Origin of the sequence: Flavobacterium sp. (assembly GCF_039916025.1) — a bacterium.
In the GTDB taxonomy this organism is placed as follows: domain Bacteria; phylum Bacteroidota; class Bacteroidia; order Flavobacteriales; family Flavobacteriaceae; genus Flavobacterium.
Window position 1 is genome coordinate 1 of the sequence record NZ_JBDSMB010000078.1, and the last position, 57,671, is coordinate 57,671.

The window sequence follows — 57,671 nt, forward strand, 5'->3', positions numbered from 1 at the left end:
AAGTAAAATCGTCATTGGAGAGTTGCTGTAACAACAACTCCAATTCATTTAACGCTTTATGCAAAGATGGTATAAGCATGTTTTTATTTACAACTTAAGTTTTAGCAAATCCGGAATTTTATTTCTATTCTGGATAATTAGTATCGTGCAACAAAGTAAAGTAATTATTGCCAAAATAAATAATTCTCCACCATCATTTTTCACAACAATTCCCAAGACAAATAAGTGAGAAAAAATAGCACCAAGCATTGTTCCTGCACCCATTAATGCACCTAGTAAAGTTGTTCTTGGTATTAAAATTAAAATCGACGCAATTAATTCGCCTATTCCGGAACCAATTCTTCCAAAAGGCTCAATTCCAAGTTTGGTAAAAATATAAACGCTTTCTTCTGCTCCGGTAAATTTAAAATACAAAGTTTGTACAAGGATGATAACTGCTATAAGTTTTACAATCCAAGTGAATATTGGGTTTTTCATTTTCTGGGTCTTAGTTGATTATTTTCTTCCAGCTCGCGTCTGCTTTTTTCTTCAAATTGACTTCGTCTTTATTCCAGCTTTTCAAAGTGTTGTTGAAAAATGCATTGTAAAACAAATTCAATTTTCCGTCTACAATCTTGAAGGTTTCCGGATTGATTTCAACTTTTTCACCATTGGCTCCCATCGCATAAGCACACCAGCCGCCATATTGTGGTTCGTAACTAGCGGGATTTTTCAGAAACAAGTCTTTGTTGGCTTGCGACGAAAAATTATACGTCACACCTTCATAAGTTGCTGCTAATGTTGATTTCCCTTTTACTGCTTTTTTCTGCGTAAAATACGCTACAGGATCATATCCCTGAATGGCTGTTTTTTTATCCAAATTGAATTCGGTTACTCTTTTTGTTGCTGTTTGAGCGAATGCTGTTACCGAAATAAAGGCAACGAATAAGATTAAAATTTGTTTTTTCATGACATTAAATTTAGTTCTTTTTTTTAATGAGACAAAGATATATAAGGTGAAAAATCAACTTTGTCTGCTACTTTACATTTCAGATAAAAAAATTATTTTTTTAAGTTTTCCCAGTTCTGATTGGCTTTAACGATGCGCTCTTCACGATCTTTTGACCATAATTCTTTTACTTTCAGATTATAATTCAAATACAATTTATCATCAACAATTGTGAATGCCTGAGGATCTGTTGGCGACGTATGATTTTCTGAAACACCGTAAGCACAATAACCCCCAAATTGCGGCGCATATTTCTCCGGATTTTTCAGAAATATTTCTTTATTTTTTTCTGATGAAAAGAAATAGGTTGCTTTGTTGTATTCTGTTTTAATTTCACTGTTGCCCTGAATAGGTTTGTTGCTTTCAAAATAAGCCACAACATCATAACCTTGGACAGCAACGCCATTTTTTAAATATTGATTTTGAGCATAAGTTTGAGCAGAAGCCATTGTGATAAACAGCATTAAAAGTATTTTTCTCATTTTTTTTATTTTTAAGTTTTAGAATGAATATTGATATTGAAGTCCGGCAACAAAACTTCTGGTTAATCCGTCAGGGCGAACATCGCGAACTACAAATGGTGTTGCCAACGAAAGTTCCAAACTGCTTTGCTTACTCAGATTGTAAGATGTTATCAGGTTTCCGTTTATGGTTAAACCATCGGAACCGTCAATGTTTTCTCTTTGTCCAAAAATGTTTTTATAACTGTCTTCACCCAAATGATAAATGAACAGCACATTGGGCTTGAACGTAAATTTTTTATTCGGCGTTTTTACAGAATACGTTGCTCTTAGTAATGCATCTGATTTTCGTTCAAACAAATTAGTTGACGGAAAATCATCTGTTCCGCCATATTCTTTGAAATAGGAATTCTTATTCAGATTAAACACCGGAATCTGAAGCGCCGCATTAAAATCCCATTTTTTATAATTGAGATTGGTACCCAAAAACAAATCGATTGTTCCCAAACTCGACTGATAATCCAACGGCAACGAATAGCCATTAATCTTCAAATTGGAAGCCGTAAAAGGAAACTTCCATCCAAGCAAAGCGCTCCATTGTTTTTTGTTCTTTTCTTTAAACGTATAATTTCCAATCAGGAAAGCATCACCAAATTGACTTCTTGTGCCAAAACTTCCAGTGGCAGTTGAAAAAGTAACTTTACTCGTAAAAGAAAATCGGTCATTAAATCGTTTGGTATACGAAACATAAGGCGAAATATAGCGAACATCTGATTCGCCAGCACCAAATATCGCAGCAATCTCAATATGATTTTTAAAGCTTTTTTCTTCAGTAGTAAAACCGTGATTGATGGAACAAATTCCGGCATCGCTGCAACCTTGCGAAAAAGCATGATTTGCTAATAATATAAATATGAAAACTAACTTTTTCATTTTTTTAGTTTTGAATTAATTCGGCAATAGCATACAAATGATCGTATTGCTGACAATGAATAAGCACATGTGAATATTCGGCAACATTAACCGATTCCGGAATTGGATAAACTGTTTGAGAAGTCAGATTACCAAGATTTACAAAATCAATTGGCTCAGCTGATTTTGACAAATAGACTTTTAAATCAGGGCCGTTTGAAATACTGAAATCCTCTAATTGCACTCTGTATAAATTACCCTCGAGATAAATTTTGGCTTCGCCCGAAACTGTAATTCCACTGGTTGGAACAAAAATTCCGTGGTATTTTAGCACTGCTGTTGGCGTAATCGGAACACTGTTTTGCACAGTATGCGTTAAATCGCCTTCTACTTGGCAAGAAAAAAATAGGAATAAAATTGGGAATATAAATAGCTTTTTACTCAAGCGTTTAAAATTGATTTTTAGGTTTTCGTGACCCGAGCCTGATAGGCGAACTGACGTAGTAATCTTTGATTTCATAATATATTTATTTTAATAGTACAAAGCTAAATAGTAATGAAACTCTCGAATGTCGGTTAGTTTACATTAACTGTAAAATAGTTTTTAATTAATTCATTGCGCTGAATAACATTAAATCAAAGTGACAGCCATTTCTCTTTAGTTTTATTCGGAACTGGAATAATCGGTAATTAACCAAGTAATAAAAACCAAAACCGCTATCCCAAAGTAGAAATTACGTGACAATGCTCCTTCTATGTTTTCCAGATAAAAAGCGACTCCAATTAAGGCAAATGAAACAATTAGTTCAATCCAGCCGTGAAATTTAAAAGGGAGCAATTTTAACAACCCAAATTTAAAATCGGTAGTTATTGTTACTACTAAATGAATACTTCCCAGAACATACGTAAAAAGTGCCGTTGTTTCCGGAAGGTGAAATAATGTTGGTGATGCCCACAAAAGCAGTACAAAAAGATAATCGACAAGCCCGTGTGACTTTGAGTTTAGTATTTTCATTTTACAAAATATTAAGTTGGTTATAGTTGCTATTTAATTTCTGTTTGGCAAGCTGTTTCAATTACTCCGCTATGATTTTTTTGCAAATAAGCCACCACTATAAAATCATCCGATTGCCAAGTATCTTTAAAATCGAAAGCTATTTGATTTTTAGTATTTGCATCCAAAGTTTGTTCTTTAAAGTCGAAGACTATATTATAACTGGTTTGTTTTAGTCCTGAATTTTCACCTCTTTTAATTTGGACAAACTCATTCTTTTTTACCAACGCTATATTGATAGTTACGTTTTTTTCGCCGCTATTGGTTTTCCAATTTACCAACAACTTATTTCCGGAAATTGTTGCTGATGTTATTTCTAAACTAACATCGTTATTCAGATTTAATTCTTTATTGACCAGTTTTTCAACTCCACTTTCGTTGCTACCAACAATTTCATGCTTGCCATTGACTATTAATTGTGGAGTGTAAACCGAATAAGAATCGAAGTTTTTAGCATATTCTCTTTGCCTGTTTGAAAATTCTGCTTTGCTAAATGGATCTTTCCAACCTAAATAATTCCAATAATCAACATGAAAAGCCAACGGAATGATTTTAGGATTGTTTTTTAAAACATAGCTCGCCAAAATCTTGTCTGCCGGAGGACAACTGCTACAACCTTGCGAGGTAAAAAGTTCGAGTACCACAATTCCATTCGTCTTGGAATTTGTTTTGCTATTTGATTGCCCACAAGCAGTCAACATAAAAAATAGCAGTAAGAATAAGAGTTTGGCTGTTTTTTTCATTGTAGTAAAATTTATAATTCAAATTTACAAAGCGAATAATTTTATCAAAATTTTAATAAATCAAACTTAATTTCTAAAAACAAAAAAGGGCAATAACACCTAACAATTATTGCCCTTTTCACATTATAAAAACTAAAGATTTGTATCTACATCTTTTTGCAATTTGCATCACATTTATGACCTTTTTCGCCATGAGCAAGAACACATTTACCTGCTTTATGGCAAGCTTCAGTACACACATGTTTTTTCAATTTTGCCGCTTTAGGTTTTTGTTGTGCATTTGCTAAAGAACCTGCGATTGTAAATAATACAACCATACTGAACATTTTTACATTTTTCATATTACAATTTTTAATGAGTTACACCTTGTTTTAAATTTCATTAACAAAAGTATATCGGATTTAAAATCGCAATTGTCGGGTAGTTTACATTACATGCAAAATAGTTTGCGATTACACCATGGCTCGTGCAAATCCCACGGTTTCTCTATAAATCTGTGGTGAAACATCAGCATTGTTTTTGAAGAAACGGCTGAAATAATGTTCGTCGTCATAACCCAACTCATACGCAATTTCTTTTACCGATTTATTCGTCAGATATAATTCGCGTTTGGCTTCAATGATGATTCGTTCTGCAATCAGATTGGAAAGCGTTTTGTTGAAATGATTTTTGGTCATTTTGGCCAAAGCTTTTGGTGTTATGTTTAGCAAATCGGCATAATCGCTTGGCGAATGCTTTAACTTGAAATGAATCTCTATATAGTTTTTTAAATTTTGCAGTATAAAAGGTTCTTTATCTGTTGAAGTTACAGAAACTTCTGGTTGCTGCTCTTTCTTTAATCGTGACGCTGTGATTAGGAATATTTTGAGATACGAAATCAATAGTTCATATTGTGCCAAAGCTGGGTTTTGCATTTCAGATTTGATTTGTTCCAAAAGCATTTCAAAAGTGTTTTTGGTAACTTCATCAATAGTCACATAAGGCGGCTCGTAGATATTATTGAACAAAACTCCGCTGCAGGCCACTTCCTGATGGTGTTTATGAATGCAGAAAAAATCGGGATGAAACTGAATCACGATTCCGTTAATTGCTGAAGTTGAAGTCAGCATAAAAGGTTGATACGGAGCAAAAGCCAACAATTGATTTTTGGTAAAATCATATTCTGAAAAATCAACTTTGACCTTGCCATTTCCTTCTTTTATCCAAATCAAAGAATAATAATTCAACCTTTGAATGTGGTCAAAATGATTGTTATCGTCAAACGAAAAAAGCTTAAAAGCCAAGTTTCCGGTTTGCGGATCCACTAAAGTAAAAGTGTTTTGATTGGTCATTTTTATAAATATCGTTCTTCTGCTGTTATTTCCATGTCATTGATGCTGGCAAAACGTTTGCGCATTAATCCGTTTTCGTCAAATTCCCAAAGTTCGTTGCCATAAGCACGAAACCATTGTCCAGCGTGATTTTGATATTCATATTCAAATCGGACAGCCATTCGATTTTCGCGGAAACCCCACAATTCCTTTTTGAGTTTGTAGTGATTCTCATTTTCCCATTTACCCTTTAAGAAAGCTACAACTTCATCACGACCATTAATGAAATCGGTACGATTTCTCCATTCGGTATCGATGGTATATGCTTTTGAAACCCGTTCGGCATCTTTACTGTTCCAGGCATCTTCGGCTAGTTTTACTTTTTGCAAAGCAGTTTCCATATTAAATGGTGGTAGCGGAAATCTTTTTTCTTCGTTCATGACTTTTAAAAATTAAAAACAAACCAATCCGTAGCGAATTGGTTTGCTAATTTACAAATTATAATGCCGGAGCTAATGGAAAATCTACTGGTATTTTGATAAGATTGTGCAAGAAGTTCATTGCCACTTTATCGCTAATCAACAAGTTCAAATCGACTAAACTTTCATTAGTGTAGCCTTGTGCAAAGAAATTATCAATAGTAGCTTGACTTGCTTTTCCTCTGTTTGCAGTGATGTCAGAAGCCAATTGTACCAAAGCGTTTAGTTTAGCATCGGTTGCTTTTCCTTTTCTGATATCCAACAATTGTTCGTCTGAGAAACCATTCATTTTCCCCAAAACCGTATGCGCACTTTGGCAATAAACACATTCATTAACCTGACTCACGATTAAGTTTACCGCTTCTTTTTCTTTATTGGTTAAAGTTGACTTTGCTGTTTGATACGCTAAATAACGTTCTAATCCGTTTTTTGAATTTCCGATGAAAGCGTATAAATTAGGCACAAATCCTAATGCTTTTTGTAAATTATCAAATACTACTTGGTTGTTTTCTGAAACTTGTTCTCTTGTTGGAACTGTAAATGTTGTCATTTTATTTTTCTTTAAAGTTGTTTGTCTTTATTGACAATGCAAAGATGCGGCAGCTTTAAAGGCTATAAAATGGATGATTTACGCAAGGTGATGGACGATTTTCCCTGCTTTGAATTTTACTCTTTTATCTTTCCGTAATAAATCAAATCGACGACTTCGCCTTTTGTGGTTTTATAGTCTTTGCAGATTCTGCCTTCGATTTGAAAGCCTGCTTTTTCGGCTAGTTTTTGAGCAGCAAAATTACTTTCATGAGTTCTTAAAAACAATTTGGCAAAACCATAATGATTAAAGCAATAATCCGTAAACAATGAAAATGCTTTGGATGTTATTCCTTTTCCGGCATAGTTTTCATCGGTGTAACAACCTAATTCCGCTTTTGGGATATTCCAGTCGATGTTTTTTATATCAATAAAACCAACGATTTCATTATTATCAAGGTTCTCAATTATATAAGGATAATACAATTTGCCGTAGCGTTTCTGAATTATCTCTTTTAAAAATAGTTCTGTGTCTTCGAAAGTTTTGGTTCTCGAAACGGTTCCTGTGAAAAAATCTTCCAGTCGTTTACGATTCTTTTCAATTAGCGAAAAGTATTTCTCTAAATCGCTTAGTTCTAATAATCGGATGGTATAATGGTCGAAGGTTATCATGATGGTTTATCCTAATTTTGTAACATCCTCAATAATAATTTCCTTTCTGCCATAATGCATCAATCCATTTTCTTCTAATTCATTTAGCAAAGAAGTTGCGGTTTGGCGCGAAGTACAAATGATTTGGGCGATATCGTTTTGGGTTAGATAATTTTCGATAGTAACCCGGTTGCCTTCTCTTTTGCCATCGCGCTCTGCCCAATCTTTTAAGAAGGTCAGCAATCTTGTTTTAGCATCTTTGGAAATCAAGTTGGCATAATTATTTTTGATGCGTTTTAGTTTCAGTCCAACAAACTTCGTGTAAGACAAAGCCAAACTTGGGTTTCTCAACAGTAAGTCTTCAAAGTCTGACATCAGAAAGCTGCAAATGATAATGTCATCCGTTAAGGCTTTGGCATATTCATTGGAATTTCTGTCGCTGTCGAGTTCGAGTTCTCCAAACAAGTCGCCTTTTTCGATAATATCTTTGATGGTTTCATTGCCTTCTTCATCGATGGAAACAATTTTGATATTTCCTTTTTTGAGTAAAAAAACACGTGGCACATCCGAAGAAGAAAAGTAAATGATATCGCCTTTCTTAGCTTTTTTAAAACCCGTAATAATACACAATTGTCTGATTTGATTCATGCTCAATGTCCAAAACAATTTGTGATCGCGGAGATACCAATATTTTAATTCGTCGTACATAAACTAGTTTAATTTGTAATTTGTCTGAACGGAAATGCTTCCCATAAAGCCTTGTCCAACTTGTTCTCCTTTATTAAAAGTGTTGATTTCTCTACCAAAACCCAAAATAATCCCTGCATTAAATTTATTAGAAAAATCGAATAAATACCCTGAACTTATCCAAGGCTGAATAACCAGATTCGTAGTGGTTCCTTTCACAGAATTATCAATCCAATCGGTTTTCATAAACCAAAAATCGGTAGCAAAACCCGCAATGATTTTTCCGCCTTTTACCGGAAAATATTTTACGATTCCAATGCTGGCTCCATAGCCTTTGGCAATTTCACTATCATTGAAACCGCTTTTATCACCTCTGTCTGCAAAATTCCCTCCAACACGAAATCTCAAAGCTAAATCATCTTTTAAAAAAATATTAGATGTTCCAACAATCATGTATCCCACAGGGTAAACTTCGAATTCTAATCCAATTTCTACTTTTTTGGCATCAATTTTATTTTGTGCAAAAACCGAAAACGAGGTTGCAAAAAGTAATATAAAAAACCCTGCTTTTCCCATAATCGTTTGTGTTAGAAATTATTCCAAATTTAGTCAAAAAAAACAAAACCGGTCTGGTAAAAAAGCAGTATAGGTTTTCAGAATTTATTAAATCAAAAAACCCTTTCGTTGCTGAAAGGGTTTAGTGATTATTAATTTTAAATTTTAAGAATTATTCTTCTCAAATATAAGAAAAAAAATTATACCAATCCACGGGAAATTACAATTCTTTGAATTTCTGAAGTTCCTTCATAAATCTGAGTGATTTTAGAATCACGCATCATGCGCTCTACATGGTATTCGGCAACATAACCGTTTCCGCCATGAATTTGAACTGCCTCGTTTGCTACTTCCAAAGCAATTTCCGAAGCATATAATTTTGCCATTGAACCCGAATGTGCAATGTCTTTTCCTTCATCTTTTTCGCTGGCGGCTTTCATAATCAAAAGTTTCGCCGCAGTAATTTTGACAAACATATCCGCCAATTTGAATGCAATCGCCTGGTGTTTGAAAATTTCTTTTCCAAATGCTTTTCTCTCGTGAGAATATTTCAATGCCAATTCATAAGCGCCGGTCGCAATTCCCAATGCTTGTGATGCAATCCCGATTCTTCCTCCGTTCAATACATTCATAGCGAAGTTGAAACCAAAACCATCGGCACCAATTCTGTTTTCTTTTGGTACTTTAACATCACTAAACATCAATGAATGCGTATCGCTTCCGCGGATTCCCATCTTCTTTTCTTTTGGTCCAATTTCAAATCCGGCCCAACCTTTTTCTACTATAAAAGCATTGATTCCTTTGTGTTTCTTTTCAACATCAGTCTGGGCAATTACCAAATAAGTTGAAGCAGTTGCTCCGTTGGTAATCCAGTTCTTCGTTCCGTTTAACAAATAGTAATCGCCTTTATCTTCGGCAGTCGTTTTTTGCGAAGTCGCATCACTTCCAGCTTCCGGTTCTGACAGGCAAAATGCTCCGATAACTTCTCCTTTTGCCAAAGGCACTAAGTATTTCATTTTTTGTTCTTCTGAACAATATTTTTCCATTCCGGCACAAACCAAAGAATTGTTAACCGACATAATAACCGCTGCCGAAGCATCAACTTTAGCAATTTCGGTCATCGCCAAAACATAAGAAACACTATCTAATCCGGCACCACCGTATTTTGGGTCAACCATCATTCCCAAGAACCCTAATTCCGCCATCATTTTTACCTGTTCTTTTGGGAATTTGGAATGCTCGTCTCTTTCAATTACGCCAGGTAATAATTCAGCCTGAGCAAAATCTCTCGCTGCTTGTTGAATCATTATCTGTTCTTCGGTTAAATTAAAATCCATAGTTGTGAAGATTATGTGTTTCTATTCTTTAATTTTGGTGTCCAAAAGTATGATAATAAAGTTAAAATTTCAAACGTTTTCGTAAATTTAGCCAATGCACAAAGAAACTTATAATGTAATCGGAGTAATGTCTGGCACTTCGCTTGACGGCATCGATTTGGCGCATATTCATTTTTCGATAGTTGATGGTAAATGGGATTTTAATATTCTTGAAACCGAAACTGTTTCCTATCAGAATGATTGGCTGAATAAATTAAAAACTGCTGTCGATTTTTCGGAAACTGAATTGCAACAACTCAGTCAAGATTACACTGTGCTGTTGGCGAATGTTATCAAATCTTTTATCGAAAAACACAATCTAAAAAACCTCGACGCTGTTTGTTCTCACGGCCATACGATTCTGCATCAGCCACAAAACGGATTTACACTTCAAATTGGAAATCTTCCCGAAATAGCAAAACTAATTAATCAAACTGTAGTTTGCGATTTCAGAGTGCAGGATGTTCAGCTTGGTGGACAAGGCGCGCCTTTGGTTCCGATTGGTGACCGGATTTTGTTTTCTGATTATGATTATTGTTTGAATTTGGGTGGCTTTTCGAATGTTTCATTTGAACAAAATGGCTGCCGAATTGCCTTTGATATTTCTCCGGTAAATACTGTTCTGAATTTTTATGCGAATCAACTTGGATTCGATTATGACGATAAAGGCACCATTTCAAAATCGGGAAAACTAAATACTGATTTGCTGAATGAATTAAATGCGTTGGATTATTACAAAAAACCGTTTCCAAAATCACTCGGATTTGAATTTGTAAAAGAAACTGTTTTGCCATTGATTGAACGATACAATATCGCAATCGAAGACAAAACGCACACTTTTACAGAGCACATTACCCAACAAACAGCTGTGGCTTTGCCTAATAAAAAAGGGAAACTTTTGGCTACTGGTGGCGGAACGTATAATGATTTCTTAATAGAGCGCATGAAGTTTCATTTACCTCAACTGGAAATAATCATTCCCGATAAAAAAACTATCGAGTTTAAGGAAGCTTTGATTTTTGCCTTGCTTGGCGTTTTAAAACTCCGGAATGAGATTAATGTATTGGTAAGTGTTACTGGAGCAAAACACGATCATTCTGCGGGAATTGTTTATTCGAATTAAAATAAAAAACGCCACTCAATGAGTGGCGTTTTAGTTTCTATAAACTTTGAAATTATTCTTTGATAAAGCGTTTTACAACGGTTTGACCATTTACTTCAAGTTCTAACAAATAGATATTTGAGTTCAATCCAGAAACGGCAATTACACCATTTTGAACTGCACCTTTAGCAACTTGTTGTCCCAGAGTATTTAAAATTCTGTAAGTAGCATTTTCTGAATCTGAAACATTCAGGAAATCACCTTTCACCGGATTTGGATACAATTTGATGTTATTCAGATTAGTACTAGCATCAGTTGGACGGTTGTTCAAACCACCGCAAGTATCTGTTGCAAAAGAATCCCATTCACCAGCTAAATTGAAAGTTGTGTTTGGAGATAAAACCGCAGACTTTCTTCTTAAAGTAACATCAATAGCAAAGTTTGCTGTTCCGCCATCAAATGTTCCGATGATGTCAATCAAAACACCATTTTTGAATAAACCTACAGCATCGTTACCATTAAATGTCAATTCATTTCCTGCAGTTGAAACATTAGCACTAGCTGCAGTGTAACAGGCAATGTTTATAGAGCTGTTTACCAAAACAAATTTAGCTCCGTTGTTCAATGTTCCAGTCAATGCAATACCTGTACTCCATGTACCCGCACCGTTTGTTTGTTTCTTAACTGTATAAATAGACAAGCTTACCGCAGCACCAGTATTGTTACCAATCTCTAACGCTTTATTATTAGAAGAACCTTCAATATATTCAGTGAACATTAAATCAGTTGCGTTAGATGAATTTGCCAAAGTTGTAACGTTAGCCGTATTACTAACTGCTGAAACATTTCCTGCAGCATCTTTTGCTTTTACTGTAAACGCATAAGCTGTTGAAGCTGTCAATCCAGTTACTGCATAAGTAGTCGCTGTTGTAGTTGAACCCAATAAAGCGCCATCTTTATACACATCATATCCAGTTACTGCAACATTATCTGTTGAAGCTGTCCAGGACAAATCAGTTGTAGTTTGCGTAGTTCCAGAAGCTGTTAAGCTTGATGGAGCGCTTGGAGCTGTTGTATCGGGAGCAGCTGATGTAGTTACGTTTGCCGTATTACTAACTGCTGAAACATTTCCTGCAGCATCTTTTGCTTTTACTGTGAATGCATAAGCCGTTGAAGCTGTCAATCCAGTTACTGCATAAGTAGTCGCTGTTGTGGTTGAACCTAACAAAGCGCCATCTTTATACACATCATATCCAGTCACGGCAACATTATCTGTTGAAGCTGTCCAGGACAAATCAGTTGTTGTTTGCGTAGTTCCAGAAGCTGTTAAACTTGTTGGAGCAGTTGGCGCGGTTGTATCTGCTGCAGCTGAAGTTGTAACATTTGCTGTATTACTAACTGCTGAAACATTTCCTGCAGCATCTTTTGCTTTTACTGTGAATGCATAAGCAGTTGAAGCTGTCAATCCAGTTACAGCATAAGTTGTAGCCGTAGTGGTTGAACCCAACAAAGCGCCATCTTTATACACATCATATCCAGTTACTGCAACATTATCTGTAGAAGCTGTCCATGATAAATCAGTTGTAGTTTGAGTAGTTCCTGAAGCTGCCAAGCTTGTTGGAGCTGTTGGAGCTGTTGTATCCGCTGCAGCGGCCTGAATGTTTACTGTATAATCCTCTACTTGCCCATAAGAGAATGCCTCACATGAAGTTGGTACAGCGTTATATTTCATTGAAACTCTCATTCTTGTATTACCCAAAGCAGCCGTAGCCGGAATAGTAATAGAACCTGAAACCGGAGTAGTTGTAGAAGCAGCATTGCTCCAAACAGTTTCACCAGCATCTGTAAACAAACCATTTTGGTTGTAATCAATAAATACAGCATATCCTTCTGGATAAACACTACTTGTCCAAGCCGGAGTTACTGTGATCGTATAATCAGTTCCTCTTGTTGCAGCAGTTGATTGAGCTGTGAAATCTTCATAACCAGCAGTTCCTGTTGATGTATTGTTAATTGTTCCGAAAACAACTTTCCCTATTCTTTCATCAGCAGTACTGTTTCCTTGTGAAGCACAATAAGAAATTGGCGCCGCCGGAGTAGTTACGTTTGCTGTATTACTTGCTGCTGAAACGTTACCTGCTGCATCTTTTGCTTTTACAGTAAATGCATAAGCAGTTGAAGCTATTAATCCAGTTACAGCAAAAGTTGTAGCAGTCGTAGTCGAGCCTTTTAAAGTAGCGCCTTGGTAAATGTCATAACCCGTTACCGCAACATTATCTGTAGAAGCTGTCCAGGATAAGTTGGTAGCATTATAAGTTGTTCCCGAAGCTGTTAAAGTTGTCGGAGCACTAGGAGCAGTAGTATCTGCAGCTAAAGTAGTAACGTTAGCCGTATTACTTGCTGCTGAAATATTCCCAGCTAAATCTTTTGCTTTTACAGTAAATGCATAAGCGGTTGAAGCTGTTAATCCAGTTACAGCAAAAGTTGTAGCTGTTGTAGTCGAACCTTTTAAAGTAGCACCTTGATACACATCATATCCTGTCACTCCAACATTATCAGTTGAAGCTGTCCATGATAAATTGGTTGTAGTTTGTGTCATTCCGGAAGCTGTCAAGCTTGTTGGAGCAGTTGGTGCTGTCGTATCAGAAGAACCCGCAGTAATCGTAAAGTTAGCATTCGACACATCAAAGAAAACGTGATTAGTTCCTTTTACCATAATTCTGTTAGTTGTTCCAGCTGTATTTGGAATAGTAACCGCTTGTGTTCCATCATTTGGCGTAGCAGCTAACAAAGTTGTCCAGGTAGTTCCTGCATTTGTTGAAATTAAAATATCAACATTCGCACAGTTTACACCATTTGCTGTTGTACCAGCAACGGCCCAGGTAACTGTTTGTGTGCTGCCTCCAACATAAGAAACTGCAGTATTTGGTGCCGTTACACTAAACGGACCAGCAGTAGCATTTACCGTAATAACTGTATCATCACTATTGTTTCCTGCGCCACCAGCTCTGTTATCACGCACCGTCATTCTGAAGTTTAAAGTACGGGCTACTGAAGATAAGGCCTCAACCGTAATTTCACTTCCGGCGGTAGTTGTAGCTCCAGTCAATACTGATGACATTTTCGGAAAATATCTTGTTGGAGAAGTCGTCGGGCTATAAGAACGATAGTTTACACCAGTTGTTTTAGTCGCGCTTGGTGCGGCTGCCGTACTTTGTGAATTGAATTGTTCCCAGCAATAAGTTAATGTATCACCATTAGCATCTGTAGCACTTCCTGTTAACATAAACGGCGTGCTTTTCGGAATAGTATAATCCAAACCAGCATTAGCAGTTGGGATTGAATTTCCTGTTGCAGTGTTAGTCTGACAAGTGGTTGTTTTAATAAAATTGGTAACTTGTTGAACACTTACCGAATGGAAATAAGGATCAGAATGTGCCTGTATATCTAAATCAGTAATACCAGCGTAACCCATAATTGTTGATCCAGAACCTGGTTCCATTTGAACTCCGGTTCCTTCATTACTGTGCGTAAAAGTATGGTTGGCACCAAATTGATGACCCATTTCGTGAGCCACATAATCAATATCAAAATTATCGCCTGATGGAACACCATCGTTTGGCGAAGTATAACCACTTCCTTTATAATTGTTTGGTGAAGTAATTCCACCGGAAACTGATGTGCTGGTATCATTACTACATACGCATCCTATGCAACCTGCATTTCCTCCTCCACCTGTTGCTCCGAAAAGATGACCGACATCAAAATTAGCATTTCCAATCACAGATACCAAAGTATTCATCAATTGCAAATTCCAGTTATCTAAACCAGAAGCTGGTGAATAAGGATCAGTTGAAGCGCTGGTATAAATTACACTATCAGTATTGGCAATCAAAACCATTCTTGCCGAAAAATCCTTTTCGAAAACGCCATTTACACGAGTCATAGTATTATTGATAGCTGCCAAAGCTAATGCTTTAGTTCCACCAAAATAAGCGGTGTATTCACCTGTAACTGACATCGCCAAACGATAAGTTCTCAATGTAGCATCGTCCGCATTTGGACGTGCAGTAATACCACTTGCTGTTAAATCCGTTTGCGCTTGAGCAATTACTCTACACTCAAAACGTGTCAACGAAGCTGCTTTGTCAGCTTTTTTGTATACAGCATAAGTTGCTAAATCAGTAGTGTATGGCTCGATAAATTCTGCCGATTGGTCAGCTCTGATAACCATAGTTTGCAATCCTAACGGAGACAAACTGAAATATATCGTTGAGCCAGGAGTATCTTCTCCTTGTCCGATATAAGATTTAATTTCAGGATAACGTGCCGCTAAAGCCGGATCCATATTTGACGATTCTTTAATTCGGAATCGCTCTAATTGTCCATTTGCATTGGGAAACGACACAATTACATTTGATTTACCTGATGTAAATCGTTGTGGTGCATTAGTTAACGATTGTCGCAGTGCGTTAACATCGAGTGCAAATAATTGGAGATTCGTAAGCGTTTGTTTGTTCGCTACAACAACGGCATCTGCTCTATTGTTGGTGCTGGCCCAAGCAGATTGCTTGTTTTGTGCCCATGACAAACTACTGATAGCTAAAAAAGCTATCGAAAGTAATTTAATTTTCATTTTCTATAAGGATTGGTTAGTTAATAAGTTGGCAAATATATTAATTTCCCATTACCGTTGACAGAATGTTGAAAACTCTATAGGTTTTTAACAATTATAACACATAAATGTCAAATATAAGTGTTAAAACTATGTTTTACTAGGTGAAATATTACAACAAATTCAAAATTTGCAACACTCAATTGCATTGCCAATTTCAGAATTAATATCATTAATTTTATTCACGCCAAGATTCTGAATTACTATATTTGCGCCACAAACTAACAACACATGAAGGAATTATTAAAAAAATTCGAAAATAAAACTCCCGAAATAATATTCAACTGGAAAGATTCCGAGACTGAGGCCGAAGGCTGGACAGTAATCAATTCGCTTCGTGGCGGTGCTGCCGGCGGTGGAACCCGAATGAGAAAAGGGCTGGATATGAATGAAGTTTTATCTTTAGCCAAAACAATGGAAGTTAAATTTTCTGTTTCAGGTCCTGCTATTGGCGGTGCAAAATCAGGGATTAACTTTGATCCAAACGATCCACGCAAAAAAGGCGTTTTAAAACGTTGGTACAAAGCTGTGTCTCCGTTATTAAAAAGTTACTACGGCACAGGTGGCGATCTGAACGTTGACGAGATTCATGAAGTAATTCCATTCACTGAAGAATGTGGTGTGTGGCATCCGCAGGAAGGCGTTTTCAACGGGCATTTCAAACCAACGGAAGCTGATAAAATAAACCGAATCGGGCAATTGCGTCAAGGTGTAATTAAAGTGATTGAAAATCCGAAATTCTCTCCCGATGTATTGCGCAAATATACCATTGCCGATATGATTACAGGGTATGGCGTTGCTGAAGCGGTTCGTCATTATTATCATATTTATGGCGGCGATGTACATGGCAAGAAAGCCATCGTACAAGGTTTTGGAAATGTGGGATCTGCTGCTGCCTTCTATCTTGCCGAAATGGGAGCCAAAATTGTCGGTATCATCGATCGTGATGGCGGAGTTATCAAAGAAGAAGGATTTACATTTGAAGAAATCAAAAGACTATTTTTAAATAAAGACGGAAACAAATTAGTAGCCCAAAACATGATACCATTTGCTGAAATAAATGAAAAAGTGTGGACACTTGGTGCTGAAATTTTTGTACCGTGTGCGGCTTCCCGTTTGGTAACAAAAGATCAAATCGATAACTTAATCAACAATGGTTTGGAAGTAATTTCATGTGGTGCTAATGTTCCTTTTGCTGATAAAGAAATTTTCTTTGGCAGTATCATGGAAGAGACAGACAGTAAAGTAAGTTTGATTCCAGATTTTATTTCAAACTGCGGAATGGCAAGAGTCTTTGCTTATTTCATGGAGAAAAAAGTACAAATGACTGATGAAGCAATTTTCTACGACATTTCGGAAACTATTAAAAAGGCTTTAGAAAAGGCACACGATTTGCATGCTGACAAAAAAAATATCAGCGCAACTGCTTTTGAAATTGCCCTGAAACAATTAGTTTAGTAGAAAATATCTGTTGATATTGCACAATAATTTGTATTTTTAAGCGTTATATCTATAATTAACGAACAAAAGAAAAAGCTATGAGTTTTCAATTAACTGAAGATGACAAAAAATCGTTAGCCATTACAACAGTAGTGTATGCTTTGTTGATTCTGCTACTTTTCTTATTACGTTTTTGGCCTCCTGCAGACATGAAAATCATGGGCGGCGGTGGCGGTGGCGGTATCGAGATGAACTTTGGCGATAGCGATTTTGGTATGGGCGATAACTATAAAAGCGAAGTCCTAAATGTAAAAGACCAGGTCAAAGCTGCAACGGCACCGACTCCAGATGAAAACATTATTTCAGATGATAACTCCGATGTCAATGATGTTGTTGTGCCTAAAAAGACTGACGTTAAAACCAAACCCGTTCCTGTCAAAAAAGACATAAAACCTGTGATTGTAAAACCAAAGGTTTCGAAAAATGCTGATGATGCTTTATCAAGTATACTTGGCAACAAAGGTGGCGATGGAAATGATACCAAAGGCGGAAACAAAGGCAGCGCAAACGGGAATCTAAACTCTGGCGGTTATTATGGCAACGGAAGCGGAACAGGTTCTGGTGGCGGAAACGGTTCGGGTAACGGAACAGGAAGCGGTTCGGGAACAGGTTCAGGAAGTGGAAGCGGAAACGGTGGTGGAAACGGAAGCGGTTCGGGATATTCTTTAGGAAACAGAAAGGCATTAAGCAAACCTGCACCTGATTATACCTGCCAGGAACAAGGAAGAGTTGCTGTTCAGGTTTCGGTAGACAGAAACGGAAATACTGTAAGTGTTACTGCCGGAGTTCAGGGAACAACCAACACAGCAAGATGTTTGCTTGACCAAGCCAAAATTGCTGCAATGAATACAAAATGGCAAGCCGATAGCAATGCACCAGAAACTCAAGTCGGAAAGATAATTTATACTTTCAGTCTGAACTAAAAATAAAAAATCCCATTCGAATGAATGGGATTTTTGTTTTAAATAATATTAAGAAAGTTTACCAGTTTTCGGCTTTCTTCTTTTTATCCATAAAGGAAATCAGGCTTTTATTCAAATCATTGAAAAGTGATTCATAGGCCGCAGGCACATCATCTTTATACTTTTTCAATGTTCCATCTTTATCATAATACTCTGAAAAATCATCCAGATTGTGAACAATAGTATTAGCTGAATTATTAGCTTTTTCAGTCAGGCCAAGCACAGCAAATTTGTATTTCCCATCTTTAAAATTGATTTCAATGATAAATGTCCCCGAAGTACAAACATTTGTTCCTCCAGCTTTACTGCAAAGAAAATTCTCTTTTGTGCCTTCGATGGTAAGTTTCTCATTTTCGACAGAAGAAACTACCACAAAGTTTTTCTTGGCATTCTCTTTTACCCATGCTACTGTCCTGATATAAGTGTCTTTGGCAGAAGCATCATAAGTGGTAACAATAAAATCGGTCAATCCGTCTTTTGAAAATTTGAATTCAGTTTCTTGTGCAAAAGTTGATGCCGTTGTAAATGCCATCAACAGTAAAGTTTTCAGTTTCATATGCTAAACTATTTAATTTTAATAAATCTTATTTTGGACTCGTAGCAATGACAAACTTAAGTTTGTTTTTTACTCCGATTTGCAATACATCAACCAAGTCTTGAACCTGCAATGTAGCCGGAATTCTAATGATTACCGTTTGTTGCTTTTCCGGACCCATTAATTCAAGTAATCTGGCTTCCAATTGATCCAAAAGCACTTCTTCTTTATCAATGAAAAACCTTTTTTCTTCGGTTACAGATAACGTAATAAGTTGCTTGTTTGTCTTTTCATTCGTTTTCGATTTTGGCAATGTCATTCGGATAACATTTGGATTTGACAAGGTCGAGATGATTAAGAAAAACAACAACAGGAAAAACATAATGTCGCTCAACGAAGATGTGGCGACTTCTGCGTGAAATCGTTTATTTCGCTTTATGGCCATTTGGTCGTTGAATTATATTTACAAATTCTAATACTTGTTTTTGAATCGATAATGAAAATGCGTCAATTTTTCCATTGAATAAGTGATAAGCGCTGTAGGCAATAATACCAACTATCAAACCGGCTCCACTACTAATCATTTTTTCATATAATCCACCAGAGATGTTTCCGATACTAATGTCTTCAGTAACTGAAATACTATAGAAAATTTTAATAACTCCCGAAATAGTTCCGATAAATCCAAGCGTTGGTGCAATACCGGCAATCAGACCTAATTGCCCCAGTTTCTTTTCCATATAGCCAATTTCGATATTGGCAGCACGCTCCATGTTTCCTTCGATTTCTCCAATATGTCTTCCAATGGTCAGCACACCTTCTTTTATGATGGCGCCCTGGGCATTTCCAGTTCTTTCCGCAGAAGAAACCGCCATTTCAATATTGGCATTATTCAAATGATTGCGGATATCTTTCATTAAATGATTGTCAATTTTAGCTGCTTTATGGATATACAAATAGCGCTCAAAAACAAGATAAATGGTATAAAATAACAAAATGGCAATTGGGATAAGGAATAAACCTCCTTTGAAAATAAATTCCAAAACCGAAACTTCATTTGTTAAAGCAGCATTTGCTTCATTTACTGTGGGAATTGCCTGAGCTAAAGTATCAGCCTGTAATTGTAAAAAAGTGCTTATCATATTTATGTGATTTATGGCGATTAATTCTGAAAATAATTTCAATTTTGTGTTTCCGAATTCGCATCACAATATAAACGAAAAAAAACGTATAAAAGTATATTGCCGGCCAATTTTTTTCCTAAAATTATGAACTACAAAGAAACGCTTGATTGGATGTTTAACAAATTGCCGATGTATCAAACACAAGGCGCCACAGCGTATAGAAAGGACATTACCAATACTGTTTTGCTAGCCAATCATTTAGGAAATCCTGAGCGTCATTTGAAATGCATTCACGTCGCCGGAACCAATGGAAAAGGCTCAACTTCTCATATTTTGGCATCCGTTTTACAGGAAGCCGGATACAAAGTGGGTTTATATACTTCGCCACATTTAAAAGATTTTCGCGAGCGAATTGCCATCAACGGAACACCAATTTCAGAAAATTATGTTTGCGAGTTTATAAACAAAAACAAATCCTTTTTTGAAGCCAATGAATTGAGTTTTTTTGAAATGAGCGTTGGATTGGCATTTGAATATTTTGTCAAAGAAGAAACAGATATCAATATTATTGAAGTCGGAATGGGCGGACGATTGGATTCGACGAATATCGTTACGCCATTGGTTTCGGTTATTACCAATATTGGGTTAGACCACACGCAATTCCTTGGGAATAAGTTAGAATTAATTGCTTTTGAAAAAGCAGGCATTATCAAACCAAATATTCCTGTTGTTATTGGCGAATATGTTGCAGAAACCAAGCCTGTATTTATGGCTAAAGCCAATGAAACGCAATCTGAAATATATTTTGCTTCCGATTTGGTTGGAGAAACGTATCCTTCAGTTTTACTTGGTGATTATCAAATTCAGAATAAGAAAACGGTTTTGCAAACATTAAAAGTGTTGCAGGATAAAAAGCAGATTTGCGTTTCAGCAACTGAAATTAAAAAAGGCTTTTTGAACGTGATTAAAAACACCGGATTACAAGGCAGATGGCAACAACTTGGAGAAAATCCAAAAATTATTTGTGACACCGCCCATAATGCGCACGGATTGAAAATAGTCTTAAATCAGTTGAAAAAAGAGAAATACGAGCATTTACATATTGTTTTAGGATTAGTCAATGACAAAAACTTAGATGAAATCCTGCCTTTATTTCCTGAAAATGCTATTTATTATTTTTGCAAGCCAAATAATTTTAGAGGTTTGGATGAAACTGTTTTAAAAGAAAAAGCGGCTGAATTCAATCTTATTGGCAAAACATATATTTCAGTATCAAATGCTTATCAGGCTGCTAAGGAAAATGCCAGTAGTAATGACTTTATTTATATTGGCGGAAGCACATTTGTAGTTGCAGAAATTTTATAATTTTTTTTCAAATATGTTTGCAATATCAAAAAAGTAGTCTATATTTGCACTCGCATTAAGGGCGATTAGCTCAGTTGGTTCAGAGCATCTCGTTTACACCGAGAGGGTCGGGGGTTCGAATCCCTCATCGCCCACCAAGACTGCCTAAAAACAGTGCCTCACAAAGGTTTTAGTCAACATTTAGTCAACGAAAGTTGTAAGATGAAGATTAAAACCTTTCTTTTTTCTATCAGCTTCTTTTTCTGTCTTGTATAAATAGACTATTGTTGGAATAAATCTTTTTAAGGATGATGCTAGTATTGATACATTTAAAAAAAGCCCTCAAATAGAAGGCTTTTAATTGTGGTATTTGAAAAAAGGGATAGACAGCCAATGCAGAAGTTATCTTTTAAAAACATCCCTAAACTGATATAACAAACGTTCAATCAATCGCAAATTCTGTGTTACAATATCAGCAGAGCCAGTCATTTCTTGTTGGAAAGCAATCTGTTTTTTATACGAGGTTTGAAGACCATTTGGCAAAGAAATGTCAATCAATAAATTTCCATCTCTATCAGGTGTTAAAGAAATGGCTTTAACTAACCCCTTTACTATTCCAAACTCTCTATCGGGATAGTTTGCCAATCGAATATTTACAGTTTGTCCAACTTTAATTTTACCTGAATTTTGAGCGGGTGCTTTAACTTTTCCAATATAGCCGTTTTCATTACTTGGAATAACAGTAAATATATTATCACCAGTAGTTACAGACTGATTTTCTGCCCAAAGTTGTAAGTAAGATACTTTTCCATCAATTGATGAACGTAAAACATAATTAAGTTCCCAGTCTTTAATGGTTTTTTTTAATTGATAGAATGATTGAATAACATTTCGCTCTAGGTTTACATTTTCTTTACTCTCATTGATTTGTGTTGTTTTGCTATTTCTATTTAAGTCGTTTACCGAAGACTTTAATGATGATATAGAACTTAATAAACTTTTATATGCCTTTTCAGATTGTAAATAAGTTAGTTTGTGTTTTTCTAATTCCTGTGAAGCAATAATTCCTTTTTTATAAAGTGTTTCATACCTGTCTAAATCACTTTTTTGTAATTCAAGTTCTCCTACATTGATACTTTTTTGGGATTCAAGTAAATTCAATCTTTCTCGTAGCTGAACCGCCTCCATATTTTGTGCTTTTCCTTCAACTTTGTAAGGTTGTAATTTTTTGTTTAATTCATCTACAGAATACTCTTTTTGAAAAACTGCAAAAGAACTTTCAACTTCTCCTAATTGAGCCGATTGTAATTTGTCAAATGGGAAGCTGTTTTTTTCAATATTAATAGTATCTGTAATACTTTTTAATAAAAAAACATCTTTGTAATTAGCAGTATTTTCTATTACTGCAATGGGGGTGTTCTTTGTAATTACGGTTTTATCTGAAATAAGTATTACTTCAATCTTCCCAGAAGTTTTTGCAATTAATTTTTCAGGTGGGGTGTTGGTTGTGATTACAATTTGTGTTGAAATCAAATCAGGGTATTCAACTAACCAAGAAACGAAAAAAAGCATCAATAAAATACTTAAAACGACTATAGAACCCCAACGAATTAGCCAATGAGGGACACGCGTAAGTATTTCTTGCACTTCTTCGCTTCTTAGTTCAAATGATGTGTTTTTATCTTCCATTGGTTAACTTCCTAATTGCAATTGATTTTTAACTAGTTTAAAATAATTGCCCTTTAAATTAACGAGTTCTTTATGATTTCCAATTTCCACAATTTTACCTTTTTCTAAAACTACAATTTGGTCAGCATTCATAACGGTACTTAATCTATGAGCAATCACCACGACAGTTTTATTTTTAAAAAACACATCTAATTTTCGCATAATCTCTTTTTCATTATTGGCATCTAGGGAAGAGGTAGCCTCGTCAAAGAATAACATTTCAGGGTTTTTGTAAACTGCTCTTGCAATAAGCAATCGTTGCTTTTGCCCTGTACTCATACCAACACCTTCCATTCCGATTTTGGTATTATAACCTAATGGATAATCCTCTATAAATTCTTTGATATTGGCTACATCAGATGCATAGACTAGTCGTTCTTTATCAATTATATCTACCCCAATGGCTATGTTATTTGCAATGGTATCACTAAAAATATATCCTTCCTGCATTACACATCCTAAATGACTTCTCCAAGTTTTTTGAGCAATTGTTTTGAGTTGTGTTTTACCTACTGAAATTTCACCTTTTATGGGTTCGTAGAACTTCAAAAGCAATTTCATTAGGGTAGTTTTACCGCTCCCACTTGTGCCTACTATTGCGGTTATTTTATTTGTTGGAATAGTGAGGTTTAAATCTTCTAAAACCATTGTATCAGAACCTAGATACCTAAACGATAAATCTTTAACGATAATATCACTATTCATTGGTATTTCGTGAGCTTGGTTATGTTCTTGTTGGATTTCATCTTCTTTTTCGTGAATTTCAGATAATCGAGCCAGTGATATTTTTGCATCTTGAGCCTCACGAATAAACCCTATTAATTGCAATACTGGAGCATTTAAACTACCCACAATACTAGAAATTGCCATCATCATACCGAGCGTGATTTGTCCATCAATTACCAATTTGGCGGATAGAAAAATAATAATGATATTTTTTAGTTCATTGATAAAATTAGAGCCTATTGTTTGGGTTTGTTCAAGTACTAAACCTTTCATTGAAACTTTGAACAATCTTGCTTGAATGTATTCCCAACCCCAACGTTTCTGTTTTTCTGCGTTGTGGAGTTTTATTTCTTGCATTCCATTGATGAGTTCAATGACTTTGCTTTGTTCTTGTGATACTTCTGAAAATCGTTTGTAATCTAGCTCTTTACGTCTTTTTAAAAATATTGTAACCCAAAAGAAATACAACACACTACCAATAAAAAAAACGGCAAATATCTTTAAGTTATAATAAGCAAGAACGCCTCCCATTATAATCATATTTATTGCAGAAAATAATACACTCAAGGATGAAGTTGTTAGTATTCTTTCTATTCTATGATGGTCATTTATACGTTGCATTATATCCCCCGTCATTCTAACATCAAAAAATGAAATGGGTAAATTCATTAACTTGATAAAGAAATCAGAAATAAGAGATATATTAATTCGAGTTGATAAGTGTAGTAAAATCCAACTTCTTATAAGTTCCAAAGCTGTACTTCCAAAAAATAAACATAATTGAGCAAAAAGTATCAAATAAATAAAATGAATGTTTTGATTTTGAATACCAACATCAACAATACTTTGTGTCAAAAAAGGAAAGATAAGTTGTAACAAACTACCTGCTAAAAGTCCTATTGCAATTTGAATTACAAAAGATTTATATGGTATCAAATATTTAAACAGTAGAGAGAAACCGAATGATTTATTATCTTCTTTATCGTATTCAGATTGATTGAATTTTGGTGTTGGTTCAAGTAATAGTGTGATTCCTTCTTCCGTAGTTTGGTCTGCATTATTCCCTATCCAAAATTTGATAAATTCATCCTTAGAATACTCTATTAATCCTATTGCCGGGTCAGAAATATAAAATATATTTCTTTTTATTTTATATAAGATTACATAATGATTTTTATTCCAATGAATAATGCAGGGCAAAGGTGCTTCAAGTAATTTATTCAAATTAATTTTAATTCCTAATGTTTTAAAACCAATTGTTTCAGCTGCATCTGAAATATTCATTAAACTGCTACCTTTTCTGGTAGTTTCGGATAATTGCCTTAAAGTTTGAATATTTAGAGCTTTTCCGTAATGCTTTGCAATAATTTTCAAGCAAGTAGCGCCGCAATCCTTTGTGTCTGATTGTATGTAATTCGGGAATTTTTTAAGCATCTTTTTTTACTAAATCTTGCATACCATAATATTCTATTGTCTTTTGCTTTAAAGGGTTAGTACTCCAGTCTTCCCATTCATTTATATATGGGTTATAGCCACATTTTAAAGGCTTTGAATACTTGTCTTCAGGACTTTCAATGTAAGCTCTACAATCGGTGCAAATGTGTCTAAACTCGCAATCTTTGCAAATATCAATTTGGTCTTTATTTATATTCCAATATTTTTTAAAATTTGGTTGATTTAATGCCTCTTCAAGTGTAGTTTCTTGTATGTTACCAAAACTTTCTATCATTGATGGGCAGTTTTTGATATTGCCATCTTTGTCAATGGAAATTTTTTTATTTAGGCATGAATTATAATTCATTGATTCAAGCACTTTATTTTTATTAACATTAAAGTATTTGGCATCGATTACTCCACAGCTTTTAAAACTTTTCAATTCGTAATCAATAAAATCAACATCAAATGTACTAATTTCAATTTTTGTGTATTTTCTTAAAGCGCTATGAAGAGTTAATTTTGTAATTTGGAAATTATATTTATTAATTTCTGGTATAAAATTAAATACTTGGTCAGAATATTTTAGTATTAATTCAGTTGAAAAATTGAAAGATTTAGTAATTTCTAAAATTCTTTTTAATTTCTCAAGATTAATTTCTTCATAACAGACAAGCTGAATGTTTTTACAAAATAATTTCTCTAAACTTTTCATCGAACTTTCAAACTTGTCGATGGTTTTATTTGAAATTTCTATGATGCAATTACTTATGCAAGAAGGAATTTCAAAGCTGTTATCCATTTTAATAAATAAATCAAATTCATCAAAATCTGTTATAAAACCAAACTCATTATCAATTAAAAAATTTAAATATTCATCAATAATCGCCCTATTTTCAATCCCATATAAATTATATATTTCGCCAATATTTTTTTTACTCTCAAACTCTTCGATAACCTCTTGCATTGTGTCGGGTATTTCTAAAAATTTTTCTCGCTGCAAATCCAAAATAATACTTCTGTTTTTTCCTCTAGTAATAATGCAATTAGCAAACATTTTAAAAAATAAATTTACATCCATAATTTGATTTATTAAAAACGGCTTATTGCTTTGTTAAAATTATTAACCATAAACTTCCTCTTCAGAAGCTTAGTTTCATTTAAAATAATATCATTACCTGTCTTTTGTATAACAATGTTGTTGTAAGATAATGGTAATTTATCTTTATTATCTTCTATGAATTTCTTAATTTCATCTAATTTCATAAATATTCCGCTATTTTTTTTTCTAAATTATAATTACAAGGATAGGAAATCATTCCAAATTGTCCAATTGGATTAACTTCTAAAAATACATATTCGTTTTTTGGCGTCACTACCATATCAATAGAACCACAATTTAAGTCAAGTTTTTTCATTAATAAATTTAAACTGCTTTCGATTTCTTTAGGCAACTTAAAAGGTACTGTTCTATTAGGTCTGTCGTAGTTGTAATTTCTAAAATCAATATTTGTTTTATTATCATTTTGGGAAAAAATCGCCATAGTGTAAAAGTCTCCGTCTAAATAAAATATTCTTAATTCATATTTTTTATCAATATAATTTTGAATTAAAGAAGGAAAAAAAGTTTCAGTTTTTATTTTATCAATTTCAACTAAATTAGTGTAATTAAAAATTGTAAAATCTTCAAAATTTTGCATACATCGACCACTAATAACCTTTGTAATATATGAAGTGCTATCTTTCTTCAATTCACTTTTTAAATCATTAGCATTAGAAAACAACAAATCTCTTGGGGTTAAAATGCCTAATTCTTTGGCAATATCGTTAACAATTAATTTATTAACATCAGAATTTGCTATAGAGTTAATATTCTTTATTTTTGTCAATTTATAATATATAAATTGTATCAAATAATTTAATTCTTCTGATTGCAAACTGTCAAATTGATTAATTTGAGTGATAAAATCATTATTTACACTTAGATAACCTCTCCTATACCAAAACCCTTTTATTTCAGATAATTTAATTGAAAATGATACTGTTTTTAAAATAATTTCATCTCCACAAAACTCAATTTCAACATTATCTTGAGCATTAATGCATAACCAATCCTTTTTTAAGAAATTAAGCCATTCAATAACATATTTAGTTGAAGTGTCATTATTATTACTGAGGATAAATATCATAGATTTTAATTTATTTTTCGATTAAAAAAGAAAAAGAGACTATTGATTTTAAACAGTCTCTTTACTTTTTTATTAACCTTAATAATTTAGCAGTCAGAAAGAGTTAACCTTCTTTTGAATAGATACCATCCTGACCATAGTCCAGTTGTTGGATTATAGTCATTGTGCATTTCGTCACGGTCATCACAACCACTCGCGCGGTCGCAAGACACATCATACCTGATGTCATTTCCGCCAATTACATTGTTAAGTTGATTTTTAGTTAGAGGAGAAACTCCTTTAACAAAATCTTTCATCGATTTTAACGTTTTCATATTTAATTATTTAAAAATTACTATTTAATTAGTTGTAAACTTTTCCAATCTCCAGTTATCATATTGTATACTTGGAAGACCAATAGATTTTCTTATAGAATCAATTTTTATTACATTAGATAATGGGCAGACATTACCATCAGGGCAAGTATATGACCCATAATACTGCTTATTCCCTAATTCTATCATTTTTCTGTCATAAATAATTGCATATACATCTGGTTCACAATTTCCTTTTTTTAGATTGTCTAAAATTATTGGCAAATACTTATCTTTAAATTCGTTAGGTTGATGTAAAAAGAAAAAATCAATCTTAACATAATCTGAAATTTCATGAAAAGCATTATTCGTACCAATCAAAGAGTTACCAGGATAACTATACTTATAAAAAATGGAATCTAATTTTATTTTATTAATATCATCAACAAATTCCTGTAACTCAGTACTGCTATTTTTACCATTACGAACATTTTGGTCATCATTATACATTTTTACCAAAGATTTTCTCAAATCAAGATTTAGCTTTCCTTGGTAATCTTTTATTAATTTATCAAGTTCAACTTTAGCTAGTTTAGCTGCCATGAAAACCTTATTATCAATTGCTATCCAATCTCTATGTCTTGGTGTTATTGCACCAAAATTTGAATACCCATACCTAACTTTTTCTTCAATATTTTCAATATTCCCTGACATTACTGCTGAATTTACATATATACCATATTCAACATAGGTATCAGTATTTAAAGGTTTATAAATTTTAAATAAACTATCTAATAATTTATAACTTTTTTCAAAATCATTTATAAGATACAAGCTATCTGCTTTATGAACTTCCAAATAATAAGGTATGTAATCAACTTCTCTTTCTACAGCTTTACCCAATGGTCTTTCTTTAATACTTTTTGATTTACAAGAAATTATGAAAACCACTATCAAAAACAATGATACAATTACTTTTTTCATATTCTTTAAACCATTAATTATTTCAAAGTTGTTATCTGTTTTGGTTTCTCAAATTTGTAGGTTTATTTTCAAATTAAAAATGCTATTTTGAGCAATATTTATGCTATTTACATCATAAATGTTATTTTCGTAAAAAATTGCAATAATGATAAAGCAAAAACTAATAGATATTAGAAAGGAAAAAGGCTTAACGCAAGCCGATTTCGCATTTAAAATTGGACTTGATGCATCTAATTATAATCGTAGAGAAAATGGAATTACAAAAATTTCAAAAAAAGAATGGAATAAGATTGCTAAAGAACTAAATGTTAAACTTGAAGAAGTGTACGAACCAAATGATGGTATATATATTATAAACAATGATAATGCACCCAATGACTTTAATCAGTATACATTTGAAACAATGAAAAAATATATTGTTACACTTGAAGAAGAAAACTCTAAATTGAAACAAGAAAATACTAAATTAAAAGAAATTAATTAATCAAACTAAAATTGGATTGAACAAATAATTGCAATGCTATTGGAACGCCATTGCAATATGCCTTCAATTAATTATGATTATGAAACCCTTTATTCTATGGGCGTTGCGAGACAATTGCAATGGCATTGCAATGCCATTGCAATGATTTTTAGGTTTTATTGCAATGGTTTTCTAAATCAAAACTGGCTGTTCTCTTTTACCCTTAATCAACTTCAGATTCAAAATTTAAAGAATCAATATAAACATCTGCTAAATCTATTCCGTTCTCATATCTGGAATTTTCAAGCCAATCGTTTACATCTATTTTAAAACCAAATTTGTTTAATTCAACTGCTTTATTTAACCAGTCCTTATATTCTCCCTTATCAGGAAATGCAACAATCTTAAATTGTTTTATTGGCAATAGCATATTGTATTTTAGAAACCCTTTACCTCCTGTTGACAACCAAACATATTCGGGTTTAAATACACTCATTATGACGGCTGTTTTTTCGCTCTCAACTATTGCAACCGTCTTTTGGTTCGTTTCATTAATCAAGTGCAAACCAAATAAAGATTGATGAAGGGTAAAGTCTTTCAGTTTTAAAATACTATGCACCCAATTTATTAAACCTTTACCCTCTTTTGTTTTATAACGTTTTCCTGTATCTGAAACGTAATGTAAAACTTTACCAGCGTGAACAAGTTCTTTATCATCAATTTGCCAAAACACAGTTGCACCGTTCCAAAACTTTGACGTTCCTAGTAAGTATTTATTTGTTACTTTTTTAACCTCTTCATTAGTAAATATTGTTTTCAAAAATTGAATAAAATTATTGTTTAAATAATCGTTCATACTTTTATCAACTAATTCTAAATTGTGAAAACTTGGTTCAGACGGCGCAATGTATTTTACTTCAAACGAGTTATTAGTTTCGCCTTTCACGGTGCTATGATAACTGCAACTTGTTTCACGGTCACACCGTCCAAATTCATCGTTTAAGTAGTTTCCTGTTTCTGTTTCTATGTATTTAACAAAGGTTCGTTTATTGCATTTCGGGCAAACAAACTTCTTACTGCTTTTATCTAAATTGTATTTATATAGTTTCATCGGTTTAAAGGTTTAAACCAGTTTAAATAAACCTTACATCAGAGGTTTATCAGTTTAATAGCGTATATATACGCTTAAACTAAACCGATAACATTGAAATAATAACGAATAGTTAAACCGATTGAGTTATAATATTCCTTCTTCTTTGAATGCTCCAAGTGTATAAGGTTTTCCGTTTGCCTCCTGTTGCAACCAATTCTTATTTTTACAATAGGTTACTAGTTCTTTGGCTCTATTTGTTCCAATAGTGCTTTTAAATTGTTTTTTATATGCTAAACCTAACTGTATAACTAAATCGCTATAAGTGAACCTTTCGCCCTTACTAAATACTTCTGTTAATAATTGAAATTTCTTGTAATCTTCCAATTCTGTAACATCAAATTTGTTCTTTTTGGTTTCAGTTCTTAATTCGTAGTTTTCTGCAATAACCGGCAAACCGTCTATAATTTCAAATGCAAAGGTTTCAGGTTCTATGTTCCTGCATTGTTGGGCTTCAACAATTGAAATAGTGCTGTCTGTTTCCGCTTTTGTGATAGAAAGCACCGTTTCTGCTTTGTTAATCAATTCCGAGCCAATATGCCCACGAGCATTGCTATCACTTTTATTTTGATGCAGTACAGTTATAATGTGAATATTACGCTCTTCTGTCCATTTTAAAAGTTTACTGGCAATCATTGTTGCTTCCGCTTCGTCATTAATGGAAGTAATGAGGTCTTTTATACCGTCTATAACTACAATCCCAATTTTATCATTGTGATAAATAGCATACTCAATAAGTTCCAAACGCTGGGCGGGTGTCTTGCTCCTTAAATGATAAACTTGCAAGTTATCAGGCTCTTCAATATTAACTTGTTTGCAAATGCGCTTTAAAGCTAATTGAACGTGGTATTTTCCTTGTTCTGTATCAAAATACAATACTTCATTTTGTCCTTGTGGCAATTCAGTTTTAAATAAATTAAGAACCAAATCTTTACTGATGGCTGTCGCCACTGCAATATTGATATAAAATGATTTTCTACTTTTAGCTTTTCCAATAATTAAGCTGAAATTTCCAAGTGTTCCTAAAGTACTGTAACCCTCTGTTTTTCTGTTTGCCATTTGCAAAGCGACTTGAGGCGGTTGCAATTGTTCTTTTGGACTAATTTTAAGGTTATTCAGAATACTGCTTAATTTTTCTTCTTCACTTTGCATAGCCATATCAATCGCATCGTTTAAAACAGATAATTTGAGAACTTTTATATCGCTACTCATAACTGTTATTGGTTTAAATGCTTGACAGCTTGTAAAACTTCGCTTCTTTTGTAATATACTCTGTTACCCAATCCTAAACTTTTAAGCTTACCTGATTTGGTGTGTTTCCAAAGGGTAGTTTTGTTGATGGATAGTAATTTACAAACTTGTTCACGGGTTAAAAGTTCATCCTCGTTTGATACAGATTCATCAACCTTTTTTGGAAGTTGTAATAGTGGTTTAAGTGCTTCGGCTAATTGTTCAAGAGTGATTCCGTTTAAAAAAATTTGTGTAGTCATTGTGCTTATAATTAAGATTAATAAGCACAAAATTGTATCTATATGAACGCCCATTTAGAGCGGTTTTTGCCCATTTGGGGCGGTTGTGTTTTATTGAATTATAATAAATCTTTAAACACAAGGTTGAAGTTGTTTTGTCTTTGAACGCTGAAACTTTTCGCCAAAGATTTTAATTTGCCATTTATGTAATATTCATCGTAATTTTTTTTACTTATCAATTTAATATCTTCAAAAACGAATTTAATAAAATCATTGTCTTTGTGATAATGGATTAATTTTTCAGATTCCAGTCTTTTTTTAAGATAGGAATAGTCAATATAAAAATCAATGATGTGTTTTTGATACTCTAAAAAACAATTGTAAACATCTGAATTGATAAACAATGAAGCAAAAAAATTATCGTTCTCTATATTTCTAGCATTGCTTTGAAACATTGCTTCTAAATCTTCGTTTTTCGTAAAATTGGTATAATATTCGGGATATAATTTTATGTGCATTTTTTTGTAAACTGGGTAATTTTCTAAAGATATGTTGCGATGATACTTGATTTCAAACTCATTAAATTCGTTTAATTTATAGAACATTTCCAGTAGTTGCGAATTAATAGATAGAAGCCTTAAAATTTCATTTATAACTTCAATAATTGCAATTTCTTGAATGAATTTAGTATAAGTATAATTTGTTGGAAATTCCGATATATCAATTTTGTTAAATGCTGTTTTTATCTCATTTGCAAAAACTTCTTGTACTTGGTCAATCTCATAAATACTATATCGTCTACCAAAAATCTGATGCAATTCTTCTAAATTCTTATTTTTATTTAAGTTGTGCTTATTTAGATTAACATCATTCAAATAGATGTTTACTTCGTTTAATGTAATTCCAAATGTTTTCTTTTGGCTCTTACGCTTAATTAGAAACATTTTTATTAAAAATTCTGTTTTAGTATAATATTTTGAATAAAAATCCTCGTATATTTTTTCGTATTCCATTACTGAATGCCTTCTGTTTTATCTGTTTTAATTATTTGAAATGTTTAATTGCCCGAATTTTCAATAGCTTCTGCAGCGGGTGCTTTATCTCTTGGGGCTAACTTACTGAAATATTCCAACATTTGATAGGCATTGTCGTAGGTTGTCTTTCCGATATAATTTAAAAACATCCGTTCCGTTCCGTGAGCTGTTATATTCATTAATATTGGAGTGGGAATGCGCCCATAAAAGTTAGTTGCAAATGAGCGTCTACAAATATGGCTTGTAACAACTTCATATTTCGGGTAAATATCCTTAACTGTTGGGCTGTTTGCTTTTGGCTTCTTGCGCCCTAGAATTCTTTCATTAAGTTTCGCTTCTTTACAGACATCTTTAATGTACTCGTTAAAACGGGGTAAGGATATTTTATAAGGCATTCCACTTTCTATAATTTCCAATGCTTCGGGGAGTAACGGAATAGCAACGAGTTTGCCTGTTTTTTGTTGTTTGAGTTCAATTATTTTAATTCCGTTTATATCTTTTATGTTTTTCTCTGAAATATCCAATAAATCGCCCCCACGTTGACCAACCAAGCATCCTAATAACAGCCACTTTCTCGCATTAATAAGGGCTTCTCTAATCAGTGTGGTATCCTTTATTTGTTCCTGCTCTTCTTCGGATAAATAAATTACGTTTTCGGGTGTGTTGTTCTCGGAAATACTTTTAATATTTTTCAATTGGATAGATGTTTCAATATCATTTTTAAAAGCATCATTGCAAATCGTTTTTATATTATCGATATTTTTACCAACGTAGTTGACAGCATAACCTTGGTCAAAAAGCCACGTTTTATACTTCTCGACAAATTGCAGATTAATATTTTTGATTAAGATACTTTTTCCGCCAAGCATCTGCTCTTCATAACGCTTTATGACATTTTTAAATAGCTTCAAATTCCCAATTCGTCCTGTACTTAAACCAATTTCTTTTTTTTGATTGGTTTTATAAGGTGCTTCTGCAATGTATTTATCAATATAATTGGTTAAAACATCGAGTTCAACAATTGCAATTTTATTATTAAATAAATCAATTTGCAATTGCAACCAATCTCCAGTAAATTCTATTCCCTTACTGATTCCCTCATTATGGGCATCATTTATAAATATTGCCAGCTTATCCAGTTTTGATTTTATTATTTTTAAATCCTCTCTTCCCATTTTGGGTTGTGATTTATCTATACTCCAATCTTTGGCACTAATAATAAAACCTGTTTTGCGTTTTAATACTGTAGTTCTATTTATTGAATAACGGACATAAATGTTTGAGGTTTCGCTTTTGCTTTGAAGTAAATATTTTATCTTTGCCATTATATTTTGATGTTGTTTTAATCAAAACAAATATACACAATTAGTCAACATTTAGTCAACGGAATGCGAATTTAAGCGAATTTTAATAACCCTAAATGAATCGAAAATCATGTTAAGTATTATAAATAAAGGGATTTGATATTTTTAAGAATTATTGAAATACAGGGGTTTTGTCCCCTCATCGCCCACAAGAAAGACCGAAACTTACGTTTCGGTTTTTTTATTTTCAAGCTGTGTTAAAAGCTTGCTTTTGTAAGTAGACTGGAAATAAAAAATAAAGGCTACGAAAGTAGCCTTTTAGGTTTCTTGTTCAACTTATCCAAAAAAGGCTCAACGAAGTTAATCCTCATCGCCCACCATCAAGGACAAATTCATTTTTTTGAATTTGTCCTTTTTTATTTTGTCTCTGTAAGCAGTATTAATATATTGATTTTTCCCCTCCTAAAAAATGAAGCCTGCTCTGGGCACAGTCGAAGTGTCACAGTTATTGAAATAGCTTTAACTATTCTTCTTTCCTATTACAAAACAAATTGACACTTCGGTAAAAACAATAACAAGTACACTTCGTGGCTTGCGCCGGACATGCTTTAGCATTGGCTAACTTATTTTAAAAACAATTACTAACGCTTTAAACACTATTTTCTCCACAATTTGCTTTACATAATTCATGAAAAATAATAAAGGAGGGCAACAATGCCCTCCTTTATTATTTTCTGTTTTCATTTTTAGCTATTGCTTCACTATCATTTCGCTTTTTGATCCATAAATTCCCTCCAGTTTAATGATATAAATGCCATTTGGAATACCTGTCAAATCTATAGTGGCATTGCCCCCTTGGGTGCAGCTGAAAGGTTTTACTATTTCCTGCCCTAAATAATTATAAACGGATACCTTTTGAAAATAAGAATTACTATTGTCAAACATAACAATTCCCTTAGTAGGGTTTGGATATAATTGTATAGTGTTTAAGCTATTTTCGTTTACGGCTAAAGGCGAACAAGCTTCTGTAGCATACTTTGCAATAAAAAAATCAGACTGAGAACCACTGTTTACGATTTGTTGGCTATTATTAAAATAGAGTATACCTCCAATAGAACCACCCAATATATAATCCCCCGACGCATCTGCTGTAATAGATGCCCCTACATCATTAAACCCGTCATTACCCGGTATATTTGCCAATCCGATACAGGCACCACTATTTTTATCAAATCGGGCAAGCAAAACTTCCTGCCCCTGACCAAGCGCATTCACATTTAAGGTTTGAGTGCCCCATGTAAAATTGGGACCGCCGCAATAACTGGTATAACCCAATTCATTTCCGTTTATAGCGATACCACCATAAACTTCAGAAGGGCTATTACTATTAGAACTCCACAGTAATTGTGAGGCATCAGGATTGGTTTTCATTACATAACCCGGAGTTACCGGATCGGCAACCGAAAAACCAAGAAAACTCTCCAAATTTAAACCCACAATTTTACCCCCCAAATAGATATTATTATCCAAATCAAAAGCTAGGTTATAAATACTAAGATAGCCCGGATCGTTCACGGTATCTTCACGCTTCCACAGAAAATTGCCCTGTGCGTTAAAGCATGCCAGGAAAGTCGAATGCGTAACGGTATTACCACCAACAGTAGCCGTATCGGCACTGGTATCTTCCTTGCCCGCATAAATGTAAAATTGTCCATTATTGGGATTTCGTTGAAAATGAAGCCCCGCATAACCGGTACTCGTCTGGATGTCTAGAGAAATATTAGACACGTAATTACCGGCAGCATCATACTTTAGTATAAACCAATTGCTGCCTGCCAGCGAATTTACAAAGGCGCCATCAGCATAGGTCCCGGGAGGCAGTCTTACCAACCAGTAGTTGGTTCCTGATGCATCTGTCTGCAATCCGGCACTCCTGGTTTCGGTATAACTCACCGACGGATCAACCCCCACAGCCTGTGGTCTTTTTAACCATTGCAACAAACCACTATCGTTATACTTTGCCAAAAAAAGGATGCGGCAATCATAATAAGTATTGATAAAATCACTGTCTATCCGAAAGGGATAACTACTATCCGTGGTGCAGTCGCCAAATTTTCCTGAAAAATAAACGTTGTTTTGTCCATCAACCTGAAGTGGATTGACAATTTCAATATTAATGCCCCCTATAATTTTGGACCAACGGTAACTGCCGTCGCAGGCAAAACTAAATAAGGCACAATCATTGGGATAGGAGCCGGTATCAAAATTGGTTTTAACCACATTGTCGATGTTAAGTCCGGCCTGTCCCACTCTCGAAATTCCATAGATGTTCTTATTACTGTCGGTAATCAAATGATGTGCTTCCTCGGGTCCTGCAGCATTAAAGTCAAGCTCCTGGGCACTCCCACCCCGTTTGCCCCACTGCCAGGACTGGCAGTGAGCGGAGTATACAGATGATAGTAATAAAAGAACTACTAGGTTTTTCATAGTTTAATGTTTTATTAGTTTAGTATTTTCAATGACGGCATTATCCTGCTTCATCAAAATCAGATAGTGCCCTTGTGCATAGCGGCTACAATCTACTTCTAAAGTTCCTTTTGCAGTAGAAGGATGCCACTCTAACAAAGTTCTTCCCAATAAATCGGTTAATAGGATAGTCTTGTTTCCACCGGTTTCCACAAAGTTATAAAAAATTGTGGTATTCTCATTCGCAGGGTTAGGAGCCACCACCAAAAGGTTTTTGTCAGTCACTTTTGGGTCATCCAAATCAACTGTTCTACAAGTTGGACAGCACAAATGAGGAAATCCAATACGTATATCGTTAATACATATCTCATCCTTGTAATGGCCTTCAATGGTAATATTCACATTCCCTCCCATAAAGCCGCCATTGGGGTAAAAATCGAAAGTCTGTATTGATGACCCTGCTACTAGGTTCAAAGTAGAAGGTACAAAATAACCTTCATGATTATGTGCTGATAAACCAATCGTAGCAGGTGTGCTATATGGATTATTGATAATCATCGAAACAGTATATCCGTACTGTCCATTTGACATTCGATGGCATTCTACGTTAATGGACTCATAATTGAAGTCACATATTTTAACTGTAGCACATTCTGAAGGCATCTTAATATCTAAGTATTTGGTACATACTGCAGTTCCGATGGTACTGGTAACAGTCACAGGTATGCCTCCTCCGCTCCAGCCGGTAGCAGGGTAAAAATAGAAGTTGTGCAGCAAAACACCACTTGGAGACAAAATTGGGGAAGGACTAATAGTACCTACACTAGTTGGAACGCTTACAGTTGTTGTTGAATTAATGGCGTACGGATTAGTAATTTCCAGCTCAAAACGATAAATATTGGTGGTTTCTGTTTTTACGCAGGAAATTTTTCCAACTTTGTACTCAAATTTGCATTCTTCAACTTTTTCACAACTTTCAGGGAATACTATGCCGAAATCCTGGACACAATCCTTTCCATCATGTGAGGCTGCAACGTGTATTGTAACCGCACCGCCATTAAATCCAATTTGTCCGTTAAAATATAAAAACTGAGTGCTTATTCCCGAAGGTAATGACAGTGTATTCGTCATAAAACTACCTTCGCCGTTAGGAGCTGTAAAAGTAGCCCAAGCTGCCGAGGTATAAGGGTTAACCGCCGCAAATTCGATCTGGTAGACGTTTTGGTTATTTACCTTAACGCAGCTAATTTTCTTAACTTCAAAACGGAATTCGCATTTTTCACATTCTTTGCCTGTGAACGTCGCATAACCGGTAGTTTGCTGGCAATACCCATTATCGAGGAACATCGAATAGGAACTGTTATTAAGGTTCGTCAACGGTAGCATCTCAGATGCTCCCGAGGAGACTACATTGTCATTTTCAAGCCATTCCCATTTCTCAAAAGAGCCTAATGGGCCAATAATATAACCTGTCGGCTTATCGCAGCTCTTGTAACATCCTTTAGGGAAAATCCACGCTAAGGCATCAAGGTCGATAGGCAGGTCAATCTGGCTTTTGGAAACGCACTCATTAAGAACTGCCCTAACCTGTAGTGGTCCGTCATGCGACATCACAGTACTTGTACCGAGGCCACCATTACTCCAATAATAACCAACATCAGTCTGTGGATTAGTTACAACAACCTCAACCTGATACGGAGTACATACTACTGTATTTAGTGACAATATAGGCATATCCGGCGCGGCAACAACAGTAACCTGGAAGGTTCCTGCAGCGCTGCTGCAGCTGGTACCACTATTTGTAACAGTGGCTACTACGCTGTAGGTATAAGTACCAGGCGTACTTTGTTGGTCAACGATGCTGCTTAGGTTGCTCCATTGTGGCTGAGAGGGTCCATTATTAATACTCCAGGAATAAGTAACAGAACTGTTCGCAGGCACCTTCAATTTTATTGGCGAGTTCGCACAGGCAATGGCGTTGCCTGTAATGACCGGAGTCGAAGGAAGCGGTATAAAGGCTGCAGTAACAGCAGGCTGGTTATATACAAAGCATCCATTGCTGTTTTGTAAGTGGACTAAATATTGTCCATTTTGGTTAACCGTAAGATTAGGACTGCTGCCGTTGGCCAATGGTGTACCTGTGGTGCTGTTTAGATACCAGGCATAATTAGTAGGAACCTGGGCACCCGTAGAATTAAAATGTAAATTCATCGTGCCCCCCTGGCAAACGTTGGCAGGGGTCACCTGTATACTTCCGGCCATACTTACTGGAGTTACAATAACAGGGTGTGGAGCACTAGTTATACTGCAGCCAAATTGATCCGAAACGGTTAAAGTAATAAAATATGTTCCACTAGTCGAGTATGTTTTACTTGGGTTAGGTTGTAAATTCGTAGAAAAATCCCCAAAATTCCATACATATTGATTACCGGGCTGTGGGCTGCTTAGCGCACAGTGAACAGGGCTCCCTGCACATACCTGAAGCTCATTGGTAAAATTAGCATTAGGTTTGCCAGGGACAACAAGTGTCATAAACGTTTCACAAAAAGCATAACCAGATGTGGCGATACGTATACCTATTGTATAAGTACCCGGCGCTAAGGTTGTATTATACTCTCTGATGCCACCGGCGCCTGCAGTTCCCGCATACCAGTTGGTTCCACCATCAATTGTAAACCACCATTGCGTAATAGGGGTATTGGCATAATAAGTCGAAAAGTCAACCAATTTGACATTATAATTATTACCCACACCACAGCTCAGCTGGTATTTCAAATTGGCTTTATAGGGTATAATAAACGAAAGGTTTTTTGTAGTGGTACAAAGCTGGCTGCCGTTGTTGTAAGTGGCTGTGAACTGCAACGGATATTCACCTGGTGCCACGTTCTCTGCCTCAAACGAAGTAACATCATTACTCAGGATTGTAGCTCCCGGCAAACTGGCCGACCAACTCACATTAGTATAACCTGCCGGTAATGCCGTTGGATGGGCAATCACGTGTTGGCAGTTCAGGTTAGACTCCACTGTAGCATCAACAACCTGGGTTGCAACGCATCCGGCACAGTTGTTTGTCACATAAAAGGTATTCGTCGTGCTGGTACAATGGCTATTGGTTACAGTAGCATAATACGATCCCACCCCCGTAGTCTGGACGTCGATGGTTGCGGCACCAGGGCCCGTTCCTGTCGTTAGTACCCCACTGTTATGATACCAGGTAATTTGGTCAGTAGCGGCAAAGCCACCTTGCATAGTAACCGAATACGTATAGTCTCCCGGACTGTGTTGCCCACATAGGTTTAGGTTTGAAGCAGGAGTAATCGCAACAACAGGCGAAGGGTACACCACAACATTCTTGGTTGCAAAAGCATTCATAGGGCAACCATTGGCTCCTGTTACGGTAGCCGAAACCGTGTAATTGATACTACCAGTTAGAGGCGTTTGATATAAATGGGATACCGGATTGGTAGTGCCTGTAGCACCGTCCCCAAAGTTCCAAAGCACGCTGCTAAACGTGCCACTTGGCGTTTGGTTAAAGCTAAAGTTGGCCGCACTTCCCGAACAAATATCGGTAGACCCCGTTATCGTAATCGATGGAGCACTTATTATAGTAACCGTTATTGGGTTAAGTGGATACATTTGTCCGCATTTACGAACCTGCAAATTGATAGTTGCTGTTCCCGCCTGCTGATTCCATAAGACATGCACCGAATTGGTATTTTGTCCACTTTCGATACTTCCTGCTGTAGCAGGTACGATTGACCAGGTATAACTATCGGCTTGGGTATTCGCTATCGAATAATTACCGTAAGTACTGCCACATACCGTGGTATCTGCGTGGGTTATGGCTAGGTTCGGTAAGTCGCGTCCGATGACAACAGACCTTATACCCGAAGTACAGCCATCTTGCTCGTACCAAACTTGAACCACAAAATTCGTAGTTGCTGCCGGATTGAAATTAACCAAAATACTGTTTCCTACCGAACTGCCTATAATGGATCCATTAAGGACAGTCCAGTGCGGTGTAGCCCCCGGTGGAGGGCTGACAGTGTAAGTAACCGGAGTGCCGGGACACACCACGTTAGGACCCAATACCGAAGTAGGCGTGGCCGGCTGTGCTTTAACTGTCACCTGAAAACGGGTGGACCCACATTGGTTTGGCCCGCTCGCAGTGATATAATAAACTCCTGGTCCAGGGTATGCAATCTGAAAAGGATTATTCGTACCGGTTTGTTGGAATAAAGCCGGTCCATCTACGGTCCAGGTCACACTAGGCAACAAGGTCCCTGCATTGTCCAACAGGTTATAAGTGGCTGGTGTTCCTACGCAACTTTCTGTAGGGCCTTCAACCCTAACACCCGGCTGGACATGAATGGTAAGATGGGCTGTACCACCACATCCTAACAAGGTATTCGTGTATGTACAATATAATTCCACTACGCCTTGTGACTGGGACTGTAAAATGATTTCGTTGCGTTGGTTTGTCAAAGCAAGGATTGCTCCCGTACCATTGTCCACCAGAGTCCAGTTAAAGTCAGTGGTTGGCCATTGTGGCAGGGAATAAAGATTTTGTGTCTTTTCACAAACATAGAGGTCTCCTTTAATAGTTCCCACCTGTTGTACGATTGGAATCTTAACAATAGAGGCGCAGTGGCTGCAGGACGAAGAAGTCAGCGTTATATACCCGAACCCATCAGCATTACCGGTACCCCACATTATTTGTGCCTGCGTATTATTATTTTGGTAAGAAAGTACCGTGCCTCCCTCTACTTGCCAGTTAATATCCGGACAGGATTCATAGCTGCTGTCTATCGTATAGGTTTCCCTGCTTCCTTCACAGGTCACCGATGGACAATCAATCTGGATATCGCCCTTTTCAACGGAAATTACACCAGTAACCCTGTCAACACAGCTGCAACCGTTGGAAACAACCAGGTCAATCGTATATATTCCCGGCTCGTGGAATATATGTATCGGTTCAAATTCATTAGAGGTAGTACCGTCGCTAAAATACCAGTTATAGTATAAATTGTCATCCCCGCTGTTTGCAAAGGAATAATTTTCGAAATAGGTTGGTGTATTGACGCAGGTAGTATAAAACTCTCCCGCCGGTAAAGGATACACACCAAATGATGCATGGGGGGATTCCAGTTTTTCAATACACTTATTGATGATTACCTCGGTACCATTGGTTAAGTGGATAACGCCCTGAAGTGCACAGAAAGTAGCACTGCTCCATGTGATATCAAGTGAAGTACTGGTTTCATTACTTGGCGTTCCACCGGTTATAGTCCAGGTGGTAGAAGCGATACTTGCTAAATTTCCGTGCAATTCATAATGAATTGTACTGTTTTCACAAACACGTAGGCATGGCCCATCAACAATATCCACTTCCAGTTTTCGTCCGTCGGTGGTCCATTGGCAGCTCACTTCAGAACCCCACGCAAGCGTAAACCCACATTGCGGTATCACTCCAATAACATAGCTTGCAGGAGTAACACAAGGATTACCTGTTGGGGTAAAGGTATAGGTATTTCCAATGGTATTACTCACCGTAGGCGGACTCCAGGTACCCACTACCCCATTGTCATCAACTGTTGGTAGAACCGGTGCTGTGGCTCCGGCACAAATGGGGTCAAACAAATGGGAATTAGCGAAGCTAACTGCTGAAGAAGGATAAACCTCAACAGTCATCGTAGTTTCAATAACACAAGGAATGCTGCCGTTGGGATGGAATGTATATTCCGTAGTAACCATATTATTAACTGCAGGTGTCCAGTGACCGCTGACGAAATTCAGTGAGCTGCCCGGCAATGTTAAAGGCGCACCGGCACAAATTGGATTTAGCTCCGCAAATGCAGGCGCTACTAAATTCCTAATAGTCAAATGATAGGTATACGGAGGTAAACAATATCCCTGTAAAGGAGTAAATATGTAATTTCCGGTAACTGTATTGCTGACTGTAGCTACATTCCATGTTCCCGGAACACCATTGCTGGATACCCCTGGTAAAACCGGTGCCGTGCCGCCATGGCAAATCTGGGTTGGTAAAACAGAGGTGTTGAATATAATGCTTCCGGGTGCATTTGTTGCTATAACAACTACATTACTGTATTTTGGGTTCAAACACTGGCCAGTACCATTCGATTTTCTTCTTATATATATGGTAGCAGGAAAATAGGTAGTGCTTAAGCTGGCTATAAAACTTTGTGGTAGCGTATCGGTGCTTGGCCCTCCCGTTATTGACGAGAAGGTGACATTGTCGGTAGAAAACTCCCAACCATAACCACCATAGGTCACACCGTCATCAACACTCGAAATACCGTTTGGAGTAGTGCAGTTGTAACCGATAACCCCACCAACGGCTGACAAACTATAATTAATATCCCCAATGTGATAGGTATGGGCATCTGCATCAAGCGGACAATTTAAATACGTTCCGGTAATTCTGATATCATACGGGAAATTCAATTGGGTTGCTGTTGGCACAAACAATGGTGTATTACCAGTGGCAGGGTTAATATTATTGAAGGTAAAATGTAGCGTTAACCCAGGAATACTAGTATAATTATTGAATGCACCGTTAAATGTATAATCAATTACGTTTCCGAAAGGCTGATGTGTAACAGGGTCGTACAATTGGAAATGTATGGTATTTTGTATCGCTGCAACGTCGGTTGCAAAATGACCAGGTAGCGAACAACTATAGGACGCATAATTATTCGCCATATTAAGGGTTGGCTGATTGAGCGTTAAATCGTAGGTATCCCCAAAACAAATATCATTCTCGTTAACGCTATTAAATGCTAAAAAGAGTTCCTGTCTATTGTAGATATGAAATTCATCGCTTTTTTTTGTTTTTGGATTGCCACAATAAGGCTCCTTATATTTCACAACCCTTCTGTAGTTATTGCATACAAAAGGATTGTAATTATTGGATATATCAGGAAATGTCGCGGTTGATGCAGGATTATAAACCAATTGCAAAGTGTCATGCAATGCGGCAGGGTTAGTGGGGTCAGTCGGGTCAGTGACAGCACCCGCTATATCAACCCATGTAGAGGAACCGTCTCCCTTTCTTTGCCACTGGTAGGTAAATGGCACCGTAATACAAGTATTTGTAAGATGCAGCAATGGCAAGGCATTGGTGCCACAGAGCAATATATCGCCATTGGTCAGGTTAGGATGGAATGTGGTATTAATCTGGTCACCAGTAGTACAATCATCTAAATTGTTATAAAATCCAACATAAAGCCTAAAATCATCCGTTACCATGCCATGCATCGTGTTATAGAAGATTCGGAAATCCTGAAACGGCGCGTCGCTTTGGTCCAGGCAGATCTTAAACGTTGAATTATTAGGAAAGGTAATAGGCATAAGGGTAGTAGGCACACCACCTACAAGCCTAAACACCTGGAAAGTGTCAAAATTGTATCCTAAATTATTATGGCCTACACCGTATCCGCCTAAATTAAAGTAAGCAGGCGCAGGAATATTAAATTCCTTACAGCTTTGCGTATCAGGAGAACTACATGCAAGATTGGTATCAGGAATATCAAAGCTGAAAGGTTTCGGAAGACCTCCACCCAAACATTCAAACCCATAGTAAGCGTACGCATTCTGAAGTGCGGAAGTTGCAATATTTGAATGCGCAAAAAAGGTCAGCGTAATTTCGGTGTCCGCATTCAGGTCAACATACTCGCTAAAATCCATAATAACCGATTTCCATCCGTTAGTAACGCTATAGGTACCATTTGAAACAAAATCTCCAGGGCCTAACTTTACCCGTTGTGATACAACATCGTTAAGGGCATTAAAATACCAGGCACCTACAAAATTAGTATCATCAAAACCAATGGTTGTATTCAGCGTGGTTGCACTACTGTTATTTACGGTGCTGCAATAGTGATATTTGTTTAAGATTCCAAAAGCAGCGTCATTATTTGGTCCCGTATAAACTACGAAGGGATAAGCGGTATTGGCGGCAACCCCTTGGGTACCACCCAGTATCCACACCCTGAACCTGCAATTGTTGCGATTTACTGTAATTGTCTTTCTGGCATAAAAAGCACGTCCCCCGCCCTGTTCATCGTTCCTTCCCACACGGATGACCTGATTGATATTGGCGGTAGTTGGCAGCATATAGCTACCCAAAACCGGATCGGCTGACAAAGTACCGCCTGGAGTTATCGGCAGAACGTCAAATCCGGCAGTATCAAAACTGCCCTGTGTATTGTCAAAATGTTGCGAGCCTGCCGGATAAGATACTCCATTATTATTCCAACCTCCGGTAAATGAAGTACGGGTCCATCCTGCTGATACCCAATTTGCCAGGCTATTGGAAATAGGGGTCTGCAAAATGCAGGAAGTAAGAGTCGGATTTATCGTAAAAGCAAAGGTAGTGGTTTCAATACATTGGGCGTTCGATGCCAATGTTGCCGTAAAGGTAATCTGGTAATTACCCGGTACCAAACCAGACGCAGTAGTATAGCTGTTTCCGGTGCCTTGAGCAATGAATGTATTACTGTTTCCTCCAAGGAGTTCTAATTTCCATGTATAATTTAATGAAGCACTACAGCTGCTGTTCACGGTTATCGGAACAGCCGGAGTGGCACCCGCTACCTGGTAAAGCTCATATCGGGGTGGATAGGCTGGATAAAGCTGAGTGAAAGCCGCATTTGGTATTATGCTGAAATTACAATTAGTCATCAAGGCGCAATTAGCGCAAACGGCTTGTCCCAACAATGATTTCCTAGGCCCTACGATAGGGTCAATCATAAACTGCATACGCGTAATTTGACCCGTAGTAAACAATTTTTCAAGGCTCCAGATACCGTAATCCATATAATTGTCCTTAGGGTCAACAACATCTGTTGTTATTGGATTCAGATTATTTGCAATAGAAGGATATGCGATAGCATCGGTATGGCAGCTGTTAGGAAAAGATCCTATACCATAACCCGATTGAATAAGCATATTAGGCGCAGTATCACATATCATATCCCCATTAAACAAACAATTACCGTTATCACAGGAACACGGATTATATCCCGTAATCGGATCAGTAAGAGCTCCGATTGAAGAAGGGTTGCAAATTCCAAAAGTATGGAGCAATCCTAAATAATGCCCCATTTCATGAACAAAGACATTCATATTAAGATTCAACGAAGCATTATTCAGCAGCCATTGTCGTTCTATATAGATACCGTCATAATTCTGGCCATGGGCAGAAGGGCCATAAGCAAAACCCGCCACAGAACCTAGAATGTCATCTACTATATAAACATTGATGTATTTTGTGGTATTAAAATAACTGGCAGTAAAACTAACTCCCGCAATAGTTTGATGCTGGCCGTTATCACCTGCATCCAAACTTCCTGCTACGGATGATGATTTTTGATTGGAAGCAACCGTAAAAGTATCACCTGACTGAGTGCGCGTTGCTAAACAGAATTGGATAAATGTATTATTTCCGGCAGTATTGCCGTTAACGTTTGTACCATCATAAACCAGGTTCAGTTTATCAATAATGTATTGATAGTTCGAGACCGGAGCAGCGGAAGGCAACAAATAAGTCCCACTGGCTGACACATCATGAAATACAACAGAGAGTGTAACAACGTTAGGAGGACTTTGGGTTTGATTGTTGGTCTTCATTCTGACCGGTTTCCAGTCATCAAGATGCTTAGGAGCATACTCCAGCCAGTCGGCAGTGCTTTTTTCAAAGTTCATCTTGTACTTAGCATCTTCATTCATTAGTTTTAAATGAATAGCATCGGTACCACAATGGTCTTTCCTGTCCTGAGCGCTTAAGGATAGCACTGCAAACAGGAAGGCAAGCAAAAAGTAATTTTTCATGTTAGTGTATAGTTAATGGTTAGTAGAATCGATATTGTTGGTTGTAATTAATTTTTTTGGATATTTTTTAATTTCTTTAGCCCTTTCAGACTAAATAAACAGATTCTGGGCACATGCTTTTCAGCACGGTGCTCGGTAAGCATAATAGATATACCTATCCCATTAAAGTTTTTTCAAACTTTTCAAACGCTGAATTAATGTGTTTTTCTAAATGTCTTTATATATTCTAAAAAAGGGCTTTAAAGAATATTTCATTTTCATAATACAAACAACAAAGATTGGAATCTTATTGCTCATGCACATTTAGATGTAGAATAAAACCATGAAGTGGTATTTTGATTTTATCTGATACGAATTTAACAATTAACCTGTAATAAAAAAATATTTTACAGAAAATTAACCTTCAAATAATACCAAAATGTATAATAATGATTCATAAAAATTATATACTCTCAAACTGGTGGGCTCTTAACGCAGTTTTTTGTTATTAAAAAATAACTTTGCAATCTCTAAATTATGCTGACAGATACCTTTTTCTAGCTCGTCAAGAAATATTCTAAAGACAATGAATGGTCATTAACCTCTGGTTGGAAAATATTCACGAAATATTCCGAACCGAAAAGGCAGTATCATACAATAGTCCATTTAGAAGCGATGCTGATAGATTTAAAAGACGTGAAAGGGGAAATTACAGACTGGAACACTACACTCTTCACAGTCTTTTACCATGATATAATTTACAAAGCTTCAGGCAATACAAATGAAGGAGTAGTGCAAAAGTTTGGCTGAAATTGAATATCCGTCGGAAAAAATTGCAAAATGCTCCAACATGATTTTGGCAACCAAATCACACGAACGATCAGACAATATTGATATAAATTTTGCTGGTGGTTTCCTGCTTTGTTATTTACACCTGATATCGGAATGATAGGATACAAAACAAAGCGAACCCAACTAGTAATACCAAAATTAAAACTGAAACATTATTCACCATTGCAAATACAAACATTATTCATTCGATTAAGAAGCCTCTTGTATTGCTCATGCATCAATGCCTCTAAAGGATTAACTAAATTCTTCAGAATCTAGGAAACTTTCAAAAATTGAAACTACATGGTTCGAAGATAAGTCAATGTCGCCCACAAGAAAAACCGAAACTTACGTTTCGGTTTTTTTATTTTCAGACTGCGTCAAAAGCTTGCTTTTGTAAGTAGTGTGGAAATAAAAAATAAAGGTTACGAAAGCAGCCTTTTAGGTTTCTTGTGTCAACTTATCCAAAAAGGGCTCAACGAAGTTAATCCTATCATATTATTATCATAAAAATACCTGACTGCCACTGGCAGTACTCCTCATAATATCAAATCTCATCTCCACCACTTATTAAAAACTCCATTATTTCTAATGGAGTTTTTTAATTAATTTATCAAATGCAAATTAAAAATTATAGCTAAGTGTCAATGAAATTGTTTTGCCATATTTTGTTTTCCAAATAACATCATCAACAGCCGGATCAAAACCATCTTCATTATTACGATCGCCTGTAAAAACCGAGTTTACTAATCCTGCAATTCCTGATTGGTGCTGTTCATCCTGTGATTTTTTATTTTGATAGAAGATTAAATCCTGAGCTAAAACATTTTGGATATTTAATTTTAATTCCAATGCATTTTTATAAAATGTTTTCGCAATTTGAAAATCCAGAAAGGTTCTTGCTTTTTCCCAAATGGCCGGTTCAATTTCACTCGAGCCGATGGCAATTCTATTTCCAACTCTATTGATATTGGCAGAAACAATCCATCCGTTATCTTTATTTAAATATTGCAGTCCAGCATTAAGCACATACGGCGATTGCCCTTGTAATGGTCTGTTGTTTTGAGGATTAGCGTTATTAGAATTAGAAACATCTACACGGGACTTAATAATAGCAATATTTGAAAACAATGTCAAATCATCAAAAAACGTGGTGTTTTCAGATTTGAATATCGTGCTTAACAAAGTTCTGAATTCAAGCTCAACACCGCTACTTTTAGCACTTTTAGCATTTTCATACGTAACCGTTTTGTTGTTAACCTGTTGAATTAATTCGATTGGATCTGTAAAATCCTTTAAGAAATAAGACATTGAAAATAACTGCCCTTTTCCCGGATAGATTTCATAACGCAAATCGATATTGCGAATGCTGGCTCTTTTTAAATCCGGGTTTCCCTGAGTAAAGAACTGCGTAGTAAAGTCATAAAAACCAAATGGTGCTAACTCTCTATATTCAGGACGATTTATTGTTTTAGAAAAACTTAATCTAAGGTTTTGTGTCTTATTGATTGCAAAAATTAAGTTAGCTGATGGCAAAATATCAGTCTTTTTAGTATCCAATGATAGATATTCTGTTTCGCTCAAGCGTGAATCAAGTGTTTGTTCAAAATCCTCAATTCTGGCACCCCAAACTAATCTGAATTTTTTATAACGGGTATCAAACATTGCATAACCGGCATTTAATTTAGAACCCGCAGTATAAGAATCAGTAAATTTGGTAAAATCGAAAAGCGTAAAACCATTCACACCCGGTGAAATCTGACCCATATTTGCCACATTAAAAATGGTTTCATTAGGCAATGTCAACAAGTTATAATCAAAAGTTCCTCCTAAATTTAATGTGTTATATTGTAATTGGCGGGAAGTGAAATCCCGATCTCTGATTTGTGTAAATCCTCCAATTTTAAAGTCATTGATAAAGTTTTCGCCTAGCGTAATTTTTTTGGTCAAATCTATTTTTCCACCATAAATGCTTTCTTTATTTTCAGAAAAAAACATTCCTCCACCATAATCAGGACCACCATTATTATTGGCAATTACAGCATAAGCAATCGTGGCGTTTGGATCAGAACTATTAGGATCTTCAATGGTATAAATGTTTCTTCTCAAATTTGGAATCTCTCTTTTTATATCACTATAAAATCCTGTCCAGTTTATTTTAATTTTTGGTTTGGTAAAATAATGATCACCGTTCAATTGTCCCGAATATATTCTATTGCTGGTAAACCATCTGACATCCGCTTTGGTTGTTCTGACATCAGTCAGGTCTTTTTGACCATATCGCTCTACTACTAAATCATTAGAATTTATACTCAAAATATTTTTGAAAGAAATGGTATTGTTTTGATTGAATTTTAGAGAAAAATTAGCTAAAGCTCCGGTTAATACCTGTTGGCTATAATTGTTATCCTTAAATTTAGTAATCAGAACCGAAGGCGCTGCCGGATCTGGATTTTCATATTCATTACGCTCAATTTCGTTAAAATTATTAGTGATATTATGTGAAGCTGAAAACAATATCCCAAAAACCTTTTCACCAAATTCATAATGACGGCCTATAGCATATTGGAAACTCGTATTTGGCTTAAATTTTTCTGCTTTGATAGCCCAATCAGATTGAAATGATTTTGCAATAGCTGCTCTTTCTTCATAACTTAAAACATTAAAGGTTTCTGTATTTGGAATTGTAGATGGCATTTGTCTTGTTCCATCATCAAAACCTAACCAATCGGTATTTCCGCCTTTATAAGTCTTTTGATCTTTGAAAGTAGTTATAGTGTTGTACCCTAATCCAATAGAAATAGACTGGAAATCTTTTTCAGGTACTGATTTCGTATTGATTTGCACAACGCCACCGGCAAATTCCCCGGGTAAATCAGGAGAAGCTGTTTTAGTAATTACCAAATTGTCAAGCATATTTGATGGAAAGATGTCGAATGAAAATGCCTTTCTATCGGATTCAGAGCTAGGCAAAGGAGCACCGTTTAATAATGCTGCATTGTATCTGTCATTCAAACCTCTGATGATAACAAAACGATTGTCCTGAATACTTGCCCCACTTATTCTTTTCAGAACATCGGAAGTATTTTTATCCGGTGTTCTTTTTATGGTTTCAGCTGAAATCCCATCAGAGACATTGGCACTATTTTTCTGTTGAATTAATAACGATTTTACCGATTCGACTTTAGCTCGGGTAGTTTTGATGACCACTTCATCCAATTGATTATTTTTTGCTTCCAAAGAAATCGTCAAAGTGTTAATTTCATCATTTACAACTATTACTTCAGTGACAACTTTTTGCTGAAACGTTAATGCAGTAATTTTCAATTCATAAATACCTGGCTCAATTTTAGAAAACATGAAGTTACCTTCTGAATCTGTTTCTGTAAATTTATTTAATTCTTTAATTGTAATTGTTGCTCCAGGTAAAGGTTGTCCTGTTTTATCTTCAAGAACCAAACCCTTTATACCCGAGGTTTGACTATAAGCTAGTAGAGTTGCAGATAAAAAAACAAAGAAAAGTAAGTAAATTTTAGATTTCATAATAGATAATTTTTGGCGAAATTAAAGTTAATTACAGGAACAGATATTAACTGAAATTTAATTAATTGCAAACATATTAGTCGACAACACTTAAAGCATCAAACTCTTTCCTGAGTCAATAATTCATCATAAAATCCTTTCCACAACTTAATTTTAGGCTCTTTTTTAAGACATTCTATTATATATCAAACAGGCTAAATTTCATTCACTTTTTTTAAAAAAAAGAGTAATAATTTAACAATCCTTCCTGATTATGGCTTTTTAATAACGTAGCGTTTGTTTTATTTAATTTTCTCTTTACAGCTACTTATATACTCCAGCATAAATTTGCCCTGTCTAACAAAAAAATCATTTATCTAATGAAAAAAAATTATCTTTTTGCTCTTTTGGCCTTAGTTGTCAATTTAGCAAGTGCTCAAATTGAGCCAACAACTTATCGTGGTGCATTTGCACCTGCTCCTACAGCAATGTGGACTGACTCCTGGACCAATTGGAATCCACAAAGTGAGCCTTACACTGATGCTGCTATTGTTGTTAATGTAACTACTAACATTAATACTAATACAACATGGACAACCGGGAAAACATATAAGATCACAGGTCTTATATATGTAACAAACAATGCTACGCTAACAATCCAGCCAGGTGTAGTAGTTAAAGGAGTTTATTCTAATACTGGTACTGCTTTAGTTATCACAAAAGGTGCTAAACTAAACGCTATTGGTACTGCTGCTGCTCCAATTGTATTTACTTCTGCAAAAACTGCGGGTACAAGAGCTGCCGGAGATTGGGGTGGAATCATCCTTTTAGGTAGAGCTGGTTTCAACTTAAACAGTGGTATTAACAATATTGAAGGTATTACTGCTACTGCTAATACTGAATATGGCGGTGGTGCTTCACCAATTGATGCTGATAATTCAGGGTCGATGAAATATTGCAGAATTGAATTTCCAGGTTTCGTATTCTCTCCAAACAATGAGATTAACGGTTTGACTTTTGGTTCAGTTGGCAGTGGAACATCTATTGACTATGTACAGGTTTCTTATTCTGGTGATGATTCTTTTGAGTGGTTTGGTGGAGCTGTTAACTGTAAACACCTTGTAGCTTACAAAGGTTTGGATGATGATTTTGATACTGATAATGGATTCAAAGGAATTGTTCAGTTCGCATTAGGAGTAAGAGATCCTTCTATTGCTGATAATCCAGCTATTTCAACTTCAGAAGGTTTTGAATCTGATAATAATGCTGCTGGTACTACTGCTGCCGGTACTGATAATACTTCAGCTATATTCACAAACTGTACTTTAATAGGACCATCATTTCGTGCTACTTTATCTCCTTCAGTTAGTGTTGCTGCAGGATACGCAAGAGCTGCGCGTTTAAGAAGAACTACACAACTAAAAGTGTACAACTCAATCTTTATGGATTTCAAAAACAACTTCTTATTTGTAGATGGTGCAACTACTGTAGCTAATGCAAATGGTGGAACTTTAAAATTCAAAAACAATATTATTGCCGGTGTTCCGGATGCTACTTTTACAGCCGGAGTTAACCCAACTTCTTTAAACTCTTGGTTTGCTTCAAATAATAATTCATATGTAAACGGTTCCGGAACTTTATTAACTAAAGCTTATGGAACTTCAAGTTCAGATTATTCAGCTGGAAACTTAACTGCTTCTCCATCTAATTTAGATTACAGACCAGGTACAACTGCTGCTACTGGTGCTGATTTCTCAGATTCTTCTTTAACTCAATACATTACTGCCGGAGCTAGTCCGGTAGTAACAAACCGTGTTTATTGTAAAGGCGCTTTGGCTACAGCATTAACTGCTAACTTAACTACAACTGGTGTTTCTTTATTATGGTACACTGTTGCAACTGGCGGTACAGGTTCTGCAACAGCTCCAACACCTTTAACATCTACAGTAGGTGTAAAAAATTATTGGGTTTCCCAAATTGACACTTTTAATATAGAAAGCGCAAGAGTTCTTTTAACTGTAACTGTTAATGCTTTACCAACAGAAGTAATTGGCACAATAACTGGTTTGGGTCCATTATTAAATCCTGATGATGAATTGCACGCGCCAGTATATGCATCTGCAACAGCTGTAGGTTATTTTGTTGGAACAACTTCAACTTTTACCTATACTATTCCAGCCTTCACCACTGTTCCAACTCCAACATATGTTTGGACTGTGCCACAAGGTGCAAATATTACTGCTGGACAAGGAACTAATTCTATAACTGTTAATTTTTTAAATGTTCCTTATGGTGCCGGAACTATTGGTAGTATTCAAGTACAAGCAGAAAATGCTTCAGGTTGTAGAACTACTGCAAAAACTCTTTCACTTACTAAAGCTTTGCCTACTGCTCCGACTAGTTTTTTCATGAACAACAAAGCATCTGCAACTCCAAATACAGCTATTACTACTTTTGGACAATTTATGGGAACTACAACTCCTATAACTTTGACTGCCGGATACTCATCTAAAACTTTAGTTTTCCCTTCTTCTTATTCATGGGAATTGCCAACTGGCGTATCTTTAGTTTTAAATGGTGCTGTTCCTGTTGTTACTTCAGTAAATTATACTGCGGAACCATTCTTCTCACCTGCTGCTGCGGCTCCAACTACAGTTGGAACAATTTATTGGACAGTAACTTATAATACTTATACTGTACTTGTTAATGGAGTTTCAACTGTAATTACAACTTCTACAGCTGTTCAAAAAATAGTTGGTGGTGGTTTATATACAGCAAGTTCACAAGCATACCTTCCATATAATAAATATGGAACTGTAATAACAAGTGATAAAGGTTCAATCTTAGTTTCGTTTGAAGGTGTTTCTAACCAGGCAACAACTTTGATGTATTTTGGTGTTAAAGCTCTAAATGGTGTTGGTTCTTCAACTACAAGTAATTTAACTAACGCAGATTATTTAGCTAATAATCCAATTATGTTTTATGATACCTATTCAAATGTTTATAATGCACCAGTACCACCAAGTACAAATGCAACTTCTACTTATACATTAATTAATCCGTCTACAGCTGTAAGAAATTCTAAATTGTTGAAATTAACAGCTGCATTGCCAACTGTACCATCAACATTGGTTTTAACTGATCCAGCTTCAGCTACACCAACAACAGCTGTGACTAATGTGAGTAAATATGTTGGAACTGCAACCACTTTAACTTTAACAGCTAATACCGTTGCAACAGCCTCTTCTTATGTTTGGGAATTACCAACAGGAGTTAATGCTGTAAATCTTCCTGCAGGAGCGACTTCAACTACAGTCGGTGGTGTTACTACTATAAATAGCACAACTGAGCGTTCAATTACAATTAATTTCCTAAATGTAGCTCCGGGAACTGTTATTCAGACTTTATATTTAGGAGTTAAAGCTAAAAACGGAATTGGTTTATCTCAGGTATTGACAAATGGTTCACTAACTCCAGCTACAACATCAACAGCAAAATTGTTGAAAGTAACTATTAGTTTACCAGCTATTGTATCATCAATCACTGGCCAGATTGCTGGTGTTTGTGCAAATAACACATACAATTATACGATGTCCGCTTCACCTCTGGCTACATCTTATATCATCACTGCTCCAATTGGATCAGTTGTAACTTCTTCAAGTAACCCAACAAATGCTACAAATATATTACCTACAACTGATTTAAGCTTTTCAGTATTATTCCCAGGTAATATTGCTGCAATTACGCCAAAAACAATTGCCGTGCAATCTGTAAATGGATATGGAAGCAGTGCAACAAGCAAAGCAGTTACTATTACAACTGCAATGCCTGCAATTTCAACTGTAACTGGTGGTTCAACATTCGGAAGATGTGCTACTCAAACATTCTCAATTGCTGCTGTAGCTGCTGCTACGGCTTATAACTGGACAGTTGCCAATGGTGCTGTAATTGTTAGTGGTGCAGGAACAAACTCTATTGAAGTAGATTTTTCAGCTGTACCTGCAGTTAGTACAACTAACGTTATAACTGTTTCTACAACGAATGCTTGTGCCGTAAACAGTACTGTAAAAACAGTTACTCTTACTCAGGTTATTTGTGGTGCCAAAATGGCTAACAACACTGTTGAAATAAGCAATGTTTCTGAGATTTATCCAAATCCATCTTCATCTTCTTTCAATTTAGATGTAACTTCATCAAAAGTTGCAAATGTATCAATGTCAATTTTTAATTTTTACGGAACATTGGTTTCTAATAAAAACGTTAAATTGGATGAAGGTTCAAATACTATTAATGAGAACATCTCTGATTTGAAAAGCGGGATTTATTTTGTTAAGTTTTATAACTCATCAAACAATGAAATCATCGTTAAAAAATTGATTAAAAACTAATTTCAATTAGTTAAAACAAATAAACTAAAAGGCGCATTTATATGTGCCTTTTTACTTGAATTACAAACAAAAACTCCTCGAGATATTGAGGAGTTTTTTTATTTACAGATATTCCAAAGTCCGTTCTAAAGCCATTCCCCTAGAACCTTTTATAAGAAGTGTTTTGTTTTCGATTTTTACTGATGAAAGATATTTGGTAAAGTCTTCGAATGTATTATAAAAATGGAAGTTGTCTTTTTGAATGCTATTGGCAAAAAAGTCTTTGCCCACAAAATGACATTCAAAAGTGCTATTCTGATTCAAAAAATTGACGATAGCTTTATGTTCAGCCAAACTTTCTTGTCCAAGCTCATACATGTCGCCAATAATAATGCATTTATTTTCTTTATCTAATTGGATAAAATTCTCCAAGGCCACCATCATGCTACTCGGATTCGCATTGTAAGCATCGAGAATAATTTCATTTGAGCCTTTTGTCAAAAGCTGGGAACGATTATTCTCGGGAACATAGCCTTCAATTGCCGCTTTTATATCGTCTATAGGCACTTCTAAGTTATGTCCAATGGTGATTGCTGCATTGATATTATTAGCGTTATATAATCCTATTAAATGAGAATTGATTTCGACTCCAAGAGTTTTAATTTTTACAAAAGGATTTGCTGTCACATCGTCTATAAAAACATTTACATTTTTATCTTTTTGGCTAAAAGTAATCCTGTGAAAATGTTCCGTTTTCTGATTCTGGATTTCGTCATCCAGATTTACAAAAACCGATTTGTTGTTTGCTTTCAGATATGTGTACATTTCACTTTTCCCTTTGACTACACCTTCTACTCCGCCAAAACCTTCGAGATGCGCCTTGCCAAAATTAGTAATGTATCCAAAATCAGGTTGTGCAATTTCGCAAAGGAATTCAATCTCTTTTTGATGATTGGCACCCATTTCCACGATTCCAATTTGGGTTTCTTTTGTAAAAGATAATAAGGTAAGCGGAACTCCAATATGATTATTTAGATTCCCAATAGTAGCTTTGGTGTTAAAGGTTTTAGACAAGACGACATTGATTAATTCCTTAGTTGTAGTTTTACCGTTGCTTCCTGTTAAAGCTATGATTGGAAGCTGTAAAAAATGACGATGGAATTTGGCCAATTCCTGAAGCGTCTGTAAACTGTCTTCAACCAGGATTGTTCTATCGTCAATAAAATAATCTGCGTTATCAATGATAACATAGCTGGCTCCTTTTTCTAATGCTTCTTTAGCAAAAGTATTGGCATCAAAGCGTTCTCCTTTAATCGCAACAAAAAAAGAGTTCGGCTCAATCTTTCTGGTATCGATTGAAACTTTAGTACACTTTAAAAATAAATCATGAATATTCTGAATGGTCATTTGGCAAAATAGTTAAAATAAAAAAGCCCTTAAAATTAGGGCTTTTTTATTATTATTCATAAAACTAAGAATTAGTTTCTTGCTCTTTTCTTTTTGTCAGCTTTTGCACCAACTCTAGACATAGCACATCTGAATCCGATGTAATCTGTCGCGATATCTTGTGGATAATATCTTCTTTGTGCTGGATCTAACCAATAAGCTCTGTCTCTCCAAGAACCACCTTTGTAAACTCTGACATCATCATTTACTAAAGTAGTACGTTTGTTAGAATGGTCATATTTTTTAACCATATTCCCTAAACTATCAGTAGATACATTGTGTTTTGGAGAATCATACATTCTTTGGTCATCTCTCAATTTCCCTTTTTCATCACCTTCTTCTGAACCACCGAATTTGAAATATCTTGTTGATTGTTTATCACCATCACGATAATTAATATTATTTGATTGGCTAAAGTTTTGTCTCAAATAAGTTTCTTTATCATCAACCGGAACCTGAGCGATTTGACCAGGCAAGTTTCTAGATACAATTTTCCCATTTGACAAGGTGTCGAATTTTTGAGTTTCCGGAGTAACTAATTCTACTTTTCCGTCTTCTCCAATTTTATCTTTCATGTAAACATTTCCTCTGTAGTAGTTGAAGTCATTTGCTTCATCATCAACTATTGGTCTGTAAACATCGGCAACCCATTCGGCTACGTTTCCTGCCATATCATACAATCCAAAATCATTTGGAGGATATGATTTAACTTTGTTGGTGATATCGGCACCATCATCAGACCATCCTGCGATTCCACCGTAATCTCCTTTTCCTTGTTTGAAGTTAGCCAATTGATCACCTCTAACCTGTCTTTTTCCTGAACGTGTATAACTTCCAGACCAAGGATATTTCTTTTGCCCTTTATAAGCATTGTATTCTCTTTGTCCTACGTCAGCAGCAGCAGCATATTCCCACTCAGCCTCTGTTGGCAATCTATATTCAGGTAAAATCAAACCTGATGTTCTTTGTGCGTAAACATTTTTAGCGCTATTTCCAGCTGTATTGTTGGCACCTGCAGCAGCTGTACCACTAGCTTTTGGCGCAGCACCTCTTCCTTTACCTTTTTTCAGGACAAGCTTTTCGTCTCCGCCTTTTGCAGTAGATGGCGAAGCAAGATATGCGTTCGTACTGAAAACTTTATCCGAGGTCATATCAGTAACTTTGGAATCTTTTTTCAAATAACGTTGTTGCTCAAGGATATTTTCGTTCACACGATCAGTTCTCCATATCGCAAATTCAGTAGCCTGTATCCAGTTAACACCAACCACAGGATATTCAGCATAAGCCGGATGTCTTAAGTAGTTTTCTGTCATGGTTTCATTATAACCAAGTCTGTTTCTCCATACTAATGTATCTGGAGAAGCTCCCTCATAGATGTTTTTATAATTTTCCTGATCCGGCGGATACACTGTTTTTAACCAATTTAGGTACTCCATGTACATCAT

The 57,671-nt window shown here is 35.7% G+C and carries 42 protein-coding genes and 1 tRNA gene (1 of these 43 running past the window's edge); 7 read left to right on the forward strand and 36 right to left on the reverse strand.

Annotation, left to right across the window (positions count from 1 at the left end):
- Nucleotides 1-87: 87 nt before the first annotated feature.
- From ABIQ27_RS04830 to ABIQ27_RS04900, 15 genes are all read right to left on the reverse strand, one after another.
- Nucleotides 88-477, reverse strand: a complete 390-nt coding sequence (locus ABIQ27_RS04830) for a DoxX family membrane protein (protein WP_348032559.1) — start codon at nt 475-477, stop codon at nt 88-90.
- Nucleotides 478-487: 10 nt separating this feature from the next.
- A complete protein-coding gene (locus tag ABIQ27_RS04835; RefSeq protein ID WP_348032561.1) occupies nt 488-949 on the reverse strand; it encodes a YHS domain-containing (seleno)protein in 462 nt (153 codons plus the stop codon).
- A gap of 92 nt (nt 950-1,041) precedes the next feature.
- Nucleotides 1,042-1,470 (reverse strand): YHS domain-containing (seleno)protein, encoded by a 429-nt coding sequence (locus ABIQ27_RS04840; protein WP_348032563.1) that lies wholly within the window; start codon nt 1,468-1,470, stop codon nt 1,042-1,044.
- Between the two features lie 18 nt (nt 1,471-1,488).
- Nucleotides 1,489-2,382: a hypothetical protein gene (locus ABIQ27_RS04845; RefSeq protein ID WP_348032565.1), complete on the reverse strand. Its 894-nt coding sequence runs from the start codon at nt 2,380-2,382 to the stop codon at nt 1,489-1,491.
- Nucleotides 2,383-2,386: 4 nt separating this feature from the next.
- The gene (locus ABIQ27_RS04850) at nt 2,387-2,881 is read right to left on the reverse strand and encodes a DM13 domain-containing protein (protein ID WP_348032567.1); all 495 of its coding nucleotides are present in this window, start codon (nt 2,879-2,881) and stop codon (nt 2,387-2,389) included.
- Nucleotides 2,882-3,025: 144 nt separating this feature from the next.
- Nucleotides 3,026-3,376, reverse strand: a complete 351-nt coding sequence (locus ABIQ27_RS04855; protein ID WP_348032569.1) for a hypothetical protein — start codon at nt 3,374-3,376, stop codon at nt 3,026-3,028.
- A 29-nt stretch (nt 3,377-3,405) separates the two neighbouring features.
- A complete protein-coding gene (locus ABIQ27_RS04860) occupies nt 3,406-4,158 on the reverse strand; it encodes a DUF1223 domain-containing protein (protein WP_348032571.1) in 753 nt (250 codons plus the stop codon).
- Nucleotides 4,159-4,304: 146 nt separating this feature from the next.
- The gene (locus tag ABIQ27_RS04865) at nt 4,305-4,499 is read right to left on the reverse strand and encodes a hypothetical protein (RefSeq protein WP_348032573.1); all 195 of its coding nucleotides are present in this window, start codon (nt 4,497-4,499) and stop codon (nt 4,305-4,307) included.
- Between the two features lie 111 nt (nt 4,500-4,610).
- Nucleotides 4,611-5,489 (reverse strand): helix-turn-helix domain-containing protein, encoded by an 879-nt coding sequence (locus ABIQ27_RS04870; protein WP_348032575.1) that lies wholly within the window; start codon nt 5,487-5,489, stop codon nt 4,611-4,613.
- Between the two features lie 2 nt (nt 5,490-5,491).
- Nucleotides 5,492-5,908, reverse strand: coding sequence for a nuclear transport factor 2 family protein (locus tag ABIQ27_RS04875; protein ID WP_348032577.1), 417 nt, complete (start codon nt 5,906-5,908; stop codon nt 5,492-5,494).
- Between the two features lie 58 nt (nt 5,909-5,966).
- Complete coding sequence (locus tag ABIQ27_RS04880) at nt 5,967-6,497, reverse strand: carboxymuconolactone decarboxylase family protein (protein WP_348032579.1); 531 nt, start codon at nt 6,495-6,497, stop codon at nt 5,967-5,969.
- 116 nt (nt 6,498-6,613) lie between these two features.
- Complete coding sequence (locus tag ABIQ27_RS04885) at nt 6,614-7,147, reverse strand: GNAT family protein (RefSeq protein WP_348032581.1); 534 nt, start codon at nt 7,145-7,147, stop codon at nt 6,614-6,616.
- A 6-nt stretch (nt 7,148-7,153) separates the two neighbouring features.
- The gene (locus tag ABIQ27_RS04890) at nt 7,154-7,834 is read right to left on the reverse strand and encodes a Crp/Fnr family transcriptional regulator (RefSeq protein WP_348032586.1); all 681 of its coding nucleotides are present in this window, start codon (nt 7,832-7,834) and stop codon (nt 7,154-7,156) included.
- A 3-nt stretch (nt 7,835-7,837) separates the two neighbouring features.
- Nucleotides 7,838-8,389, reverse strand: a complete 552-nt coding sequence (locus tag ABIQ27_RS04895; RefSeq protein WP_348032588.1) for a hypothetical protein — start codon at nt 8,387-8,389, stop codon at nt 7,838-7,840.
- Nucleotides 8,390-8,568: 179 nt separating this feature from the next.
- Nucleotides 8,569-9,705 (reverse strand): acyl-CoA dehydrogenase family protein, encoded by a 1,137-nt coding sequence (locus ABIQ27_RS04900; protein WP_348032590.1) that lies wholly within the window; start codon nt 9,703-9,705, stop codon nt 8,569-8,571.
- 94 nt (nt 9,706-9,799) lie between these two features.
- Here ABIQ27_RS04900 and ABIQ27_RS04905 point away from each other — a divergent pair, with 94 nt between their 5' ends.
- Nucleotides 9,800-10,867 carry an anhydro-N-acetylmuramic acid kinase gene (locus ABIQ27_RS04905; RefSeq protein WP_348032592.1) on the forward strand — a complete coding sequence of 356 codons (1,068 nt, stop codon included), beginning with the start codon at nt 9,800-9,802 and terminating at the stop codon, nt 10,865-10,867.
- Between the two features lie 52 nt (nt 10,868-10,919).
- Here the strand turns inward: ABIQ27_RS04905 and ABIQ27_RS04910 are convergent, their stop codons facing one another.
- The gene (locus ABIQ27_RS04910) at nt 10,920-15,482 is read right to left on the reverse strand and encodes a reprolysin-like metallopeptidase (protein WP_348032594.1); all 4,563 of its coding nucleotides are present in this window, start codon (nt 15,480-15,482) and stop codon (nt 10,920-10,922) included.
- 270 nt (nt 15,483-15,752) lie between these two features.
- On the opposite strand from ABIQ27_RS04910, the gene ABIQ27_RS04915 reads away from it, so the two are divergent.
- Together ABIQ27_RS04915 and ABIQ27_RS04920 are read left to right on the forward strand one after the other, a co-directional pair.
- Nucleotides 15,753-16,979 carry a Glu/Leu/Phe/Val dehydrogenase dimerization domain-containing protein gene (locus tag ABIQ27_RS04915; RefSeq protein ID WP_348032596.1) on the forward strand — a complete coding sequence of 409 codons (1,227 nt, stop codon included), beginning with the start codon at nt 15,753-15,755 and terminating at the stop codon, nt 16,977-16,979.
- An 80-nt stretch (nt 16,980-17,059) separates the two neighbouring features.
- Nucleotides 17,060-17,944, forward strand: coding sequence for an energy transducer TonB (locus ABIQ27_RS04920; protein WP_348032598.1), 885 nt, complete (start codon nt 17,060-17,062; stop codon nt 17,942-17,944).
- A 58-nt stretch (nt 17,945-18,002) separates the two neighbouring features.
- Here ABIQ27_RS04920 and ABIQ27_RS04925 read toward each other — a convergent pair whose 3' ends face one another.
- Genes ABIQ27_RS04925 through ABIQ27_RS04935 form a run of 3 tightly spaced genes read right to left on the reverse strand, consistent with a single transcriptional unit; the run spans nt 18,003 to nt 19,657 of the window.
- The gene (locus ABIQ27_RS04925; protein ID WP_348032600.1) at nt 18,003-18,539 is read right to left on the reverse strand and encodes a hypothetical protein; all 537 of its coding nucleotides are present in this window, start codon (nt 18,537-18,539) and stop codon (nt 18,003-18,005) included.
- 28 nt (nt 18,540-18,567) lie between these two features.
- Nucleotides 18,568-18,963, reverse strand: a complete 396-nt coding sequence (locus tag ABIQ27_RS04930) for a biopolymer transporter ExbD (protein WP_348032602.1) — start codon at nt 18,961-18,963, stop codon at nt 18,568-18,570.
- The gene (locus ABIQ27_RS04935) at nt 18,944-19,657 is read right to left on the reverse strand and encodes a MotA/TolQ/ExbB proton channel family protein (RefSeq protein ID WP_348032655.1); all 714 of its coding nucleotides are present in this window, start codon (nt 19,655-19,657) and stop codon (nt 18,944-18,946) included. Before ABIQ27_RS04935 ends, ABIQ27_RS04930 begins: the two co-directional genes overlap by 20 nt.
- A gap of 129 nt (nt 19,658-19,786) precedes the next feature.
- On the opposite strand from ABIQ27_RS04935, the gene ABIQ27_RS04940 reads away from it, so the two are divergent.
- The gene (locus ABIQ27_RS04940) at nt 19,787-21,007 is read left to right on the forward strand and encodes a folylpolyglutamate synthase/dihydrofolate synthase family protein (RefSeq protein WP_348032604.1); all 1,221 of its coding nucleotides are present in this window, start codon (nt 19,787-19,789) and stop codon (nt 21,005-21,007) included.
- Nucleotides 21,008-21,066: 59 nt separating this feature from the next.
- Nucleotides 21,067-21,144 (forward strand) — tRNA-Val (locus ABIQ27_RS04945).
- A gap of 244 nt (nt 21,145-21,388) precedes the next feature.
- Here ABIQ27_RS04945 and ABIQ27_RS04950 read toward each other — a convergent pair.
- The 7 genes from ABIQ27_RS04950 to ABIQ27_RS04980 form a co-directional block, all read right to left on the reverse strand.
- Nucleotides 21,389-22,675, reverse strand: a complete 1,287-nt coding sequence (locus ABIQ27_RS04950; RefSeq protein WP_348032606.1) for an HlyD family efflux transporter periplasmic adaptor subunit — start codon at nt 22,673-22,675, stop codon at nt 21,389-21,391.
- A gap of 3 nt (nt 22,676-22,678) precedes the next feature.
- Nucleotides 22,679-24,874 carry a peptidase domain-containing ABC transporter gene (locus ABIQ27_RS04955; RefSeq protein ID WP_348032608.1) on the reverse strand — a complete coding sequence of 732 codons (2,196 nt, stop codon included), beginning with the start codon at nt 24,872-24,874 and terminating at the stop codon, nt 22,679-22,681.
- Nucleotides 24,867-25,955 (reverse strand): grasp-with-spasm system SPASM domain peptide maturase, encoded by a 1,089-nt coding sequence (gene gwsS / locus ABIQ27_RS04960; RefSeq protein ID WP_348032610.1) that lies wholly within the window; start codon nt 25,953-25,955, stop codon nt 24,867-24,869. Before gwsS ends, ABIQ27_RS04955 begins: the two co-directional genes overlap by 8 nt.
- Before the next feature lie 11 nt (nt 25,956-25,966).
- Nucleotides 25,967-26,140 (reverse strand): hypothetical protein, encoded by a 174-nt coding sequence (locus ABIQ27_RS04965; RefSeq protein ID WP_348032612.1) that lies wholly within the window; start codon nt 26,138-26,140, stop codon nt 25,967-25,969.
- Entirely contained in the window at nt 26,137-27,063 is a 927-nt protein-coding gene (gwsG, locus tag ABIQ27_RS04970; protein ID WP_348032614.1) for a grasp-with-spasm system ATP-grasp peptide maturase, read from the reverse strand. The genes ABIQ27_RS04965 and gwsG overlap by 4 nt, the downstream gene beginning before the upstream one ends.
- A gap of 86 nt (nt 27,064-27,149) precedes the next feature.
- Nucleotides 27,150-27,377 (reverse strand): bacteriocin, encoded by a 228-nt coding sequence (locus ABIQ27_RS04975; protein WP_348032616.1) that lies wholly within the window; start codon nt 27,375-27,377, stop codon nt 27,150-27,152.
- 24 nt (nt 27,378-27,401) lie between these two features.
- A complete protein-coding gene (locus ABIQ27_RS04980; RefSeq protein ID WP_348032618.1) occupies nt 27,402-28,340 on the reverse strand; it encodes a hypothetical protein in 939 nt (312 codons plus the stop codon).
- A gap of 145 nt (nt 28,341-28,485) precedes the next feature.
- On the opposite strand from ABIQ27_RS04980, the gene ABIQ27_RS04985 reads away from it, so the two are divergent.
- Nucleotides 28,486-28,824: a helix-turn-helix transcriptional regulator gene (locus tag ABIQ27_RS04985; protein WP_348032620.1), complete on the forward strand. Its 339-nt coding sequence runs from the start codon at nt 28,486-28,488 to the stop codon at nt 28,822-28,824.
- A 202-nt stretch (nt 28,825-29,026) separates the two neighbouring features.
- Here ABIQ27_RS04985 and ABIQ27_RS04990 read toward each other — a convergent pair whose 3' ends face one another.
- From ABIQ27_RS04990 to ABIQ27_RS05025, 8 genes are all read right to left on the reverse strand, one after another.
- Nucleotides 29,027-29,914, reverse strand: coding sequence for a DUF6371 domain-containing protein (locus ABIQ27_RS04990; RefSeq protein WP_348032622.1), 888 nt, complete (start codon nt 29,912-29,914; stop codon nt 29,027-29,029).
- Nucleotides 29,915-30,040: 126 nt separating this feature from the next.
- Nucleotides 30,041-31,165 carry an AAA family ATPase gene (locus ABIQ27_RS04995; RefSeq protein WP_348032624.1) on the reverse strand — a complete coding sequence of 375 codons (1,125 nt, stop codon included), beginning with the start codon at nt 31,163-31,165 and terminating at the stop codon, nt 30,041-30,043.
- A 5-nt stretch (nt 31,166-31,170) separates the two neighbouring features.
- Nucleotides 31,171-31,443: a helix-turn-helix domain-containing protein gene (locus tag ABIQ27_RS05000; protein WP_348032626.1), complete on the reverse strand. Its 273-nt coding sequence runs from the start codon at nt 31,441-31,443 to the stop codon at nt 31,171-31,173.
- Nucleotides 31,444-31,541: 98 nt separating this feature from the next.
- Complete coding sequence (locus ABIQ27_RS05005; RefSeq protein WP_348032628.1) at nt 31,542-32,366, reverse strand: hypothetical protein; 825 nt, start codon at nt 32,364-32,366, stop codon at nt 31,542-31,544.
- Nucleotides 32,367-32,479: 113 nt separating this feature from the next.
- Nucleotides 32,480-33,781, reverse strand: a complete 1,302-nt coding sequence (locus ABIQ27_RS05010; protein WP_348032630.1) for a phage integrase SAM-like domain-containing protein — start codon at nt 33,779-33,781, stop codon at nt 32,480-32,482.
- 729 nt (nt 33,782-34,510) lie between these two features.
- The gene (locus ABIQ27_RS05015; RefSeq protein WP_348032632.1) at nt 34,511-36,247 is read right to left on the reverse strand and encodes a T9SS type A sorting domain-containing protein; all 1,737 of its coding nucleotides are present in this window, start codon (nt 36,245-36,247) and stop codon (nt 34,511-34,513) included.
- A gap of 3 nt (nt 36,248-36,250) precedes the next feature.
- Nucleotides 36,251-46,066: a PKD domain-containing protein gene (locus ABIQ27_RS05020; RefSeq protein ID WP_348032634.1), complete on the reverse strand. Its 9,816-nt coding sequence runs from the start codon at nt 46,064-46,066 to the stop codon at nt 36,251-36,253.
- 1,449 nt (nt 46,067-47,515) lie between these two features.
- On the reverse strand, nt 47,516-50,434 hold the full coding sequence (locus ABIQ27_RS05025; protein ID WP_348032636.1) for a TonB-dependent receptor: 2,919 nt from the start codon (nt 50,432-50,434) through the stop codon (nt 47,516-47,518).
- A 359-nt stretch (nt 50,435-50,793) separates the two neighbouring features.
- On the opposite strand from ABIQ27_RS05025, the gene ABIQ27_RS05030 reads away from it, so the two are divergent.
- Nucleotides 50,794-54,801, forward strand: a complete 4,008-nt coding sequence (locus ABIQ27_RS05030; RefSeq protein ID WP_348032638.1) for a T9SS type A sorting domain-containing protein — start codon at nt 50,794-50,796, stop codon at nt 54,799-54,801.
- Between the two features lie 102 nt (nt 54,802-54,903).
- On the opposite strand, the gene murF is transcribed toward ABIQ27_RS05030, so the two are convergent.
- Nucleotides 54,904-56,187, reverse strand: coding sequence for a UDP-N-acetylmuramoyl-tripeptide--D-alanyl-D-alanine ligase (gene murF / locus ABIQ27_RS05035; protein WP_348032640.1), 1,284 nt, complete (start codon nt 56,185-56,187; stop codon nt 54,904-54,906).
- A gap of 71 nt (nt 56,188-56,258) precedes the next feature.
- Nucleotides 56,259-57,671: the 3' portion of a gliding motility lipoprotein GldJ gene (gene gldJ, locus ABIQ27_RS05040; RefSeq protein ID WP_348032657.1), read on the reverse strand. Its footprint extends 315 nt past the window's final position; the window shows 1,413 of its 1,728 coding nt (coding positions 316-1,728); its start codon lies off the right edge, out of view — the gene reads right to left on this strand; it ends in the stop codon at nt 56,259-56,261.

Bases quoted from the DNA above. Each gene is read 5' to 3' on its own strand.
- ABIQ27_RS04940 (WP_348032604.1), top strand. From the start codon at position 19,787: ATGAACTACAAAGAAACGCTTGATTGGATGTTTAACAAATTGCCGATG.
- gwsS (WP_348032610.1), bottom strand. From the start codon at position 25,955: ATGGATGTAAATTTATTTTTTAAAATGTTTGCTAATTGCATTATTACT.
- ABIQ27_RS04915 (WP_348032596.1), top strand. From the start codon at position 15,753: ATGAAGGAATTATTAAAAAAATTCGAAAATAAAACTCCCGAAATAATA.
- ABIQ27_RS04895 (WP_348032588.1), bottom strand. From the start codon at position 8,389: ATGGGAAAAGCAGGGTTTTTTATATTACTTTTTGCAACCTCGTTTTCG.
- ABIQ27_RS04990 (WP_348032622.1), bottom strand. From the start codon at position 29,914: ATGAAACTATATAAATACAATTTAGATAAAAGCAGTAAGAAGTTTGTT.
- ABIQ27_RS04900 (WP_348032590.1), bottom strand. From the start codon at position 9,705: ATGGATTTTAATTTAACCGAAGAACAGATAATGATTCAACAAGCAGCG.
- ABIQ27_RS04950 (WP_348032606.1), bottom strand. From the start codon at position 22,675: ATGGAAGATAAAAACACATCATTTGAACTAAGAAGCGAAGAAGTGCAA.
- ABIQ27_RS04885 (WP_348032581.1), bottom strand. From the start codon at position 7,147: ATGATAACCTTCGACCATTATACCATCCGATTATTAGAACTAAGCGAT.
- ABIQ27_RS05015 (WP_348032632.1), bottom strand. From the start codon at position 36,247: ATGAAAAACCTAGTAGTTCTTTTATTACTATCATCTGTATACTCCGCT.
- ABIQ27_RS05025 (WP_348032636.1), bottom strand. From the start codon at position 50,434: ATGAAATCTAAAATTTACTTACTTTTCTTTGTTTTTTTATCTGCAACT.
- ABIQ27_RS04880 (WP_348032579.1), bottom strand. From the start codon at position 6,497: ATGACAACATTTACAGTTCCAACAAGAGAACAAGTTTCAGAAAACAAC.
- ABIQ27_RS04840 (WP_348032563.1), bottom strand. From the start codon at position 1,470: ATGAGAAAAATACTTTTAATGCTGTTTATCACAATGGCTTCTGCTCAA.
- ABIQ27_RS05030 (WP_348032638.1), top strand. From the start codon at position 50,794: ATGAAAAAAAATTATCTTTTTGCTCTTTTGGCCTTAGTTGTCAATTTA.
- ABIQ27_RS04850 (WP_348032567.1), bottom strand. From the start codon at position 2,881: ATGAAATCAAAGATTACTACGTCAGTTCGCCTATCAGGCTCGGGTCAC.
- murF (WP_348032640.1), bottom strand. From the start codon at position 56,187: ATGACCATTCAGAATATTCATGATTTATTTTTAAAGTGTACTAAAGTT.
- ABIQ27_RS04905 (WP_348032592.1), top strand. From the start codon at position 9,800: ATGCACAAAGAAACTTATAATGTAATCGGAGTAATGTCTGGCACTTCG.
- ABIQ27_RS04995 (WP_348032624.1), bottom strand. From the start codon at position 31,165: ATGAGTAGCGATATAAAAGTTCTCAAATTATCTGTTTTAAACGATGCG.
- ABIQ27_RS05010 (WP_348032630.1), bottom strand. From the start codon at position 33,781: ATGGCAAAGATAAAATATTTACTTCAAAGCAAAAGCGAAACCTCAAAC.
- ABIQ27_RS04890 (WP_348032586.1), bottom strand. From the start codon at position 7,834: ATGTACGACGAATTAAAATATTGGTATCTCCGCGATCACAAATTGTTT.
- gwsG (WP_348032614.1), bottom strand. From the start codon at position 27,063: ATGATATTTATCCTCAGTAATAATAATGACACTTCAACTAAATATGTT.
- ABIQ27_RS04910 (WP_348032594.1), bottom strand. From the start codon at position 15,482: ATGAAAATTAAATTACTTTCGATAGCTTTTTTAGCTATCAGTAGTTTG.
- ABIQ27_RS04845 (WP_348032565.1), bottom strand. From the start codon at position 2,382: ATGAAAAAGTTAGTTTTCATATTTATATTATTAGCAAATCATGCTTTT.
- ABIQ27_RS04830 (WP_348032559.1), bottom strand. From the start codon at position 477: ATGAAAAACCCAATATTCACTTGGATTGTAAAACTTATAGCAGTTATC.
- ABIQ27_RS04855 (WP_348032569.1), bottom strand. From the start codon at position 3,376: ATGAAAATACTAAACTCAAAGTCACACGGGCTTGTCGATTATCTTTTT.
- ABIQ27_RS04865 (WP_348032573.1), bottom strand. From the start codon at position 4,499: ATGAAAAATGTAAAAATGTTCAGTATGGTTGTATTATTTACAATCGCA.
- ABIQ27_RS04870 (WP_348032575.1), bottom strand. From the start codon at position 5,489: ATGACCAATCAAAACACTTTTACTTTAGTGGATCCGCAAACCGGAAAC.
- ABIQ27_RS04925 (WP_348032600.1), bottom strand. From the start codon at position 18,539: ATGAAACTGAAAACTTTACTGTTGATGGCATTTACAACGGCATCAACT.
- ABIQ27_RS05005 (WP_348032628.1), bottom strand. From the start codon at position 32,366: ATGTTTCTAATTAAGCGTAAGAGCCAAAAGAAAACATTTGGAATTACA.
- ABIQ27_RS04955 (WP_348032608.1), bottom strand. From the start codon at position 24,874: ATGCTTAAAAAATTCCCGAATTACATACAATCAGACACAAAGGATTGC.
- ABIQ27_RS04965 (WP_348032612.1), bottom strand. From the start codon at position 26,140: ATGAAATTAGATGAAATTAAGAAATTCATAGAAGATAATAAAGATAAA.
- ABIQ27_RS04860 (WP_348032571.1), bottom strand. From the start codon at position 4,158: ATGAAAAAAACAGCCAAACTCTTATTCTTACTGCTATTTTTTATGTTG.
- ABIQ27_RS04875 (WP_348032577.1), bottom strand. From the start codon at position 5,908: ATGAACGAAGAAAAAAGATTTCCGCTACCACCATTTAATATGGAAACT.
- ABIQ27_RS05000 (WP_348032626.1), bottom strand. From the start codon at position 31,443: ATGACTACACAAATTTTTTTAAACGGAATCACTCTTGAACAATTAGCC.
- ABIQ27_RS04980 (WP_348032618.1), bottom strand. From the start codon at position 28,340: ATGAAAAAAGTAATTGTATCATTGTTTTTGATAGTGGTTTTCATAATT.
- ABIQ27_RS04975 (WP_348032616.1), bottom strand. From the start codon at position 27,377: ATGAAAACGTTAAAATCGATGAAAGATTTTGTTAAAGGAGTTTCTCCT.
- ABIQ27_RS04985 (WP_348032620.1), top strand. From the start codon at position 28,486: ATGATAAAGCAAAAACTAATAGATATTAGAAAGGAAAAAGGCTTAACG.
- ABIQ27_RS04920 (WP_348032598.1), top strand. From the start codon at position 17,060: ATGAGTTTTCAATTAACTGAAGATGACAAAAAATCGTTAGCCATTACA.
- ABIQ27_RS04835 (WP_348032561.1), bottom strand. From the start codon at position 949: ATGAAAAAACAAATTTTAATCTTATTCGTTGCCTTTATTTCGGTAACA.
- ABIQ27_RS04930 (WP_348032602.1), bottom strand. From the start codon at position 18,963: ATGGCCATAAAGCGAAATAAACGATTTCACGCAGAAGTCGCCACATCT.